General features: G+C 64.5%; 49 protein-coding genes, 1 tRNA gene and 3 pseudogenes (2 of these 53 running past the window's edge). 28 read left to right on the top strand and 25 right to left on the bottom strand.

The genetic code is table 11. The features are described from left to right. From ACVJ19_RS12175 to ACVJ19_RS12165, 3 genes are all read right to left on the bottom strand, one after another. On the bottom strand, positions 1-690 hold the 5' portion of the coding sequence (locus ACVJ19_RS12175; RefSeq protein ID WP_453948928.1) for a Bax inhibitor-1/YccA family protein. Its footprint begins 102 nt before the window's first position; 690 of the gene's 792 nt are visible here — the first part of the coding sequence; it begins with the start codon at positions 688-690; the stop codon falls past the left edge of the window. Positions 691-960: 270 nt separating this feature from the next. Continuing rightward, positions 961-3531, bottom strand: coding sequence for an ABC transporter permease (locus tag ACVJ19_RS12170; RefSeq protein ID WP_453948929.1), 2571 nt, complete (start codon positions 3529-3531; stop codon positions 961-963). After that, positions 3528-4244, bottom strand: coding sequence for an ABC transporter ATP-binding protein (locus ACVJ19_RS12165; RefSeq protein ID WP_453948930.1), 717 nt, complete (start codon positions 4242-4244; stop codon positions 3528-3530). The genes ACVJ19_RS12170 and ACVJ19_RS12165 overlap by 4 nt, the downstream gene beginning before the upstream one ends. Positions 4245-4299: 55 nt before the next feature. On the opposite strand from ACVJ19_RS12165, the gene ACVJ19_RS12160 reads away from it, so the two are divergent. Together ACVJ19_RS12160 and thpR are read left to right on the top strand one after the other, a co-directional pair. Beyond that, positions 4300-4935, top strand: coding sequence for an arylesterase (locus ACVJ19_RS12160; RefSeq protein WP_453955104.1), 636 nt, complete (start codon positions 4300-4302; stop codon positions 4933-4935). Positions 4936-5108: 173 nt separating this feature from the next. Continuing rightward, a complete protein-coding gene (gene thpR, locus ACVJ19_RS12155; protein WP_453948931.1) occupies positions 5109-5645 on the top strand; it encodes an RNA 2',3'-cyclic phosphodiesterase in 537 nt (178 codons plus the stop codon). 57 nt (positions 5646-5702) lie between these two features. Here thpR and ACVJ19_RS12150 read toward each other — a convergent pair whose 3' ends face one another. Beyond that, positions 5703-5957 carry a type II toxin-antitoxin system VapB family antitoxin gene (locus ACVJ19_RS12150; protein ID WP_453955105.1) on the bottom strand — a complete coding sequence of 85 codons (255 nt, stop codon included), beginning with the start codon at positions 5955-5957 and terminating at the stop codon, positions 5703-5705. A 139-nt stretch (positions 5958-6096) separates the two neighbouring features. Here ACVJ19_RS12150 and zapE point away from each other — a divergent pair, with 139 nt between their 5' ends. The 10 genes from zapE to ACVJ19_RS12100 all read left to right on the top strand — a co-directional run bounded on the left by zapE (position 6097) and on the right by ACVJ19_RS12100 (position 18638). Continuing rightward, positions 6097-7284: a cell division protein ZapE gene (gene zapE, locus ACVJ19_RS12145; RefSeq protein WP_453948932.1), complete on the top strand. Its 1188-nt coding sequence runs from the start codon at positions 6097-6099 to the stop codon at positions 7282-7284. 239 nt (positions 7285-7523) lie between these two features. Further along, positions 7524-8492: a malate dehydrogenase gene (gene mdh / locus ACVJ19_RS12140; RefSeq protein WP_008145224.1), complete on the top strand. Its 969-nt coding sequence runs from the start codon at positions 7524-7526 to the stop codon at positions 8490-8492. Between the two features lie 211 nt (positions 8493-8703). Further along, positions 8704-9900: an ADP-forming succinate--CoA ligase subunit beta gene (gene sucC, locus ACVJ19_RS12135; protein WP_453948933.1), complete on the top strand. Its 1197-nt coding sequence runs from the start codon at positions 8704-8706 to the stop codon at positions 9898-9900. 4 nt (positions 9901-9904) lie between these two features. Next, positions 9905-10384, top strand: a complete 480-nt coding sequence (locus tag ACVJ19_RS12130) for a DUF1579 family protein (RefSeq protein ID WP_453948934.1) — start codon at positions 9905-9907, stop codon at positions 10382-10384. Positions 10385-10420: 36 nt separating this feature from the next. Then, positions 10421-11305 carry a succinate--CoA ligase subunit alpha gene (sucD, locus tag ACVJ19_RS12125; protein ID WP_453948935.1) on the top strand — a complete coding sequence of 295 codons (885 nt, stop codon included), beginning with the start codon at positions 10421-10423 and terminating at the stop codon, positions 11303-11305. A 137-nt stretch (positions 11306-11442) separates the two neighbouring features. Then, a complete protein-coding gene (locus ACVJ19_RS12120; RefSeq protein WP_453948936.1) occupies positions 11443-14400 on the top strand; it encodes a 2-oxoglutarate dehydrogenase E1 component in 2958 nt (985 codons plus the stop codon). A gap of 163 nt (positions 14401-14563) precedes the next feature. Further along, entirely contained in the window at positions 14564-15802 is a 1239-nt protein-coding gene (gene odhB, locus ACVJ19_RS12115) for a 2-oxoglutarate dehydrogenase complex dihydrolipoyllysine-residue succinyltransferase (RefSeq protein ID WP_453948937.1), read from the top strand. Positions 15803-15866: 64 nt separating this feature from the next. Then, positions 15867-16616 carry an SDR family oxidoreductase gene (locus ACVJ19_RS12110; protein ID WP_453948938.1) on the top strand — a complete coding sequence of 250 codons (750 nt, stop codon included), beginning with the start codon at positions 15867-15869 and terminating at the stop codon, positions 16614-16616. Positions 16617-16672: 56 nt separating this feature from the next. Then, a complete protein-coding gene (gene lpdA / locus ACVJ19_RS12105) occupies positions 16673-18073 on the top strand; it encodes a dihydrolipoyl dehydrogenase (protein WP_453948939.1) in 1401 nt (466 codons plus the stop codon). A 34-nt stretch (positions 18074-18107) separates the two neighbouring features. Beyond that, a complete protein-coding gene (locus tag ACVJ19_RS12100; protein WP_453948940.1) occupies positions 18108-18638 on the top strand; it encodes a hypothetical protein in 531 nt (176 codons plus the stop codon). Between the two features lie 186 nt (positions 18639-18824). Here ACVJ19_RS12100 and ACVJ19_RS12095 read toward each other — a convergent pair whose 3' ends face one another. After that, the gene (locus ACVJ19_RS12095) at positions 18825-19415 is read right to left on the bottom strand and encodes a DUF4337 domain-containing protein (protein WP_453948941.1); all 591 of its coding nucleotides are present in this window, start codon (positions 19413-19415) and stop codon (positions 18825-18827) included. Positions 19416-19532: 117 nt separating this feature from the next. Between ACVJ19_RS12095 and ACVJ19_RS12090 the strand changes: the two genes are divergently transcribed. Next, entirely contained in the window at positions 19533-20105 is a 573-nt protein-coding gene (locus tag ACVJ19_RS12090) for a hypothetical protein (RefSeq protein WP_453948942.1), read from the top strand. Positions 20106-20267: 162 nt separating this feature from the next. After that, the gene (locus ACVJ19_RS12085) at positions 20268-21311 is read left to right on the top strand and encodes an SEFIR domain-containing protein (RefSeq protein ID WP_453948943.1); all 1044 of its coding nucleotides are present in this window, start codon (positions 20268-20270) and stop codon (positions 21309-21311) included. 3 nt (positions 21312-21314) lie between these two features. Here ACVJ19_RS12085 and ACVJ19_RS12080 read toward each other — a convergent pair whose 3' ends face one another. Then, positions 21315-22280, bottom strand: coding sequence for a tyrosine recombinase XerC (locus tag ACVJ19_RS12080; protein ID WP_453948944.1), 966 nt, complete (start codon positions 22278-22280; stop codon positions 21315-21317). Between the two features lie 123 nt (positions 22281-22403). Between ACVJ19_RS12080 and ACVJ19_RS12075 the strand changes: the two genes are divergently transcribed. Next, the gene (locus ACVJ19_RS12075; RefSeq protein ID WP_453948945.1) at positions 22404-24614 is read left to right on the top strand and encodes a primosomal protein N'; all 2211 of its coding nucleotides are present in this window, start codon (positions 22404-22406) and stop codon (positions 24612-24614) included. A gap of 281 nt (positions 24615-24895) precedes the next feature. On the opposite strand, the gene ACVJ19_RS12070 is transcribed toward ACVJ19_RS12075, so the two are convergent. After that, positions 24896-25396, bottom strand: coding sequence for a septal ring lytic transglycosylase RlpA family protein (locus ACVJ19_RS12070; RefSeq protein WP_453948946.1), 501 nt, complete (start codon positions 25394-25396; stop codon positions 24896-24898). A 648-nt stretch (positions 25397-26044) separates the two neighbouring features. On the opposite strand from ACVJ19_RS12070, the gene ACVJ19_RS12065 reads away from it, so the two are divergent. The 6 genes and pseudogenes from ACVJ19_RS12065 to ACVJ19_RS12040 form a co-directional block, all read left to right on the top strand. Then, positions 26045-26605, top strand: a complete 561-nt coding sequence (locus ACVJ19_RS12065; RefSeq protein ID WP_453948947.1) for a F0F1 ATP synthase subunit delta — start codon at positions 26045-26047, stop codon at positions 26603-26605. Continuing rightward, a complete protein-coding gene (gene atpA, locus ACVJ19_RS12060) occupies positions 26605-28134 on the top strand; it encodes a F0F1 ATP synthase subunit alpha (protein ID WP_453948948.1) in 1530 nt (509 codons plus the stop codon). Before ACVJ19_RS12065 ends, atpA begins: the two co-directional genes overlap by 1 nt. Positions 28135-28278: 144 nt before the next feature. Next, positions 28279-29154, top strand: a complete 876-nt coding sequence (locus ACVJ19_RS12055) for a F0F1 ATP synthase subunit gamma (RefSeq protein WP_453948949.1) — start codon at positions 28279-28281, stop codon at positions 29152-29154. 34 nt (positions 29155-29188) lie between these two features. Next, positions 29189-30631: a F0F1 ATP synthase subunit beta gene (gene atpD / locus ACVJ19_RS12050; protein ID WP_453948950.1), complete on the top strand. Its 1443-nt coding sequence runs from the start codon at positions 29189-29191 to the stop codon at positions 30629-30631. Positions 30632-30718: 87 nt separating this feature from the next. Beyond that, positions 30719-31126, top strand: coding sequence for a F0F1 ATP synthase subunit epsilon (locus ACVJ19_RS12045; protein ID WP_453948951.1), 408 nt, complete (start codon positions 30719-30721; stop codon positions 31124-31126). A gap of 132 nt (positions 31127-31258) precedes the next feature. Then, positions 31259-31879, top strand: a pseudogene (locus ACVJ19_RS12040) (adenylate/guanylate cyclase domain-containing protein); the annotation flags it as partial. Positions 31880-32045: 166 nt separating this feature from the next. Here ACVJ19_RS12040 and ACVJ19_RS12035 read toward each other — a convergent pair. The 10 genes and pseudogenes from ACVJ19_RS12035 to proB form a co-directional block, all read right to left on the bottom strand. Then, positions 32046-32546, bottom strand: coding sequence for an RNA pyrophosphohydrolase (locus tag ACVJ19_RS12035; RefSeq protein WP_453948952.1), 501 nt, complete (start codon positions 32544-32546; stop codon positions 32046-32048). Between the two features lie 107 nt (positions 32547-32653). Next, entirely contained in the window at positions 32654-33160 is a 507-nt protein-coding gene (locus tag ACVJ19_RS12030) for an RNA pyrophosphohydrolase (protein WP_211407189.1), read from the bottom strand. 73 nt (positions 33161-33233) lie between these two features. Next, on the bottom strand, positions 33234-34469 hold the full coding sequence (locus ACVJ19_RS12025) for a divergent polysaccharide deacetylase family protein (RefSeq protein WP_453948953.1): 1236 nt from the start codon (positions 34467-34469) through the stop codon (positions 33234-33236). Positions 34470-34632: 163 nt separating this feature from the next. After that, complete coding sequence (locus tag ACVJ19_RS12020) at positions 34633-35988, bottom strand: S41 family peptidase (protein WP_027547555.1); 1356 nt, start codon at positions 35986-35988, stop codon at positions 34633-34635. After that, on the bottom strand, positions 35985-37334 hold the full coding sequence (locus tag ACVJ19_RS12015) for a murein hydrolase activator EnvC family protein (protein ID WP_453948954.1): 1350 nt from the start codon (positions 37332-37334) through the stop codon (positions 35985-35987). The genes ACVJ19_RS12020 and ACVJ19_RS12015 overlap by 4 nt, the downstream gene beginning before the upstream one ends. A gap of 33 nt (positions 37335-37367) precedes the next feature. Further along, the gene (gene rlmH / locus ACVJ19_RS12010; RefSeq protein ID WP_080137443.1) at positions 37368-37850 is read right to left on the bottom strand and encodes a 23S rRNA (pseudouridine(1915)-N(3))-methyltransferase RlmH; all 483 of its coding nucleotides are present in this window, start codon (positions 37848-37850) and stop codon (positions 37368-37370) included. A gap of 97 nt (positions 37851-37947) precedes the next feature. Beyond that, positions 37948-38305 (bottom strand): annotated as a pseudogene (gene rsfS, locus ACVJ19_RS12005) (ribosome silencing factor). Between the two features lie 208 nt (positions 38306-38513). Continuing rightward, positions 38514-39158, bottom strand: coding sequence for a nicotinate-nucleotide adenylyltransferase (locus tag ACVJ19_RS12000; protein ID WP_453948955.1), 645 nt, complete (start codon positions 39156-39158; stop codon positions 38514-38516). A gap of 20 nt (positions 39159-39178) precedes the next feature. Beyond that, a complete protein-coding gene (locus ACVJ19_RS11995; protein ID WP_453948956.1) occupies positions 39179-40486 on the bottom strand; it encodes a glutamate-5-semialdehyde dehydrogenase in 1308 nt (435 codons plus the stop codon). Positions 40487-40764: 278 nt separating this feature from the next. Then, on the bottom strand, positions 40765-41886 hold the full coding sequence (proB, locus tag ACVJ19_RS11990) for a glutamate 5-kinase (protein ID WP_453955106.1): 1122 nt from the start codon (positions 41884-41886) through the stop codon (positions 40765-40767). Positions 41887-42070: 184 nt separating this feature from the next. Between proB and ACVJ19_RS11985 the strand changes: the two genes are divergently transcribed. Beyond that, positions 42071-43036: a Bug family tripartite tricarboxylate transporter substrate binding protein gene (locus ACVJ19_RS11985; protein WP_453948957.1), complete on the top strand. Its 966-nt coding sequence runs from the start codon at positions 42071-42073 to the stop codon at positions 43034-43036. 166 nt (positions 43037-43202) lie between these two features. Here the strand turns inward: ACVJ19_RS11985 and ACVJ19_RS11980 are convergent, their stop codons facing one another. After that, complete coding sequence (locus ACVJ19_RS11980) at positions 43203-44837, bottom strand: alkaline phosphatase family protein (RefSeq protein ID WP_453948958.1); 1635 nt, start codon at positions 44835-44837, stop codon at positions 43203-43205. 274 nt (positions 44838-45111) lie between these two features. Between ACVJ19_RS11980 and ACVJ19_RS11975 the strand changes: the two genes are divergently transcribed. Next, positions 45112-46152 carry an IS110 family RNA-guided transposase gene (locus tag ACVJ19_RS11975; protein ID WP_453948475.1) on the top strand — a complete coding sequence of 347 codons (1041 nt, stop codon included), beginning with the start codon at positions 45112-45114 and terminating at the stop codon, positions 46150-46152. 301 nt (positions 46153-46453) lie between these two features. Here the strand turns inward: ACVJ19_RS11975 and obgE are convergent, their stop codons facing one another. The 3 genes from obgE to ACVJ19_RS11960 all read right to left on the bottom strand — a co-directional run bounded on the left by obgE (position 46454) and on the right by ACVJ19_RS11960 (position 48897). Continuing rightward, positions 46454-47494 carry a GTPase ObgE gene (obgE, locus tag ACVJ19_RS11970; protein WP_453948959.1) on the bottom strand — a complete coding sequence of 347 codons (1041 nt, stop codon included), beginning with the start codon at positions 47492-47494 and terminating at the stop codon, positions 46454-46456. A gap of 109 nt (positions 47495-47603) precedes the next feature. After that, positions 47604-48320 (bottom strand): ATP-dependent Clp protease adaptor ClpS, encoded by a 717-nt coding sequence (locus ACVJ19_RS11965; RefSeq protein ID WP_453948960.1) that lies wholly within the window; start codon positions 48318-48320, stop codon positions 47604-47606. A 97-nt stretch (positions 48321-48417) separates the two neighbouring features. Then, entirely contained in the window at positions 48418-48897 is a 480-nt protein-coding gene (locus ACVJ19_RS11960) for a MaoC family dehydratase (protein WP_453948961.1), read from the bottom strand. A gap of 259 nt (positions 48898-49156) precedes the next feature. On the opposite strand from ACVJ19_RS11960, the gene ACVJ19_RS11955 reads away from it, so the two are divergent. Next, on the top strand, positions 49157-50071 hold the full coding sequence (locus tag ACVJ19_RS11955) for a DMT family transporter (RefSeq protein ID WP_453948962.1): 915 nt from the start codon (positions 49157-49159) through the stop codon (positions 50069-50071). Positions 50072-50273: 202 nt separating this feature from the next. On the opposite strand, the gene ACVJ19_RS11950 is transcribed toward ACVJ19_RS11955, so the two are convergent. From ACVJ19_RS11950 to rplU, 3 genes are all read right to left on the bottom strand, one after another. Then, positions 50274-50867 carry a GNAT family N-acetyltransferase gene (locus ACVJ19_RS11950; RefSeq protein ID WP_453948963.1) on the bottom strand — a complete coding sequence of 198 codons (594 nt, stop codon included), beginning with the start codon at positions 50865-50867 and terminating at the stop codon, positions 50274-50276. 150 nt (positions 50868-51017) lie between these two features. After that, positions 51018-51287, bottom strand: coding sequence for a 50S ribosomal protein L27 (gene rpmA, locus ACVJ19_RS11945; protein WP_018643862.1), 270 nt, complete (start codon positions 51285-51287; stop codon positions 51018-51020). Between the two features lie 102 nt (positions 51288-51389). After that, complete coding sequence (rplU, locus tag ACVJ19_RS11940; RefSeq protein ID WP_453948964.1) at positions 51390-51776, bottom strand: 50S ribosomal protein L21; 387 nt, start codon at positions 51774-51776, stop codon at positions 51390-51392. Between rplU and ACVJ19_RS11935 the strand changes: the two genes are divergently transcribed. Together ACVJ19_RS11935 and ACVJ19_RS11930 are read left to right on the top strand one after the other, a co-directional pair. Further along, positions 51763-52074 carry a hypothetical protein gene (locus tag ACVJ19_RS11935; RefSeq protein ID WP_453948965.1) on the top strand — a complete coding sequence of 104 codons (312 nt, stop codon included), beginning with the start codon at positions 51763-51765 and terminating at the stop codon, positions 52072-52074. The genes rplU and ACVJ19_RS11935 overlap by 14 nt on opposite strands. 33 nt (positions 52075-52107) lie before the next feature. Then, entirely contained in the window at positions 52108-53268 is a 1161-nt protein-coding gene (locus ACVJ19_RS11930) for an ROK family protein (RefSeq protein ID WP_453948966.1), read from the top strand. Positions 53269-53445: 177 nt separating this feature from the next. Here the strand turns inward: ACVJ19_RS11930 and ACVJ19_RS11925 are convergent, their stop codons facing one another. Beyond that, positions 53446-54309, bottom strand: a complete 864-nt coding sequence (locus ACVJ19_RS11925) for an alpha/beta fold hydrolase (RefSeq protein ID WP_453948967.1) — start codon at positions 54307-54309, stop codon at positions 53446-53448. A gap of 232 nt (positions 54310-54541) precedes the next feature. On the opposite strand from ACVJ19_RS11925, the gene ACVJ19_RS11920 reads away from it, so the two are divergent. Together ACVJ19_RS11920 and hsdR are read left to right on the top strand one after the other, a co-directional pair. Next, positions 54542-54631 (top strand) — tRNA-Ser (locus ACVJ19_RS11920). 208 nt (positions 54632-54839) lie between these two features. Further along, positions 54840-56239 (top strand): annotated as a pseudogene (hsdR, locus tag ACVJ19_RS11915) (EcoAI/FtnUII family type I restriction enzme subunit R) (its annotated part continues 895 nt past the right edge of the window); the annotation flags it as partial.

Genomic DNA, 56239 nt, shown 5'->3' with positions numbered 1-56239 from the left:
ACCGCCGGCCGAAGCGTAGCCGTAGATGTAGTCGTTCTTCAGCCGCTGCGTATCCCAGGCGGTGAGGCCCGCGAACACCAGCACGCCGACCACCGACACGATGAACTGCAGCATCGAGCTCGCCAGGAACAGGTTCACCAGGCTTGCGATGATGATGCCGATCAGGCCCATGAACAGGAACGAGCCCATGCCGGTCAGATCACGCTTGGTGGTGTAGCCGTAGAGGCTGAGCGCACCGAAGGTCGCCGCGGTGATGAAGAACACCCGCACGATCGAGGTGTGCGTGAACACCAGGAAGATCGACGACAGCGAGATGCCCATCAGCGCCGAGAACACCCAGAACAGGATCTGGGCGGTCGAGGGGGCGAGGCGGTTGATGCCCGCCGAGATCACGAACACCATCGCGAGCGGCGCGAGCATGAACAGCCACTTCAGGGGGCTGACGAACATCGCGTAGCCGAACGGCGTCAGGAACAGCTTGCCGACGCGGACGGCGTCCGCCGTCGGAACGTCGGTCACGGCGGCCATGTAGACGCCGAGCGCGGCAAGGCCCGTGATGGCGAGGCCAATGCTCATGTAGTTGTAGATGCGCAGCATGTATGCGCGCAGGCCGGCATCGACCGTCGCGGCGTCTACACGCCCGGCGGCCCTGCCGAAAGGAGAAGCGTAGTTACGGTCTAGGTCCGACATGGTCGAATTCCCGTTGGTTGGCCGGTCCGGCATGAGGGTCGCCATGCCTCCGGTTCGTCAAACTCTATCTCGGATACCGCTGCCTGCCGACTAAATTTTGGCTAACAATCGGGGCTCCGAACCCATTCGATATGTGGGAAACTAACACATTCGCTGCAACCGTCCACGCGCGGCTGAATGTCGCCCTTGGCTACAATCCAGACGGGCGGACCGTGGTTAATCGCAGGAATCGTGCGATTTCGCTACCGCGCGGCTGCCCGCTACCATTTGTCACAAATTCCGCAACACCGTGGCGGGCTTTTTGTTCAACGCCAGCAGCGTGCCGGCGAGCCCGAGCCCGACCGTGACGATCAGCGCGGCCGCCACCACGCCGGCCGCGCTGCCGGCCTGCCAGACAAAGCTGAGCGTCATCAGCCGCGTCACGATCATCCAGGCCGCGATGCTGCCGGCGATCACGCCGAACACGGCAGTGGCAAGCCCGATCAGGAGGTATTCGAGCGCATAGGCGCCGAGCAGCCGCAGCCGCGTCGCGCCCAGGGTCTTCAGGATCACCGCATCGTAGACCCGGTGACGATGGCCGGCGGCGAGCGCCCCGCCCAGCACCAGGATTGCCGAGATCAGGGTCACGGCGCTGGCGCCGCGGATCGCCAGCGCCAGATTGGTCACGACCGAGCCGACCGTCTCCATCACCTCGCGCACGCGCACGCTCGTCACCATCGGGTAGGCGTCGGCCACCTGCTTGATGATCTTGCCGTCGCCTGCGGCATCGCCGCCCGTTTCCGTCAGCGTCGCGATGTGGGTGTGGGGCGCGCCCCTGAAGGCGTTGGGCGAGAACACCAGGACGAAATTGATGCCCATGCCCTGCCAGTCGATGTTGCGCAGATTGCTGATCTTCGCCGGGATGTCGCGGCCGAGCACGTTGACCACCACCTCGTCGCCGAGCTTGAGGCCGAGCCCGTCGGCGATCTTCTTCTCCATCGAGACCAGCGGCGGGCCCGAATAGTCCGCGCTCCACCACTCGCCCTCGACCACCTTGGACCCCTTCGGCAGCTCGGCGGTATAGGTCAGGCCGCGGTCGCTCTGCAGCACCCATTCGGAATCCGTGGTGGGCTTGAGCTCCTCGGCGCGCACCCCGCGCGCGGCGACGATGCGCCCGCGCAGCATCGGCACGTCCTCGACCTTCGCGCCCGGCGCGATCTGGCGCAGATAGAAGTCGAACTGCTCGGCCTGCGTGCTCGGGATGTCGATGAAGAAGAAGGACGGTGCGCGGTCGGGCAGCGCCGCGAGGAACTGCCGGCGCAGATTGCCGTCGATCTGGGTGATGGTGACGAGCACGGCGAGCCCGAGGCCCAGCGACAGCACGACGGACGGCGTCAGCGCGCCCGGCCGGTGGATGTTGGCGATCGCAAGCCGCAGCATCGGCTGCCGCGTCCGCGGCAGCCGCCGCGCGATTGTCATCAGCAGGGCGGCGATGCCGCGCAGCAGGGCGAACACGACGACGGAGGAGGCCACGAATACGGCGGCAATGCGCTTGTCGAACGACAGCCCGATCACAACCGCGACGAGCAGGGCGATCACGACGCCCATGAACACGAGATAGCCCAGGCGCGGCCGGTGCCATTCGGAGCTGATGGTGTCGCGGAACAGCGCCGCCACCGGCACGTCGTGCACACGCCCGAGCGGCCACAGGCCGAAGGCGAGCGCGGTCAGCAGGCCGTAGACGAAGGACAGCGCGAGCTCGTCGGCATGCACGGCCGGAACCACCGGCAGCGGCAGCAGCTTGCCGAACAGCCCGACGATGGCGAAGGGCATCGCGGCGCCGAGCGCAAGGCCGATCACCGACCCGATCGCGGCCAGCAGGATCACCTGCGCCAGATAGATGCCGAACACGTCCCGGCCGGTGGCGCCGACAGCCTTGAAGGCCGCGATCACCTCGAGCTTGCGGTCGATATGGCTCTTCACCGCGTTGGCGACGCCGACGCCGCCGACCAGCAGAGCGGCGAGGCCGACCAGTGTCAGGAATTGCGTGAAGCGGCTGATGTTGCGCTCCAGCTGCGGCGAGGCATTGGAGCGGCTGCGGATCTCCCAGCCGGCCTGCGGCGCGGCGCTCCGCGCATCCGCGATGAAGGCCTCGGTGGCGCGCTCGCTGTTGGCTGTGTCGGGCAGCTTCACCCGATAGACCCAGCGCACCAGACTGCCGGGCTGGATCAGCCCGGTGGCGCGCAGGCCGGCCTCGCTGATCAAAAAGCGCGGGCCGAAGCCGATGCCGCCGGCGAGCTTGTCGGGCTCGGCCTCGACGGTCGAGCGGATCTGGAAGGTCGCAGATCCAATGGTGACGCGGTCGCCGGCCTTCAGCGAAAGCCGCGCCAGCAGTGTCGGATCGGCGGCGGCGCCGAACGCGCCGTCGCGTTCTGCAAGGATGTCGGACATCGGCAGCGGCGGTGCCAGCGTCAATTGGCCGAGCATCGGATAGGTGCCATCGACCGCCTTCATCTCGACCAGCGCAAGCTTGCCGTCGGCCGAGCGCGCCATGCCGCGCAGGGTCGCGGCGGTCGAGACCGTGCCGCGCGAGCGCAGGAACGCGACCTCCTCGGGCTTGGCTTCGCGCTGGAACAGCACGAAGGAGACGTCGCCGCCGAGCAGCGTGCGGCCTTCGCGGGCGAGCCCGTCGGACAGGCTCGCCGAGACCGAGCCAACGCCGGCGATCGCCATCACGCCGAGCGCGATGCAGGCGATGAAGACGTAGAAGCCGCGCAGGCCGCCGCGCAATTCGCGCAGCGCATAGCGCAGCGACAGCGCGACGGCGTTCGGCTTCGCGAACGGTTCGGCAGCAGCGCTCATGCCGGCGCAGTCTGCGTGTCGATGCGCCCGGAGCGCAGGCGGATGACGCGATCGCAGCGATGCGCCAGCGAGGAATCGTGCGTCACCAGCACCAAGGTCATGCCGCGCTCGGCATGCTTGGTGAAGAGCAGGTCGACGATCTGCTTTCCGGTGGCTTCGTCGAGATTGCCGGTCGGCTCGTCGGCGACGAGGATGGCGGGATCGGGCGCCAGCGCACGGGCCAGCGCAACGCGCTGCTGCTCGCCGCCGGAGAGCTGCGTCGGATAATGATGCAGGCGATCGCCGAGGCCGACCGATTGCAGCTCCTCCGCCGCGCGCTTTGCGGCGTCGGGATTGCCCGCGAGCTCGAGCGGCACGGCGACGTTCTCCAGCGCCGTCATGGTCGGGATCAGATGGAAGGACTGGAAGACGATGCCGACCTGGCGGCCGCGGAAGCGGGCCAGCGCGTCCTCGTCGAGGGCATTGAAAGGCGTGCCATTGACCACCACCTCTCCGCTATCAGGACGCTCCAGCCCCGCCATCACCATCAGCAGCGTGGATTTGCCCGAACCTGACGGGCCGATCAGGCCGATCGTCTCGCCCGGGGCGACGCGCAGACTGATGTCCTTGAGGATGTGAACGCGTGCCGCGCCCGTGCCCAATGAGAGATTGACGTTGGAGATGGCGATGGTGTCCATCGCGGTCGTGGCAAGCGAAGAGGAATAGGTGTCCATGGTCCGGTCATATGGCAACTCCGATAGCGCGGTCGAGAGGCGTTACGGATTGTTCATGCACATAGCCGTGTTGATGTTCGCCTTGATGACGATTGCGAACCCGGCCTGGGCGGACGCGACAAAACCGGTCAAGCTTGTCGTTCTCGGCGATTCCTTGAGCGCCGGCCTCGGCCTCCCGGCCCAGGAGGCATTCCCCCAAAAGCTCCAAAAAGCCTTGCAAGCCAAAGGCATAGCGGTCGACATGACCAATGCCGGGGTGTCCGGCGACACCACCTCCGGCGGCCGCGACCGGCTCGACTGGTCCGTGCCGGACGGAACCGATGGCGTGATCGTCGAGCTCGGCGCCAACGACGCGCTGCGCGGCATCGACCCCGTCCTGACGCGCGCGGCGCTCACCGACATCGTTCAGCGCCTGAAGGCGCGCAAGATTCCAGTCATGCTGTGCGGCATGCTGGCACCGCCGAATTACGGCGCCGAATATGCGGCGCGCTTCAATTCGATTTATCCGGATCTGGCGAAACAATTCGGCCTGCCGCTCTATCCGTTCTTCCTCGAGGGCGTCGCGGCCGACGCCAAGCTCAACCAGGCCGACGGCATCCACCCGACCGCGGCGGGCGTCGACATCATCGTCGGCAACATCATGCCCACGGTGGAGGCATTCCTTGGCACGATAGCTGAGCAACGGCGTTGAAAAGCAGGCAACGCTAACCCTAATTCCCAGGGTTTTCCCGGGGTGGCCCGCGCGATGCTTCGCAGAGTCACACAACTGCGATAGGAATCAGGGTACCGGTGATTCGTCGCCGGCTCTAATTTGGATATGGTCCTCGTTCGAGGGCCGTACCCAAGCATCGGGAGTGCGAAACGATGCCGCGTTTGTTCACTGGTCTGGAAATTCCGGCCGAGATCGGCCAGTCGCTTTCCAACTTGCGGGGCGGCCTTCCCGGCGCCCGGTGGATCGATCCCGAAAATTATCACGTCACCCTGCGCTTCATCGGCGATATCGACGGCGTCTCCGCCAACGAGATCGCCTCGATGCTGTTTCGCGTCGACCGCAAGCCGTTCGAGGTGAAGGTGCAGGGCTTGCAAAGCTTCGGCGGCCGCAAGCCGCGCGCGGTGGTCGCAACGATCGCACCGAGCAGGCCGCTGATGGAATTGCAGGCCGAGCTCGAGCGCATGATGCAGCGGATCGGTCTCGATCCGGAGGGACGCAAATTCATCCCGCACGTCACGCTGGCCCGGCTGCACGACGCCTCCGACCGCGACGTCGCCGACTATCTCTCACTGCGCGGCTACTTCCCGAGCAAGGCCTTCATGGCCGAACGCTTCGTGCTGTTCTCCTCGCGTGCATCGACGGGTGGCGGGCCATACATCGTCGAGGATGCCTACGAGCTGTGTGAGTAGCAGAGCCCGCAAGACGATAGGTCCATTTGGCGCATAGACGCGCAGCGTCTATCGCGGTCAGAGTGGCAATCCGTGTTTGTCATAGACAACAATTTCGTCTGCTGTCTGGTCTGCGACCACAGGCAGTTCGCTCCAGCGCCGGCGGATAGCGGCCATATCGTCCAAGAGAGCAGCCTTGCGGTGCTGATTGTCGATCCGGCTAAGCCGCTCCTCGATGGCTCGCTTCGTTGCGACCACAACTGTCTCGCCGGTAAGTTGCGCCAGCGTCCACGCGAGATGCTCGGTCTCGGGATCCTCGATACTAAGAGCCATGTCAGGAACCTCAAAGTAGCCGCTTAACTCTCTGATATTTCGATCATCCGCCCGCATCCACATAGATGAGGGTAAGCGCATACGCCCCTTGCGCCAATACGGAGTTGCAATTTCCGCCCATCTCTGGCGGTAAGGGGCCATGCTCTCCACCCAAAATTCCTCATTCCGCGAAGCATACCAGGCCGAGATCGCGTCTGGCGCAATCGAGCCGGATGCAGCGCAGGCCGAGGTCGCCGAAGCCTATGCGGCGCTCGACCAGCGGCTCGCAAGCTACAAGCCCGCGCGCAAGCAGGGCCTGCTCAGCCGCCTGTTCAGCAGCAGCGACAAGGACGATGCGCCGCGCGGGCTCTACATTCACGGCGAGGTCGGCCGCGGCAAGACCATGCTGATGGATCTGTTCTTCCAGCACTCCTCGGTCGAGCACAAGCGCCGCGCGCATTTCCATGAATTCATGGCGGATGTGCATGAGCGCATCTACGACTATCGCCAGAGCATCGCGCGCGGCGAGATCGCCGACGCCGACGTCATCGCGCTGACCGCGACCGCGATCTTCGAGGAGAGCTGGCTGCTCTGCTTCGACGAATTCCACGTCACCGACATCGCCGACGCGATGATCCTCGGACGCCTGTTCGCGAAATTGTTCGAGTTCGGCACCGTCGTGGTCGCGACCTCCAACGTCGCGCCCGACGATCTCTACAAGGGCGGCCTCAACCGCTCGCTGTTCCTGCCCTTCATCAAGCAGATCACCGATCACATGGACGTCGCGCGGCTCGACGCGCGCACCGACTTCCGGCTGGAGAAGCTGCAGGGCGTGCCGATGTGGCTGACGCCGGCCGATGGCGATGCGGATGCCGCGCTCGACCGTGCCTGGTCGAAGATGTCGGGCGGGGCCAAATGCAGGTCGCGCGACATCTCGATCAAGGGCCGCATCCTGCACGTGCCGTGCTCGGCCCACGGCGTGGCGCGGTTCTCGTTTGCCGATCTCTGCGAGAAGCCGCTCGGTGCATCCGACTACCTCAGGCTGGCGCACGACTATCACACCATCCTGGTCGACCATATTCCAGTGATGGACTTCTCCCAGCGCAACGCCGCCAAGCGCTTCATCACGCTGATCGACACGCTCTATGACAATGCCGTGAAGCTGATGGCCTCGGCGGACGCCAACCCGATCTCGCTCTACCTCGCCACCGAGGGCAACGAGGCCATGGAGTTCAAGCGGACGGCGTCACGCCTGATCGAAATGAGCTCGGAATCCTATCTGGCGCTGCCTCACGGCCGCAAGGATTCCACCGCGAGCGGCTCCACCAAGGGCCTGGTGGAGACTTAAGTCCTACTCCGCCCGTCATTCCGGGGCGCGCGGAGCGCGAGCCCGGAATCCATACTCCCGATGGTGGTTATGGATTCCGGGCTCGCGACTTCGTCGCGCCCCGGAATGACGGCTTGGGTATGCTGGCCGGGTTCTCAGCAAGCCCGACAAATGGGCATCCGCCGACTTGAACGCGGGAAGCGAAAGGGATAACCACCCATCAGTTTTCCCTCCTTCGGATGTCTAAAGGACAGGTTCACATGGCGCGCGACAAGATTGCTTTGATTGGCTCCGGTCAGATCGGCGGAACGCTGGCTCACCTCATCGGCCTGAAAGAACTGGGCGACGTCGTGATGTTCGACATCGCCGAGGGCGTGCCGCAGGGCAAGGCGCTCGACATCGCGCAGTCCTCGCCGGTCGACGGCTTCGACGCCCACTACACCGGCGCGAACTCCTACGAGGCGCTCGACAACGCCAAGGTCTGCATCGTCACCGCCGGCGTGCCGCGCAAGCCCGGCATGAGCCGCGACGACCTCCTCTCCATCAACCTCAAGGTCATGGAGCAGGTCGGTGCCGGCATCAAGAAGTACGCCCCCGACGCCTTCGTCATCTGCATCACCAACCCGCTCGACGCGATGGTCTGGGCGCTGCAGAAGGCCTCGGGCCTGCCGCACAAGAAGGTCGTCGGCATGGCCGGCGTGCTGGATTCGGCGCGCTTCCGCTACTTCCTGGCCGATGAATTCAACGTCTCCGTTGAAGACGTCACCGCCTTCGTGCTCGGCGGCCACGGCGACACCATGGTGCCGCTGGTGAAGTACTCCACCGTCGCCGGCATCCCGCTGCCCGACCTCGTCAAGATGGGCTGGACCTCGCAGGCGCGCCTCGACGAGATCGTCGACCGCACCCGCAACGGCGGCGCCGAGATCGTCAATTTGCTCAAGACCGGCTCGGCCTTCTACGCCCCGGCCGCGTCCGCGATCGCGATGGCCGAGAGCTATCTGCGTGACAAGAAGCGCGTGCTGCCCTCGGCCGCCTACCTGAACGGCGAGTATGGCGTGAAGGACATGTATGTCGGCGTTCCCGTCGTGATCGGCTCCAAGGGCGTCGAGCGCGTCGTCGAGATCGAGCTCGCCGGCAAGGACCGCGAAGCCTTCGACAAGTCGGTCGGCGCCGTACAGGGCCTGGTCGACGCCTGCAAGAAGATCGCACCCGATCTTCTCGGCCGCTAAGGCGCCAACAATACCCCGCCGAAGATCGAAAAACCGGTCTTCGGCGGTTTCACTTCCGGGGCCCCGCTGCCGGGGCGGGGTTCCGGTTCAGCAGTCCAGAGATCTCGAAGTCAAAGAATCCGGGTTGCAGTTCCTGTGGTATATGGTATGCCAGCCACAAGACTGAGGTGGGCCCAAGAGGTCACCGCCCGCGGGTTCAGGGAGCGACCATATGAATATCCATGAATATCAGGCCAAAGCGCTGCTGGGTGAGTTCGGCGTGCCGATCTCCAAGGGCGTCCCGGTCCTCAAGGCCACTGATGCGGAAGCCGCCGCCAAGGCGCTGCCGGGTCCGGTCTATGTGGTGAAGAGCCAGATCCACGCTGGCGGCCGCGGCAAGGGCAAGTTCAAGGAAGCCTCGGCCGGCGACAAGGGCGGTGTCCGCATCGCCAAGTCGGCCGCGGAAGTCTCCGAGTTCGCCAAGCAGATGCTGGGCGCGACGCTGGTGACCGTGCAGACCGGCCCGGCCGGCAAGCAGGTCAACCGCCTCTACATCGAGGACGGCTCGGACATCGACAAGGAGTTCTATCTCTCGATCCTGGTCGATCGCGAGACCTCGCGCGTCTCCTTCGTCGTCTCGACCGAGGGCGGCGTCAACATCGAGGACGTCGCGCACAACACGCCTGAGAAGATCGTGACCTTCTCGGTCGATCCCGCCACCGGCGTCATGGGCCATCACGGCCGCACGGTTGCGAACGCGCTGAAGCTCTCCGGTGATCTCGCCAAGCAGGCCGAGAAGCTCACCGCGCAGCTCTACGCCGCCTTCGTCGCCAAGGACATGTCGATGCTGGAGATCAACCCGCTGGTCGTGACCAAGCAGGGCCAGCTCCGCGTGCTCGACGCCAAGGTGTCGTTCGACGACAACGCGTTGTTCCGTCATCCCGAGGTGCTCGCGCTGCGCGACGAGACCGAGGAAGACGCCAAGGAGATCGAGGCGTCCAAGTACGACCTCAACTACGTCACGCTCGACGGCAACATCGGCTGCATGGTCAACGGCGCCGGTCTTGCCATGGCGACGATGGACATCATCAAGCTCTACGGCATGGCGCCGGCGAACTTCCTCGACGTCGGCGGCAGCGCCAGCAAGGAGAAGGTCGCGGCCGCGTTCAAGATCATCACTGCCGATCCCAACGTGAAGGGCATCCTGGTCAACATCTTCGGCGGCATCATGAAGTGCGACGTGATCGCCGAGGGCGTCACGGCTGCGGTCCGTGAAGTCGGCCTCAGCGTGCCGCTGGTGGTCCGCCTCGAAGGCACCAATGTCGAGCTCGGCAAGAAGATCATCCGTGAATCCGGACTGAACGTGGTGCCGGCCGACAATCTCGACGACGCCGCGCAGAAGATCGTGAAGGCCGTCAAGGGAGGCTAAGGCCATGACCCAGGACCATCTCGCCGCATCATCTCCGCTCCCCGAGCACACGCGCCTCGCCGTGTTCGCCGGCGAATGGGATGGTGAGGAGATGGTCTTCCCGTCGCGCTGGAACGCGGGCGGGCCGGCCACCTCTCACGTCGTCGCGCGCATGGACCTCAATGGATTCTATCTGATCCAGGATGCGGTCCAGATGCGCGACGGCAAGCAGAGCTTCGCCACCCACGGCCTCTTCACCTTCGACCGCGACGACCGGACCTACAAATTGTTCTGGTACGACTCGCTCGGTTACACGCCGCCCTCGCCCGCCTCCGGCGGGTGGGTCGGCAAGACTCTGACGCTGGTGCGCGGCTCGCTCCGCGGCAATGCGCGCCATGTCTACGAAATCATCAATGAGGATTCCTACTCGTTGAAGATCCAGTTCTCGCCGGACGCGGAAGGCTGGGCTGACGTCCTTACCGGCGTCTACCGCCGCATCCACTGACCCCTTCACTCTGTTAGTTTCGCGAAAGCAGACCTCATGTCCATCCTGATCGACAAGAACACCAAGGTCATCTGCCAGGGCTTCACCGGCAAGAACGGCACCTTCCATTCGGAGGCCGCGATGGCCTACGGCACCAAGATGGTCGGTGGCACCTCGCCGGGCAAAGGCGGCTCGACGCATCTGGGCCTGCCGGTGTTCGACACCGTGCGCGATGCGCGTGAGAGGACCGGCGCCGATGCGTCGGTGATCTACGTGCCGCCGCCGGGCGCGGCGGATGCGATCTGCGAAGCCATCGACGCCGAGATCCCGCTGATCGTCTGCATCACCGAAGGCATTCCGGTCGTGGACATGGTCCGCGTGAAGCGTTCGCTGGCCGGCTCCAAGTCGCGCCTGATCGGGCCGAACTGCCCGGGCGTCATGACTGCCGGCGAGTGCAAGATCGGCATCATGCCCGCCAACATCTTCAAGACCGGCTCGGTCGGCATCGTCTCCCGCTCCGGCACGCTGACCTATGAAGCCGTGTTCCAGACCTCCCAGGAAGGCCTCGGCCAGACCACCGCGGTCGGCATCGGCGGCGACCCGGTCAAGGGCACCGAGTTCATCGACGTGCTGGAGATGCTGCTCGCCGACCCCAAGACCGAATCGATCATCATGATCGGCGAGATCGGCGGTTCCGCCGAGGAGGACGCCGCCCAGTTCCTCAAGGACGAGGCCAAGCGCGGCCGCAAGAAGCCGATGGTCGGCTTCATCGCCGGCGTCACCGCCCCTCCCGGCCGCCGCATGGGTCATGCCGGCGCGATCATCTCCGGCGGCAAGGGCGACGCCGGTTCCAAGACCGAGGCGATGAAATCGGCAGGGATTACAGTGTCTCCGTCGCCCGCCCGCCTCGGGCACACGCTTGCCGAAAAGTTGAAGGGCTAATTCACTTCTTCGTGCTTTTCCGGGCGAAGTTTCGCAGCAAATAGGGTAAAGGGTGCCTGTCGCGCCGAGCCTCTGCCGGGGAGCTCGGCGCCAGCGCCGTTTGTTATGCGCGAACCGAAATCGCCAGGAACTCAAGTATGTCTCGCCAGGACGCGAACGCAGCCTTTGCCCTGTCATCCTTTTTGCAGGGCACCAACGCCACCTACATCGACGAAATCTACGCCCGCTACGAGAAGGACCCGTCCTCGGTCGACGCCGAGTGGCAGGAGTTCTTCAAGAGCCTCAACGACCAGCCCGCCGACGTCCGGAAGAACGCGGAAGGCCCGTCCTGGGAGCGGGACAACTGGCCGCTGACGCCCAAGGATGATCTGACCTCCGCCCTCGACGGCAACTGGGCCGAAGTCGAGAAGGCGGTCGGTGCCAAGATCGCCGCCAAGGCGCAGGCCAAGGGCGCCGAGATCTCCTCCGCCGACGTGCTTCAGGCGACGCGCGACTCGGTCCGCGCCCTGATGCTGATCCGCTCCTACCGCATGCGCGGCCACTTCCACGCCAAGCTCGATCCGCTCGGCATCGAAGCCCAGCGCAACCGCGAAGAGCTCGATCCGCGCACCTACGGCTTCAGCGAAGCGGATTTCGACCGCAAGATCTTCCTCGATCACGTCCTCGGCCTCGAATACGGCAGCTTGCGCGAGATCACCGCGATCTGCGAGCGCACCTACTGCCAGACGCTCGGCGTCGAGTTCATGCATATCAGCAATGCTGCGCAGAAGGCCTGGATCCAGGAGCGGATCGAGGGACCCGATAAGGAGATCTCGTTCACGCGCGAGGGACGTCGCGCCATCCTGACGAAGCTGGTTGAAGCCGAAGGCTTCGAAAAGTTCTGCGACACCAAGTTCACCGGCACCAAGCGCTTCGGCCTCGACGGCGGTGAAGCGCTGATCCCCGCGCTCGAGCAGATCATCAAGCGCGGCGGCAATCTCGGCGTGAAGGAAATCGTGCTCGGCATGCCGCATCGCGGCCGCCTCAACGTGCTGACCCAGGTGTTGGGCAAGGCCCATCGCGCACTGTTCCACGAGTTCAAGGGCGGCTCCGCCAACCCCGACGCGGTCGAAGGCTCCGGCGACGTCAAATACCACCTCGGCGCCTCCTCGGACCGCGAGTTCGACGGCAACCGCATCCATCTGTCGCTCACCGCCAACCCCTCGCATCTCGAGATCGTCGATCCCGTGGTGCTCGGCAAGGTCCGCGCCAAGCAGGACCAGCACGGCGATCCCCCGGACATGCGCATTTCCGTCATGCCGCTCCTGATGCACGGCGACGCCGCGTTCGCCGGACAGGGCGTGGTCGCGGAGTGCTTCGGCCTTTCGGACCTGAAGGGCTACCGCACCGGCGGCTCCGTGCACTTCATCGTCAACAACCAGATCGGCTTCACGACTTATCCGCGCTACTCGCGCTCCTCGCCCTATCCGTCGGATGTGGCGAAGATGATCGACGCGCCGATCTTCCACGTGAACGGCGACGATCCGGAAGCCGTGGTGTTCGCGGCCAAGGTCGCGATCGAGTTCCGGCAGAAGTTCCACAAGCCGGTCGTGATCGACATGTGGTGCTATCGCCGTTACGGCCACAACGAGGGCGATGAGCCCGCGTTCACCCAGCCCGTGATGTACAAGCGGATCGCGGCCCATCCCTCGACCCTCACTCTCTACTCCAAGCGCCTGATCGCCGAAGGCGTGGTCACCGAGGGTGAGGTCGACAAGCTGAAGGCCGACTGGCGCTCGCGGCTCGATGCCGAGTTCGAGGCCGGCACCTCCTACAAGCCGAACAAGGCCGACTGGCTCGACGGCAAGTGGTCCGGCTTCAAGATCGCCGACCAGGAAGAGGATGCGCGGCGCGGCGTCACCGGCGTCGACATCGCCACGCTGAAGGATATCGGCCGCAAGATCACCAAGGTGCCGGACGGCTTCCGCGTTCACCGCACCATCCAGCGTTTCCTCGATAACCGCTCCAAGGCGATCGACACCGGCGCCGGCATCGACTGGGCGACCGGCGAGGCGCTGGCGTTCTGCTCGCTGCTCAACGAAAACCATCACGTCCGCCTGTCCGGACAGGATTCGGAGCGCGGCACCTTCTCGCAGCGCCACTCGGTCCTGATCGACCAGGAAGACGAGAGCCGCTACACGCCGTTCAACCATCTCGGTCACGAGCAGGGCCACTACGAGGTCATCAACTCGCTGCTGTCGGAAGAAGCCGTGCTCGGCTTCGAATACGGCTATTCGCTCGCCGAGCCGAACACGCTGACCCTTTGGGAAGCCCAGTTCGGCGACTTCGCCAACGGCGCGCAGGTCGTGTTCGACCAGTTCATCTCCTCGGGCGAGCGCAAGTGGCTGCGCATGTCCGGCCTCGTCTGCCTGCTGCCGCATGGCTATGAGGGCCAGGGACCGGAGCACTCCTCGGCGCGCCTCGAGCGTTACCTGCAGATGTGCGCGGAAGACAACATGCAGGTGGTCTACCCGACCACGCCGGCGAACTACTTCCACGCGCTGCGCCGGCAGCTGCATCGCGAGATCCGCAAGCCGCTGATCATGATGACGCCGAAGTCGCTGCTGCGCCACAAGCGGGCGGTGTCGCGTCTCGAAGAGCTCGCGAAGGGAACGACCTTCCACCGCATCCTCTATGATGACGCCCAGATGCTGCCGAACGAAGCCGTCAAGCTCGTTCCGGACGAGAAGATCCGCCGCATCGTGCTGTGCTCCGGCAAGGTCTATTACGACCTCTACGAGGAGCGCGAGAAGCGCGGCATCGACGACATCTATCTGATGCGCGTCGAGCAGCTCTATCCGGTGCCGCTCAAGGCGCTGGTGGCCGAGCTGTCGCGCTTCAAGAAGGCCGAGATGGTGTGGTGCCAGGAAGAGCCCCGCAACATGGGTGCCTGGCATTTCATCGAGCCCTATCTGGAATGGGTGCTGAACCAGGTGAACGGCGTGAGCCGGCGTCCGCGTTATGTCGGCCGCGCCGCTTCCGCCGCGACCGCCACGGGCCTGATGTCCAAGCATCAGGCTCAGCTGAAAGCGTTCCTGGACGAAGCACTGAGCTGAGAAGTTTTTTTAGGACTCTGTCATGCCCCGCGAAGGCGGGGCATCCAGTATTCCGCGGCGTTCGTTCTGATCACGAAGGTCACGGCGTACTGGATTGCCCGCCTTCGCGGGCAATGACGTATGAAATTCATGACCGCACTGGCGATCCCTTAAGGAAGAGACCATGACTGAAATTCGTGTGCCGACGCTCGGCGAATCCGTCACCGAGGCCACCATCGGCCGCTGGTTCAAGAAGGCCGGCGATCCCGTCGCCGTCGACGAGCCCTTGGTGGAGCTCGAGACCGACAAGGTCACCATCGAGGTCCCCGCGCCCTCCGCGGGGACGCTGAGCGAGATCATCGCCGCCGATGGCGCGACCGTTGCGGTCGGCGCGCTGCTCGGCCAGATCACCGACGGCGCCGGCGCTGCCAAGCCCGCCGCTGCGCCCGCCAAGGCTGCTGCTCCTGCTGCCGCCGCTGCTCCCGCGCCGGCTCCGGCTGCGCCGAAGGCGCCGCCGGCCGATGCGCCGCTCGCCCCGTCCGTGCGCAAGCTGTCGGCCGAGACCGGCATCGACGCCTCGACCGTTCCGGGCTCCGGCAAGGACGGCCGCGTCACCAAGGGCGACATGTTAGCTGCGATCGAGCGCGCCGCGTCCGCGCCGACCCCCGTCAACCAGCCCGCCGCCGCCGTCCAGGTTCGTGCGCCGTCGCCGGCCGATGACGCCGCCCGCGAAGAGCGCGTCAAGATGACCCGCCTGCGCCAGACCATCGCGCGCCGCCTCAAGGACGTGCAGAACACCGCGGCCATGCTCACGACCTTCAACGAGGTCGACATGACCAACGTCATGGCGCTGCGTGCGCACTACAAGGACGCGTTCGAGAAGAAGCACGGCGCCAAGCTCGGCTTCATGGGCTTCTTCACCAAGGCCGTCGTGCAGGCGCTGAAGGACATCCCGGCCGTCAACGCCGAGATCGACGGCAGCGACCTGATCTACAAGAACTACTATCACATCGGCGTCGCCGTCGGCACCGACAAGGGCCTCGTCGTGCCCGTGGTGCGCGACTGCGACCACAAGTCGATCTCCGACATCGAGAAGGGCATCGCCGATTTCGGCCGCCGCGCCCGTGACGGCCAGCTCAAGATCGACGAAATGCAGGGCGGCACCTTCACCATCACCAATGGCGGCATCTACGGCTCGCTGATGTCGACCCCGATCCTGAACGCGCCGCAGTCCGGCATCCTCGGCATGCACAAGATCCAGGAGCGGCCGATGGTCGTCGGCGGCAAGATCGAGGTCCGCCCGATGATGTATCTGGCGCTGTCCTACGATCACCGCGTGATCGACGGCAAGGAAGCCGTCACCTTCCTGGTCCGCGTCAAGGAGAGCCTGGAAGATCCGGCGCGTCTGGTGCTCGATCTCTGATCCCCGATGCTCTGCGAGCGCCGTCGCCATTCGCGACGGCGCATGTCGAACCATGGAGGCGCGCATGACGGATAAGGTCGTTGTCATCACCGGCGGCAGCCGCGGCATCGGGCGGGCGACCGCGATCGCGGCGGCCGCGCGCGGCTTCCGCGTCGTCGTCGGCTATGCCAGCAACAAGACCGCCGCCGACGAAGTCGTCGCGCAGATCGAGGCCAGCAACGGCAAGGCCATCGCGGTGAAATGCGACGTCGCCGAGGAAAGCGACATCCTCGCGCTATTCAGGGAAGCCGACAAGTTCGGCACCCTCGGCGCGCTCGTCAACAATGGCGGCATCGTCGGCAAGAGCGGCGTGCGCGTCGACGAGATGTCGGCCGAGCGCATCCAGCGCGTGATGGCGGTCAACGTCACCGGCTCGATCCTCTGCGCGCGAGAAGCCGTGAAGCGGATGTCGACCAAGCATGGCGGCAAGGGCGGCGTCATCGTCAATTTGTCCTCGGTCGCAGCCCGTCTCGGCGCACCCAACACCTATGTCGACTATGCCGCGTCCAAGGGCGCGGTCGATTCCTTCACCGTCGGCCTCGGCTATGAGGTTGCGAACGAAGGCATCCGCGTCGCCGCGATCCGTCCCGGCCTGATCGACACCGAAATCCACGCCGCCGGCGGCGAGCCCGACCGCGCCCATCGTCTGGCCCATATGGTGCCGATGAAGCGCGTCGGCACCGCCGACGAAATCGCCAATGCCATCGTCTGGCTGCTGTCGGACGAGGCTTCCTACGTCACCTCAGCCATTCTCGATGTGTCCGGCGGACGCTGACGCGCCGCGCGGACGCTGACACATCTCCTCACGCTAAACCTACGGGACTTTCTCTCATGGCTACCTACGATCTCGTCGTCATCGGCACCGGACCGGGCGGTTATGTCTGCGCAGTGCGCGCTAGCCAGCTTGGCATGAAAGTCGCCGTGGTCGAAAAGAATCCCACGCTGGGCGGCACCTGCCTCAATGTCGGCTGCATGCCGTCCAAGGCGCTGCTGCATGCGTCCGAGATGTTCGAGGAAGCCGGGCACTCCTTCGCCAAGATGGGCGTGTCGGTCTCCTCGCCGAAGCTCGATCTTCCCGCGATGATGAACTTCAAGCAGCAGGGCATCGACGGCAACGTCAAGGGCGTCGAGTTCCTGATGAAGAAGAACAAGATCGACGTGCTCAAGGGCACCGGCAAGATCCTCGGGACCGGCAAGGTCGAAGTCTCCGCCGACGGCAAGTCGCAGGTCGTCGAGACCAGGAACATCGTGATCGCCACCGGCTCCGACATCGCGCGCCTGAAGGGCATCGAGATCGACGAGAAGCGCATCGTGTCCTCGACCGGCGCGCTGTCGCTGGAGAAGGTGCCCGGCAGATTGCTGGTCATTGGTGCCGGCGTGATCGGGCTCGAACTTGGCTCGGTGTGGCGCCGGCTTGGATCCGAAGTCATGGTGGTCGAATTCCTCGATCGCATTCTGCCCGGCATGGACGGCGAGGTCGCGCGGCAATTCCAGCGGATGCTTGAAAAGCAGGGATTTGCATTCAAGCTGGGTTCGAAGGTCACCGGCGTCGAAGCGAACAGCAAGACATTGCTCGCGAAAATCGAACCGGCTGCCGGCGGAGCCGCCGAGACCATCGAGGCCGATGTCGTTCTGGTCTGCATCGGCCGCACGCCCTACACGGACGGGCTGGGCTTGAAGGAAGCCGGCGTTGCACTCGACCCGCGCGGCCGCGTCCAGATCGACCCACATTTCGCCACCAGCCTGAAGGGCGTCTATGCCATCGGCGACGTCGTCGCCGGCCCGATGCTCGCGCACAAGGCCGAGGATGAGGGTGTTGCGGTCGCGGAGATCATCGCCGGCCAGGCCGGCCACGTGAATTACGATGTGATCCCGGGCGTCGTGTATACCACGCCGGAAGTGTCCTCCGTCGGCAAGACCGAGGAGGAGCTGAAGCAGGCGGGCACAGCTTATACCGTCGGGAAGTTTCCCTTTACCGCCAACGGCCGCTCCAAGGTCAACCAGACCACCGACGGCTTTGTGAAGATTCTCGCAGATGCGAAGACCGATCGCGTGCTCGGCGTGCACATTATCGGCATTGAGGCCGGCGAAATGATCCATGAAGCCTGCGTTCTCATGGAGTTTGGTGGCAGTGCGGAAGATCTCGCGCGCACCTGCCACGCCCATCCGACCCGCTCGGAGGCCGTCAAGGAAGCCGCGCTTGCAGTCGGCAAGCGGGCCATCCATATGTAGGCTCGCGCCCAGCGACGAATCGGGCGGGAAACACATGCTGCGCCGCCTTTTGCAACCGGTCTGGGTCCTGCTTGCGATCGTCTTCCTGATCGAAGCGTGGCTGTGGGACCACCTCGAACCGATCGTCGCGCGGGTTGTCGCAGCCATCCCGCTCGCACGTTTCAAGCAATGGCTGACGGAGCGCGTCGACGCGCTGTCGCCGGCCATGACGCTGATCGTGTTCGCGGTCCCCATCATTCCGCTGTTTCCGCTCAAGCTGGTCGGCCTGTGGCTGCTGACGCATGAGTACTGGACCAGCGCGGTCTTCACGATCGTTTTCGCAAAGCTCGCCGGCGTCGGCGTCACCGCCTTCGTCTTCGACGTCACGCGCGACAAGCTTTTGGAGATGCCCTGGTTCGAGCGGATCTACGATCTCGTGATGAAGGTGCGCGCCAAGGCGCACCTGTTGGTCGACCCGATCAAGCGGCGCATCCGCGAGCTGATCGCCGGCAACGGCGAAGGCTGGTCCGCCCGCACGCTGCGTCTGATCCAGCGCTTCCGCAAGAGCGTGCACCAGGCGCGGTAGCTGCCCGCGCAATCAGTCTTTCACCGTCACCCTGAGGTGGCCGCGTCTTCAGCGGCCCTCGAAGGGCGACGGCCCGGCTGCATCTCGGCCGTTCATCCTTCGAGGCTTCAAGCGCAGTGCTGATGCACTGCGCTTTTCGCACCTCAGGATGACGGAATTAGCAGCGTCGCGAAGCGTCTCGACGCCCTAATGCAAATGCACCAGATGCGGCCACCACAGGCCGAGCGCCGTCATGATGAGGCCGGCGAGCGTCAAGATGCCGCCGACATAGGCGAGCGCGATCATGCCGGTGATGATGGTGGCGGACGCCAGCACGATGCCGATCTGGAAGGCAGCGGACGCCAGCTCGAAGTGATGGTACTTCGCGGTCGCCTCGTCGCGCTCGTGCTCGGCATGCTTGGCCTTCTCGGCGAGCTGCTCGGTGCCTTCGCCGGTCTCGGGCTCGGAGCGGTAGCGCGCCGCGGTCTTGGTCCAGTCGTCGACCTGCTTCTGCACCACCGGCTTCAGGGCGTCGTCGGTGGTGCCGGCAAGCGTGAGCTTGCCCTGCTCGGATGCGGTCAGCACCACGGTGCGACGGATACTCTTGGCCTGGAAGAACGCCCAGAGATTGGCGGCCTCGACGTTCTTGCTGATCGATTCGGTCTGGGCACCCTTGCCGAGCGTCTCCGAGATCGCCAGGAACAGCGCCAGCACGGCGATCAGGAGCGCGATCTTCTTGCTCGAGCCGGACGCGTGTTCGGCGTGCTCGGCATGCTCCATGCTTTCGTGTGCGCTCATAAATCCCTCCTGCTCATTTACCAACGATTGACCGAACCGCGCGGCGGGCGCAAGTGGCAAGCGCCATGACGGCCGCAATTAATGGTTTCGCGTCCAGGACTGCTCTAGTCCTGTGCCATGAGCACAGCGGAATTCATCGCAGCCTGCTTCTGGCCCTTCGTCGTCATCGCGGCATTTGCGCTGTGGAAGACCCGCAACACCGCGGCCTTTCCGTTCATCGGCAAGATCGTCTTCGCGATCAGCGTGGCCTACATCGGCCTGTTGCTGTTTTATGACAAGAGCTCGATCTTCGCGGTGAACGACGTCCATATCGGCCTCGTCGTTCTGGGTCTCGCCATAGCCGGCTTGCAGCTGCGACAGCCTCCGCTTTACGGCTCATGGCGCGACAAGGCGAAGACGCTCGGCTCGATGATCGCGATCGTGCTCTTCGGCAGCGGTCTTGCATGGTATGCCGGACGAATGCTGGTTCTCGATCACCTGACGTCTCGGCTTGTGATCGAAGGCCGTGTCGATCGTGCGTGGAGGTCGAGTGGCAGCCGCAGGGCGGACTATCTCGTCCGCATCGCAAACCAAACGGTGAAGGTCACGGAGCCACTCTATGAGCGGCTCGAGAAGTTCAGGCCAATGGTCCGCGTCGAGGTCGGGCGCGGGTCGAACTATGTCTACGAGATCGAATATCTCTCGAACTGACCCACAGCGTCACCGCCGCGGATGCGCGCTGGCATAGACTTCGAGCCGGTGGGTAGAAGATGGCGGCACTAATCTGTCCGTCCATGGGCGCTGTCGCACTTGATGTGTTGACTCGCCTTCGTCAGTAAGATTGTCTATGCATTTTCAATCAGGGATTGCATCATGCAGTCGACCATTCAACTCCGCCAGGGCGATATGTTTGCCCAGCCCACGGATTTAATAATTATCCCATGCTCCACTGGGGGTACCATCACCCGAAGTATCGCCGATCAGCTTCAAGAGTTTGATATCGAATGGCCTAGTGGTTATTCGAATCTTGGTGACGTCAAATTCGAGTTGTTCAAGGGTGCGTCCAACATCGCTACTTATGTTGGTTATGCCACGTCCGTCCAAGCGATGGAGACTAACACTAGGACAATAACGAAAATTGCGGCGACGGTGGCGGAGTTTGTTAGCGACAGGGTAGAGATACGCGATATAGCTATTCCACTGCTAGGTGCCGGAGCCGGTTGTCTACAGCCGGCAGAGTCTCTGTCAGCTTTGATGGCTGGGTTCGAAAAGCATCCGATCGAAGGCAAGGTCGTCAATATATTTGTGTACGGTAAGAAAGATTTCGAGGAGCTTTCGCGGCATCAAGAACCGTCTCGGAGGCATCAAGAACATTCCCGGAGGAAGCCCCTAAGGGAGGACAAAAGATCGGAGGAAGCAGCGCGCGAACCGTTGCGTGTCTTCATAAGCTATACGAAGACTTCGATCGAACACCAAGCTTGGGTAAAAGAGCTCGCAATCTTTCTGCGGCAGAACGGGGTTGATGCGAGACTTGATATCTGGCACCTCCGACCGGGAATGGACCTGCCCCAGTGGATGTGCAACGAGCTCGATCTCGCCGACCGCGTGCTCATTGTCTGCAATGAGGAATACGCGGCTAGAGCCAATGGCCGTCTCGGTGGCGTCGGCTGGGAAATGCGAGTGATTCAAGGTGACTTGCTCCAGTCACAGTCTTCCAATCCGAAGAAATATCTCCCGATCCTCAGAGGAAAGTTTGATAAGAAGATCGTGCCGAGCTTCCTGCGGGGAGTCTACGCGCTAACATGGAGCGCGCGCGATGATCGAGAGATCAAAGAGCAACTGCTACGCGAGATCTACGAAGTCTTCGACGAAGCCCCAATTCTAGGGCAGCCTCCAAGATTTATTCTTACTCGCTAGCACTCACCGCCGCGGATGCGCGCTGGCATAGACTTCCAGCAGGCGCTCGGAATCGATGCCGGTGTAGACCTGCGTGGTCGAGAGCGAGGAATGGCCGAGCAATTCCTGGATCGCGCGCAAGTCCCCGCCGCGCGACAGCAGGTGTGTGGCGAAGGAGTGGCGGAGCGCGTGCGGCGTGGCGCTGTCGGGCAGGCCAAGCGCGCCGCGCAGCCGCTCCATCGCGAGCTGGATGATGCGCGGACTGAGTGGGCCGCCGCGCGCGCCGACGAAGATCGGCCCTTCCGCCGGCAGCGGATAGGGGCACATCGAAACATATTCCTGCACCAGCGCGAGCACGTTCTGCAGCACCGGCACCATGCGCGTCTTGTTGCCCTTGCCTGTTACGACCAGCACGTCGCCTTCGCCGGGCTTCGGCACCTCGCGGCGCTTCAGGCCCAGCGCCTCGGAAATGCGCAGGCCCGAGCCATACAAGAGCGCCATCACCGCGGCATCGCGCACCAGGATCCAGGTCTCGCGTTCCTCGCCGGCGCGCTCATCGGCATCTGCAAGACGCTTTGCGGAGGCCATCGGCAACGGCTTCGGCAGGCTCTTTGCGACCTTCGGCGCGCGGATCGCGGAGAGCGCGCCGACCTTGCCCTTGCCTTCGCGTTCGAGGAAGCGGCCGAACGAGCGCAGGCCCGCCAGCGCGCGCATCAGGCTGCGGCCGGCAATGTCGTCGGCGCGGCGCATCGCCATGAAGGCGCGCACGTCGGTGGCCTCCAGCGACGCAAAACGCTTGAGCGTCACCCGCTCGCCCCAATGGGCACAGAGGAAATCCAGGCACTGCCGCAAGTCGCGGCCATAGGCCTCCAGCGTCTTCGGCGACAGCCGCCGCTCGGCGCCGAGATGCGCCAGCCAGCGCGCCATCTCCTGCGCGATCGAGGGATCGGCGCTGGCGAGCTCGATCAATGGGGCGGCCGCTTTGCTCATGCGCTCTGGACGTAATGATTCCGCACAGTATATCGCATCACACCCGTTTACTGTTCGCTAAGGCCGCCCCGGGGCGCTAGCCTGAAGGCCCCAAGGTTCCGATTCTCCTTCCAAAGACCGTTGATGGATCACACCTCGCGCAGCAACACCGCCCCCGCCAACGCGACCCGCATGGTCGACGTGCTGGTGCCGGTCGCGCTCGACCAGACCTATTCCTACAAGGTGCCGCGCGGCATGGAGCTGAAGGCGGGCGATCTCCTCAGTGTGCCGCTTGGGCCGCGCGAGGTGCTGGCCGTGGTCTGGGGCGAGAACGCCAATCCCGATCCGCGCCTGCACAACCGCCTCAAGGAGGTCAGCGAGAAGCTCGACATCCCGCCGCTGAAGCCCGAATTGCGTTCGGTCGTCGATTGGGTCGCCACTTACACGCTGAGCCCGCGCGGCATGGTGCTGCGCATGTGCCTGCGGATGGGCGAGAATCTCGGCCCCGAGCGGGTGCGTCCCGGCGTGCGCCTGACCGGCGATCCGCCGCGGCGGCTGACGCCGGCGCGACAGCGCGTGATCGAGGTGCTGTCGGACCGCCTGCTGCACGGCAAGTCGGAGGCAGCCAAGGAGGCCGGCGTCTCGGCCGGCGTGATCGACGGGCTCGTTGACGAAGGCACGCTCACGGTCGAGCCGATGCCGCCGCCTGCTCCGCCGCCGGCCCCCGATCCGGATTACGGCCGGCCGGATTTCTCGCCGCTGCAGCGCGCCGGTGTGGATGCGATGCGCGCGCTCGCAGCCAATGGCACCTTCCACGTCGCGCTGCTCGACGGCGTCACCGGCTCCGGCAAGACCGAGGTCTATTTCGAGGCCGTTGCGGAAACCATCCGCCGGGGCAAACAATCGCTGATCCTGATGCCGGAGATCGCGCTCACCGGCCAGTTCCTCGACCGCTTTGCGCAGCGGTTCGGCGTGCGGCCGATCGAATGGCATTCCGAGCTGACGCCGCGCACCCGCGCGCGCAATTGGGCGGCGATCTCCGAGGGAAGCGCGCCGGTCGTGGTCGGCGCGCGCTCGGCGCTGTTTTTGCCTTACGCCAATCTCGGCCTCATCGTCGTCGATGAAGAGCACGACCAGGCCTACAAGCAGGACGATGGCGTGCATTACCATGCCCGCGACATGGCGGTGGTGCGCGCGCATATCGCAAAAATCCCGGTCGTGCTGGCCTCCGCGACGCCGTCGGTCGAATCCGAGGTCAACGCACGCAAGAACCGCTATCAGCGCGTCGCGCTGCCCTCGCGCTTCGGCGGCCAGCACATGCCGCATATCGAAGCGATCGATCTGCGCCGCGAGCCGCCCGCGCGCGGCCGCTATATTTCGCCGCGGCTCGCCGGTGAGATCAAGCTTGCGATCGAACGGCGCGAGCAGGCGCTGTTGTTCCTCAATCGCCGCGGCTATGCGCCGCTGACGCTGTGCCGTGCTTGCGGCCATCGCTTCGCCTGCACCATCTGCGATGCCTGGCTGGTCGATCACCGCTTCCGCCAGCGCCTGGTCTGCCACCATTGCGGCTTCTCGATGCCGCGCCCGCATCTCTGCCCGCACTGTTCGGCCGAGGAATCGCTGGTCGCGGTCGGTCCCGGCGTGGAGCGCCTGCAGGAGGAGGCGGCCGCGCTGTTCCCGCAAGCGCGCACCATGGTGCTGTCGAGCGATCTCATCACCTCGATCGAGACGATGCGCAGCGAGCTTGCCGAGATCGCGGAGGGCCGCGTCGACATCATCATCGGCACCCAGCTCGTCGCCAAGGGCCACAATTTTCCGCGACTCAATCTCGTCGGCGTGGTCGATGCCGATCTCGGCCTCTCCAATGGCGATCCGCGCGCGGCGGAGCGCACCTGGCAATTGCTCAACCAGGTGATCGGCCGCGCCGGGCGCGAGCAGGGCCGCGGCGTCGGCTATCTGCAGACCCATCAGCCCGATCATCCCGTGATGAGGGCGTTGATCGCCTGCGACCGCGAGGCCTTCTACGACAGCGAGATCGATCTGCGCGAGAGGACGCTCTATCCGCCGTTCGGCCGGCTCGCGAGCCTGATCATTTCCGCCGGCGACCGCCCGAGCGCGGAAGGTCTCGGCCGCCGTCTCGTCGCGCTCGCCCCGCGCGACGAGCGCGTGGTGGTGCTGGGGCCGGCCGAGGCGCCGCTCGCCGTCATCAAGGGCCGCTACCGCTTCCGCATCCTGGTGAAATCGGCGCGCGGTTTCGATCTCTCGGATTACTTGCGCAACTGGCTCGCCGCCTGCCCGAAGCCGACAGGCAATCAAAAGCTCGAAGTGGACGTCGATCCGCAGAGCTTTTTGTAATCCTCGAGCTTTCGTAGGGTGGGCAAAGCGTGCGTCTTCGTTCGAAGAACGAAGGCGCAGGCGTGCCCACCATGTGTCCCTCGATTGCGGCAACGGAATTGGTGGGCACGCTCCCGCCGTCGCTCTGCGAGCGCCGGCGGATGCTTTGCCCACCCTACGGCTACGCGCCCGGAATGATAGGACGAAAAAAAGCCCGCGGTTCCCCCAAGACCACGGGCTTGTTTCATCCGCGCATCAAACTGATGGAAACTGCGCGGGCAATGTGAGGCGCCTCGAACGCCTTAGGAGACGACTTCCGCGGTGACGCGGCCGACGCCGGCGCCGGTGAGGCCGATGGCGCGGGCAGCACCGGTGGAGAGGTCGAGGACGCGGCCGCGGATGAACGGGCCACGGTCGTTGATGGTGACGATGACGCTCTGGCCGCCATGGGTGACGCGCAGCTTGGTGCCGAACGGCAGCGAACGGTGCGCCGCGGTCATGGCGTTCTGGTTGAAGCGCTGGCCCGACGCGGTCCGGCTGCCGGACTCGTTGCCGTAATAGGACGCCATGCCGGAGAAGCTGCGGCCGGTGCCCGAGGACGGCGTCATCGACGCATTGGCATTGCGCCAATCGGAGGTCGCGTTGCTATCGGCTTGGGCGTGGTGGCGGTGATGATGATGGCGGTGATGCCTGGATTTTGCGGAAGCCTCGGTGGCAGTTCCACCGACGATGAGAGTTGCGGCGACGAAAGCGAGCGCCGTGCGCGGCCGGGTCACAAAGCCCAGCGTCTTCAAAGACAGCATTTAGTGGTCCCTAAGCTAGTATTGCCACATATGTGGCTAGTGGAGCCCCCATCAGTTTGCGAGCGGGTTGGCGTTTCGATTCCCAATGAGGCGTGAATTGGGCAGTAAATCCGCTATGTGTCGTCATGAAATATCTTGTTACCGCCGCGCGATATTCAGGCGATGTTCCGCAATCTTCGGCTTTAACGATTCATTAAGCTCTTGAATACTTGCTAATACTGTAAAGCGAAGTCATCGCCTCCAGCATTTAGAATTGGGTAAGTATTCGGCGAGTGGAGCGGGCGAGGTGCGAATCACGCCTCAGCGATCCGTGTTCATGGCGGCTATGCGCTGGGGGCGGGAACCAAGTGCGGGATGCCGCCGTCAGGCTCACGGCAATTCCGTGACGTGGCAGATCGGTCGCCTCACGCGCGGGGAGTCCTCGCGGAGTGCGACGAACTGGCGACAGAAGCCCATGCCTTTAATTTGGCGTCATGTTGCACGTGCGCGCCTGCTATGTTAGCAAAGCCGCGATTTTAACGGATCCGGCACCTCCCGTGTCGGCCGAAAATCGAAGTCCCGCTTGAATTCCAAGGGCTTGGATCGCTTGGCGCCGCTTCGTGGCGACGGTTTTTCCCTTGCGAGTTTGACAGCAAAAAGAGCGCGTCTGTGGCTGCAGAAGATACGTCCGTTTCCGGTGTGTCCGGCCGTTATGCAACGGCCTTGTTTGAACTGGCCCGCGACCAGAACCTGGTCGACGAGGTCAAAGCCGATCTCGACAAATTCGATGCCTTGCTGAACGAGAGCGCCGATCTGAAGCGCCTCGTCCGCAGCCCGGTATTCGCGGCCGATGCCCAGTCCAGGGCCCTGTCGGCCGTGCTGGAGAAGGCCGGCTTTGCCGGGATCTCCGCCAATTTCCTCAAAGTGCTGACCGCCAACCGCCGCCTGTTCGCGGTGGCCGACGTCATCCGCGCCTACCGCGTCCTCGTCGCCAAGTTCAAGGGCGAGACGACGGCCGATGTGACCGTGGCGGAAGCGCTCTCTGACAAGAATCTCGACGCCCTCAAGGTTGCCCTGAAGTCGGTGACCGGCAAGGACGTCGCGCTGAACGTGAAAGTCGATCCCTCGATCATCGGTGGCCTCGTCGTCAAGCTGGGCAGCCGCATGGTCGATGGTTCGCTTCGCACCAAACTCAATTCGATCAAGCACGCGATGAAAGAGGCAGGCTGATGGACATCCGCGCCGCGGAAATTTCCGCGATCCTCAAGGACCAGATCAAGAATTTCGGCCAGGAAGCTGAAGTCTCCGAAGTCGGACAGGTGCTGTCCGTCGGCGACGGTATCGCCCGCGTCTATGGTCTGGACAACGTCCAGGCCGGTGAAATGGTCGAGTTCGAGAACGGCACCCGCGGCATGGCGCTGAACCTCGAAACCGACAACGTCGGCATCGTTATTTTCGGTGCCGACCGTGAGATCAAGGAAGGCCAGACCGTCAAGCGCACCCGCGCCATCGTGGACGCGCCGGTCGGCAAGGGTCTGCTCGGCCGCGTCGTCGACGCGCTCGGCAACCCGATCGACGGCAAGGGTCCGATCCAGGCCGACAAGCGCATGCGCGTCGACGTCAAGGCGCCCGGCATCATTCCGCGCAAGTCGGTGAACGAGCCGATGGCGACCGGCCTCAAGGCGATCGACGCCCTGATCCCGATCGGCCGCGGCCAGCGCGAGCTGATCATCGGCGACCGCCAGACCGGCAAGACCGCGATCGCGCTCGACACCATCCTGAACCAGAAGCCGCTGAACGCGCAGCCGGACGAGAACATCAAGCTGTACTGCGTCTACGTCGCGGTCGGCCAGAAGCGTTCGACCGTCGCCCAGTTCGTGAAGGTGCTGGAGGAGCAGGGCGCGCTCGAATATTCGATCGTCGTCGCCGCGACTGCGTCGGATCCGGCGCCGATGCAGTACATCGCGCCCTTCACCGGCTGCACCATGGGCGAGTACTTCCGCGACAACGGCATGCACGCGGTCATCATCTATGACGATCTGTCCAAGCAGGCCGTCGCCTACCGCCAGATGTCGCTGCTGCTGCGCCGCCCGCCGGGCCGCGAAGCCTATCCGGGCGACGTGTTCTATCTGCACTCCCGCCTGCTCGAGCGCGCGGCGAAGCTGAACAAGGACCAGGGCTCGGGCTCGCTGACGGCGCTGCCGGTCATCGAAACCCAGGCCAACGACGTGTCGGCCTACATCCCGACCAACGTCATCTCGATCACCGATGGTCAGATCTTCCTGGAAACCGACCTGTTCTTCCAGGGCATCCGTCCCGCGGTGAACGTCGGTCTGTCGGTGTCGCGCGTCGGCTCCTCGGCGCAGACCAAGGCCACTAAGAAGGTCGCCGGCAAGATCAAGGGCGAGCTCGCGCAGTACCGCGAAATGGCGGCGTTCGCGCAGTTCGGCTCCGACCTCGACGCCTCGACCCAGCGTCTGCTCAACCGCGGCTCGCGCCTGACCGAACTCCTGAAGCAGCCGCAGTTCTCGCCGCTGAAGATGGAAGAGCAGGTCTGCGTGATCTGGGCCGGCACCAACGGCTATCTCGATCCGCTGCCGCTCAACAAGGTGCGCGCGTTCGAGGACGGCCTGCTCTCGCTGCTGCGCGGCAAGCACGCCGACATCCTCAACGCGATCCGCGACAGCCGCGATCTCTCCGACGACAGCGCTGGCAAGCTGAAGTCGGTGGTCGAAGGCTTTGCGAAGAGCTTCGCGTAACAAGCAGGCATGGCCGATCGTCCGGCCATGACCGCTTCGCGAGAGGCAAACCAATGAGAAGCGTGCCCGGCGCCCGGCCGGGCATTGCGGTAGGGACAGGCTAGCGGTCCGACGCTTCAGTCGAACCGCCGGGGTGAACGAAGAATGGCGTCACTTAAAGACATGCGCGTCCGCATCGCCTCCACCAAGGCGACGCAAAAGATCACCAAGGCCATGCAGATGGTCGCGGCCTCGAAGCTGCGCCGCGCGCAGACCGCTGCGGAAGCAGCGCGTCCCTATGCCGACAAGATGAGCGCGGTGATCTCCAACATCGCCAGCGCCGCGGCGGGCTCGCCCGGCGCGCCGGCGCTGCTGGCCGGCACCGGTCGCGATCAGGTTCACCTGCTGCTGGTCTGCACCGGCGAGCGCGGCCTGTCCGGCGCCTTCAACTCCTCGATCGTGCGTCTTGCCCGCGAGCGCGCTCTGGCGCTGGCTGCGGAGGGCAAGGAAGTGAAATTCTTCTGCGTCGGCCGCAAGGGCTACGAGCAGCTCCGCCGTCAGTTCGACAAGCAGATCGTCGAGCATCTCGACCTGCGCAGCGTGCGTCAGCTCGGCTTCGTCAACGCCGAGGACATCGCCAAGAAAGTGCTGGCCCGTTTCGACGCCGGCGAATTCGACGTCTGCACGCTGTTCTACTCGCAATTCAAGTCGGTGATCGCACAGGTCCCGACCGCTCAGCAGATCATTCCGCTGGTTGTCGAGGAAGGCGCTGCGAACGGCAGCGCGACCTCTTACGAATATGAGCCGGAGGAAGACGAGATCCTCACCCGCCTGTTGCCGCGTAATCTCGCGGTGCAGATCTTCCGCGCCCTGCTCGAGAACAACGCTTCGTTCTACGGCGCGCAGATGTCGGCGATGGACAACGCCACCCGCAACGCCGGCGAAATGATCCGCAAGCAGACGCTGGTCTACAACCGCACGCGTCAGGCTCAGATCACCAAGGAACTCATCGAAATCATCTCCGGCGCAGAAGCAGTCTGACCGGACACGAAATTCGGATCGAAGGAGACAGTAAATGGCTACAGCAGCCACACAGATCGGTCGCGTTACCCAGGTCATGGGCGCCGTCGTCGACGTGCAGTTCGAAGGCCACCTGCCGGCCATTCTCAACTCGCTGGAGACCAAGAACGGCAACAACCGCCTGGTGCTGGAAGTCGCGCAGCATCTCGGCGAGTCGACCGTCCGCACGATCGCGATGGACGCCACCGAAGGTCTGGTGCGCGGCCAGGAGGTTACCGACACCGGCCAGCCGATCTCGGTTCCCGTGGGTGACGGTACGCTGGGCCGCATCATGAACGTCATCGGCGAGCCGATCGACGAGGCCGGTCCGATCAAGTCGGAAGGCATCCGCGCCATCCACCAGGAAGCGCCGAGCTATACCGACCAGTCGACCGAAGCCGAAATTCTCGTCACCGGCATCAAGGTCGTCGATCTGCTCGCTCCGTATGCGAAGGGCGGCAAGATCGGCCTGTTCGGCGGCGCCGGCGTCGGCAAGACCGTGCTGATTCAGGAGCTGATCAACAACGTCGCCAAGGCGCACGGCGGTTACTCCGTGTTCGCCGGCGTCGGCGAGCGTACCCGCGAGGGCAACGACCTCTATCACGAGTTCATCGAGTCCAAGGTCAACGCCGATCCGCACAATCCGGATCCGAGCGTGAAGTCGAAGTGCGCTCTCGTGTTTGGTCAGATGAACGAGCCGCCTGGCGCCCGCGCCCGCGTCGGCCTGACCGGTCTGACTGTCGCCGAGCACTTCCGCGACCAGGGCCAGGACGTGCTGTTCTTCGTCGACAACATCTTCCGCTTCACGCAAGCGGGTTCGGAAGTGTCGGCGCTGCTCGGCCGTATTCCTTCGGCGGTGGGTTATCAGCCGACGCTCGCGACCGACATGGGCGCGCTGCAGGAGCGCATCACCACCACGCAGAAGGGTTCGATCACCTCGGTGCAGGCCATCTACGTGCCGGCCGACGACTTGACCGACCCGGCGCCCGCGACCTCGTTCGCGCACTTGGACGCCACCACGGTGCTGTCGCGCGCGATCTCGGAAAAGGGCATCTACCCGGCGGTGGACCCGCTCGACTCGACCTCGCGCATGCTCTCCCCGCTGGTCGTCGGCGAGGAGCACTACGCCGTCGCCCGTCAGGTCCAGCAGGTGCTGCAGCGCTACAAGTCGCTCCAGGACATCATCGCCATTCTCGGCATGGACGAGCTTTCGGAAGAGGACAAGCTGACGGTGGCCCGCGCCCGCAAGATCGAGCGTTTCCTGTCGCAGCCGTTCCACGTCGCCGAAATCTTCACGGGCTCGCCCGGCAAGTTCGTCGACCTCGCCGACACCATCAAGGGCTTCAAGGGCCTGGTGGACGGCAAGTACGACCACCTGCCGGAAGCTGCCTTCTACATGGTCGGCACCATCGAAGAGGCGGTCGAGAAGGGCAAGAAGCTGGCCGCTGAGGCGGCCTAAGCTGGCGAATAGCCGAATAGGGAGTGGCGAGTAGCTGCTCCCTCTTTTGCTACTCGCCATTCGCTACCCACCATTCGCAGGTTCTCAATGGCCACGTTCCACTTCGATCTCGTCTCTCCGGAAAAGCTCGCCTTCACGGGCGAGGTCGATCAGGTCGACATCCCCGGCGTCGAGGGTGATTTCGGCGTGCTCGCCGGACATGCGCCGGTCGTGGCTGCAATCCGGCCCGGCATCCTCACCATCACCACCGCTGGCCGCCACGAGAAGGTCATCGTGCTCGGCGGCCTCGCCGAAGTCTCCGAGAGGGGCCTGACCGTTCTCGCCGACGTCGCGACGTCGCTGGACGAGCTCGATCGTGCGCAGTTCGCCGAGACGATCGCGGAGATGGAAGAGGGGCTGAAGGAGCACGAAGGCGGCGAGCTCGATCAGGCCATCGAGCGGCTCGACCACTTCAAGAGCATCCAGCAGCAGCTCAACTCCACGGCTATGCACTAAGCCCCGGCGCAATCGCTCCGGGGCCAGCTCAGAATTCCTGAATAAGTTCAGCGCTCGCCACGAACGTGGCGGGCGCTGAAACTTGTTGCACCGCATCGCCGATAGCGGCATTCTGCGCCCGCGAATTTGGGCGAGAAGCGCGCCGATGCCGCGCAATCGCCGCGGCGCTGCGAGCTCTATGCGGTCGGCAGCAATGTCGTCTACGCGCACGGCAAGCCGCCGATGCCGCCGGCGCCTTACTTCCGGCATGACGCCATGACCGAGCGGGTGTTCGCCTCCAAGGACTTTCCGATCGTGCGCGAGCCGCAAAAAGTCCGGCTCGAGAACATGTTCGTGCCGGCGGCGAAATCCCGCTCGGTCGCGCTCGGCGCGGGCGGACAATATTTCATGGTGCTGGGCGCATCATCCACTGAGGACGCGGCGCGGCGTTCGCTTGAATCGTGCGGCGCGATTGCGGGCGTCGCCTGCATGATCGTCGCGGTCGACGACAATTTCGTCGTGCCGATCCCGACCCTGCTCAGGATCACCGGCTTCTTCCACGCGGCGAGCAATCCCTCGATCGTGGCGGATGCCCGCGACGAGGCGATGGGCTGGAACGCCGTCGCCGTCGGCACCGCAGGCCGCCCCGGCCTCGGCCTCAAGGCCGCCGACGAGCAGACCGCCGTCAACACGGCGCTCGCCGATTGCGGCAAGCGCGACAGCGACTGCCACGTCATCGCCATCGGCCCGTTCACGGTGGGACCGATCAATTAGTCTGTCGGCTCGAAAAGTGCGCCCCCTCGCCCCGCAAGCGGGACGAGGTGAAGCGACCATTGCGCCCCGTTACCGATTCTGCACGACCCTTCAGTCACCTCGCCATGCCCACCACGCATCGCGCCGGCAGCGGCGTTCTACTGTGCATGGGGTTGTTTTCGCAGTTTTAGTTTGCGAAGGCCGCAAACTCTCGCGCCACCGCGCGGTAGACGTCACGCCGGAACGGCACCACGAGATCGGCGACGCGGTCGAGGCGCTCCCAGCGCCAGGCGTCGAACTCCGCGGGCTGGTCGTTGCGCGGCGTCAGCGGATCGATCTCGTCGTCCTTGCCGGTGAAGCGCAGTGCGAACCACTTCTGCCGCTGGCCGCGAAACTTCGCGAGCCGATGCGTCTGCGGTCCGTCGTAAGGCGGGAATTCATAGGTGAGCCAGTCGGTCTCGCCGAGATAGTCCGCGCTGACGACGCTGGTCTCTTCCCAGAGCTCGCGCATCGCCGCGTCGCGCAAATTCTCGCCCTCGTCGACGCCGCCCTGCGGCATCTGCCAGTCGAGGCCCGGCAAAATGATCTCGGGCCCGTCGCCCTTGAAGCGGTGGCCGATCAGGACATGGCCATTGGCATTGAACAGCGCGATCCCGACATTGGGACGGTAGGGCTTTTCGTTTGTCACTTGCAAATATCTCTCGTCGTCATTCCGGGGCGATGCGAAGCATCGAACCCGGAATCTCAAGGTCCCGGGTTCGATGCTGTCGCATCGCCCCGGGACGACAATAAGGATCATTCATCCGCCAGCGCGGAAAATTCCTTCACCACGCGTTCATAGACCGGGCGCTTGAAAGGAATGATCAGCCCGGGGAGGTTCTTCATCGGCTCCCAGCGCCAGCTGACGAATTCGGCCTTGTGGCCGCCGCCGCCGGGCTTCTCGACGTTGATCTCGCTGTCCTTGCCGGTGAAGCGGACCGCGAACCACTTTTGGCGCTGGCCGCGGTAGCGGCCCTTCCAGGCGCGGCCTGCGACCGTGCGCGGGATGTCGTAGATCAGCCAGTCCGGCACCTCGCCGAGCCGCTCGACCGAGCGCACGCTGGTTTCCTCATAGAGCTCGCGCTTGGCAGCTTCCCAGGTGTCCTCGCCGGGATCGACGCCGCCCTGCGGCATCTGCCAGACATGGGCGTCGTCGACATGCTCGATGCCGCCGGCGCGACGGCCGATGAACACCAGTCCCTTCGTATTGATCAGCATCACACCGACGCAGGTCCGGTAGGGCAGATCCTCGTAACGCGCCATTCCGCCAGACCTCTTGCCTGCACTTGGTGGGCATGCCGGTCCCGCGCGACCCGTGCCGTACCAATTCGTTGATTTAGCTGGATTTTGATTTCAGCATCGCGGTTGTCAATGGCACCAAAAGGATACCTCGGTCGCCCAATGTCTTGGTCCAGGCGCTGACGCGCTCGATCGAGACCGGCAGGGCCGAGGCGGTCCCGACGGCGACGCCGCGCTCGCGGGCGGTCGATTCGAGCTTGGTCAGGGCGCGGTCGATCTCGGTCGGGGTCGGCACCACGTCGATCGCGATGTCGCCCTTGCCGAACGGCATCGACGCGCTCGCCGCGGCCTGGGGCGCGATGCTGCGGGGCGAGGAGCCGTCGTCGAAGAAACCGAGGCCGCGCTTGGCCGCCTCGCGGATGATCGGCTGCATCGCCGGCTCGGTCGCGATGAAGCGGGCGCCCATGAAATTGGCGAGACCGGCATAGCCCTGCATCCGGCTCAAGTGCCAGTACAGGCGGTCCATGTTCTGGTCGGGGCTGAGCGAGGTCAGCAGCGTTTGCGGCCCCGGATCGTTGTCCGGGAAGTCGTAGGGCTCCATCGGGATCTGCAGGAAGATCTCGTGGCGCTGGGCGCGCGCCCGCTCGGCGAGCTTGCCGGGATCGGCGCCGTAGGGCGTGAAGGCCAGCGTCACCGCCGGCGGCAGCTTCATGATCGCGTCGGTGGTCTTGGCGGCGCCGACGCCGAGTCCGCCGATCACGATGGCGACCACCGGCATCTTGGCGGCCTTGGCGCGGTCGGCATCCGCCGCATAGACGTTGAACGGCTTCAGGTCGCCGGCGACGACGGGGATCATGCCGTAGCGCGACTTCTCCAGCAGCTTTGGATCGATCCCGGCCATGACCGGCGGCGGGGCGGACGCCGCCTCGCCCTTGTCGGCAGCATCGCCAGCGCCGATCACCACGTCGCGCCGCGCGCCGGTCGAGCCGTCGATCATGGTGACGGTCTTCTGCTCACCGGGGGCGGCCTGCTTCGGCGCTTCCCTGGTCTCGTGCTTGCCCTCCGGCTTGCTCTCCGAGCCATGGCCGGAAGCCGCCGGCTTCTCGTCCGCGGCCTTGTCAGTGGCCTTGGGCTCGCGGATCGCGATCCGCGTCATCGGCTCGCCGCCGAGCGGATCCTTGTTGAAGATGGCGAAGCCGGCAAAAGCAACCAGAAACAGGCCGAGCAGCACGGCCAGCAGCTGCATGGCGGTGAACGGCAGCCGCAGCCGGCGCTTGCGGCGCGGCTTGTCCTGTCCGAGCGGGGCGCTCAGATCATCGGCCGTTTCAGTCATGCGCGATCCCGAATCACTGATCCCGACGATACCACGCCGAGGTCAAGCGGCGGCAGGCCGGGATAGGCCGGGGATGGCAGTAGTTCCAAGCAAAAAAGGGCGGCTCTAGGAGCCGCCCTTTTTTCGTGAGATCGCGTGGTGCGCCGACTTAGTTCGCCGCCACTTAGTTCGCAGCCTTGGGCTTGTCGGTCGCAGCCTTGTCGGCGCCCGGCGTGGGCGCGGCAGAGGCGCTGTTCTTGATGCCGTGGAGCAGGTCGTCGGCGAGCTTGAGCGCCTTGTCGTCCTTGGCGTCCGGCGGGACGTAGGACTGCGAGCCGGTCTTCTCGTCGCCGTCGTTCTTGAGGTGGCCGCGCAGCGAAGCCTCGCCCTTGGTGTCGGTGCGCGACTTCAGCTCGTCCGGCACGTCCTGCAGCACTTCGATGTCGGGCACGATGCCCTTGGCCTGGATCGACTTGCCCGACGGCGTGTAGTAGCGCGCCGTGGTCAGACGCAGCGCGCCGTTGCCCGAGCCGAGCGGGATGATGGTCTGCACCGAGCCCTTGCCGAACGAGCGCGTGCCGACGATGGTCGCGCGCTTGTGGTCCTGCAGCGCGCCGGCGACGATTTCCGACGCCGAGGCCGAGCCGCCATTGACCAGCACGATGACCGGCTTGCCCTTGGTGAGGTCGCCGGCATGCGCGGTGCGGCGCTGGGTCTCCTCGGCATTGCGGCCGCGGGTCGAGACGATCTCGCCCTTCTCCAGGAACGAGTCGGACACGGTGACCGCTTCCTCGAGCAGGCCGCCCGGATTGTTGCGGAGGTCGATGATGTAGCCCTTCAGCTTGTCGCCGATCTGATTCGAGAGATTGGCGACCTCGCGCTTCAGGCCTTCGGTGGTCTGCTCGTTGAAGGTGGTGATGCGGATATAGCCGATGTCGTCGGCCTCGATGCGTGCGCGCACCGAGCGGACGCGGATGTTGTCGCGCACGAGCGTCACGTCGAGCGGATTGTCCTGGCCCTTGCGGATGATCTTGAGCTTGATCTTGGTGTTGACCGGACCGCGCATCTTCTCGACCGCCTGGTTCAGGGTCAGGCCTTGCACCGCTTCGTCGTCGAGATTGGTGATGATGTCGTTGGCCATGATGCCGGCGCGCGAAGCGGGCGTGTCGTCGATCGGCGAGACCACCTTGATCAGGCCGTCTTCCATGGTGACCTCGATGCCGAGGCCGCCGAACTCACCGCGGGTCTGCACCTGCATGTCGCGGAAGCTCTTGGCGTCCATGTAGCTCGAATGCGGATCGAGGCCGGTGAGCATGCCGCTGATGGCGGATTCGATCAGCTTGGTGTCGTCGGGCTTCTCGACATAGTCGGAGCGCACGCGCTCGAACACGTCGCCGAACAAATTGAGCTGACGATAGGTGTCCGCGGTCGCGGCTCGCGCGCTGGAGCCCATGAACACCGCGCGCGGCTGGGTCACGAACAGCGTCAGCGCCGCACCGGTGGCCGCGCTGAGGAGGATTACTGAAGTCTTGCGCATCATCCGCGAACCTTCTCGCCTTCATTTGCGGCCCACCATGGGCCTGGATCGATTGGAGTGCCGTCTTTACGGAACTCGACATACAGCACAGGTTGACTCGCGTTCGTGGCGAGAATGGAGGCGACTTGAGAGGTCGACCCCATGGTCGCGACTGGCTCCCCCGTGAGCACAAACTGGCCGATGTTGACCGAAATGCGCTCCATCCCGGCGATCAGGACATGATACCCGCCCCCGGCGTTAAGGATCAAGAGTTGTCCATAGCTGCGGAATGGGCCGGCATAGACCACCCAGCCATCGCACGGCGTCGTGACCTGGGAGCCGGGCTTTGTCGCCAGCGAGATGCCCTTCTGGACGCCGCCGACCCCGTCGGAACCGCCAAAGTCCCTGATCTTGTTACCGTTAACCGGAAGGGGCAGGAGGCCCTTGGCCGAGGCGAAGGCGATCGCGGGAGTGGTCCGGGAGCGGTCCTTGAAAGCGGCGGGGCCGGATTTGGCGCTGGCGGCCGCGTTTGCCGCTGCCTTGGCCTCGGCCTGCCTTGCGGCCTCGGCGGCTTTCTCGGCCGCCTTGGCGGCGCTTTGCAGGTCCTGCTCCATCTTGGTGATCAGTCCCTGGAGATCGCCGACCTGCCTTGAAAGCACGATCGCGCGCGAGCTTTCGGCGTCGAGGTCTTTTTCGCGCGCGGACTGCTGGCGCTGCCGCTCCTCGATCAGGGCGGTGAGGCGGGTCTGGTCGCTCCGGACCTTGTCGCGGTCGGCGGCGAGCTGGTCGCGCTCGCTCGCGATGTTCTTGCGCAAGGCGACGAGCTCGCCGAGCTCGCCCGCGATCTTCTCCGCGCGGCCGCGCAATTCCGGCACGACGGCACCGAGCAGCATCGCCGTGCGCAGCGATTGCAATGCATCCTCAGGGCGCACCAGCAGCGCCGGCGGCGTGCGCCTTCCGGCGCGCTGCAGCGCCGCCAGCACTTCGACGATGTCGGCGCGGCGCGAATCGAGCGAAGAGCGCATCTGCTGCTCGCGGCCGTTCAGCGTCTTCAGCCGCGTTTCGGCTTCGTCGATCTTGGTCTCGACGGCACGCACATTGGCGGCGGTGTCGATCAGCTGCTGATTGAGCTGGGTGCGATCCTGGCCGAGCGCGGTGATCTCGGCCTTCAGCTTGGCTTGCGCTTCCTCCGCGCTCTTCTGCCTCGCGCGCGCAGCTTCGAGCTCCTGCTCGCGCTGCTTGATGACGTCGGGCGAGACGGCCGCAGTCTGGGGCGCCGGCGCTGCCGTCTGAGCTTGCGCGAGGCCTGTGCCTGCGAGGTTTGCGCCTGCGAGGCTTGCAATCAGCAGGTTGAGGACGGGCGCTCGCATCGCTTTAGGCAAAGGTGCTCGTTGTGGCGCGGATCACGCGCGGTGATAGGGATGGCCGGCCAGGATGGTGGCGGCCCGATAAAGCTGTTCCAGAAGCATGACGCGGACCATTTGGTGCGGCCAGGTCGCAGAGCCGAACGCGATCGCGAGCTTGGCCTTACGGCGCAATTCGGGCGAAAGTCCGTCCGCCCCTCCGATCATGAAGATAGTATGTCCTGCTCCCTCGTCTCGCCAGCGCCCGAGATGCCGTGCGAATACGGTGGAGTCGAGATTCTGGCCGCGCTCGTCCAGCGCCACCAGGATGGATTTGTCCGGAATATGCGCCGAGATCGCCGCGGCCTCTTCAGTCATCCGCGTCGCGGCGTCGCGCGCGCGGCTCTCGGGAATCTCGTGGATGCTGAGCTCGCGGAATCCAAGCTTGCGGCCGGCCTCGTCGAACCGCTCGAAATAGCGGTCGGCAAGCTCCCGTTCGGGGCCCTGCTTCAGCCGGCCCACCGCAATGACAGCAACACGCATGATGGTTTCAGCGTCGTGTTTTCGAGGTCGCGCGCATCAGGCGCGCGCACGACGCTAACATGCGCGTCAGCCGATTCGAAATCGGCTTCGTCAGCCTCTAGATCGCCTTCGCCGCCCCTGGGCCCTGCGTGTACAACCGCTCAAGGTTGTAGAACTCGCGGACCTCGGGTCTGAACACGTGCACGATCACATCGCCGGAATCGATCAGCACCCAGTCGCAATTGGGCAAGCCCTCGACATGGATGTTCTTGATGCCGTTTTCCTTGAGGCCTTTCGTGACATTCTCCGCGATCGCACCGACGTGCCGGTTCACCCGGCCCGGTGGTGACGATCATGAAGTCGGAGTATGCCGATTTGCCGCGAAGGTCGATGGTGACCGTCTCTTCCGCCTTCATATCCTCGAGGCGGGAGAGGATCAGGCTCAGCGTCTTGTCGGCGTCGGGTTGCGCCTTCAAGGCCGCAGCTTTGGTCGATGTTTTACGCGTAGGCTTAGCAACCTTGGGTAAAACAGACTTGGACAATACAGATGTGGCCAGGGACCATTCCTTTCACTGTATCGCGAGAACCGAATCCGGCGCTCACGGGTGACACTACATCATGTGGGGTTAAGGGTTTCAATATGCCAGAGAGCCCGACGTCCCCACGAAGCCGGCACACTCCGTCTCACTTCGTACCTTTCCAGCTCCCGTCCGGGTTCCGTAAGCCCGTCGAGGACAGATTCAGCTTCAATCCGGTCAGGAACACCCAGGCCGGCGCCGAGTGGTTCGCAAGCAGCGCCGCCTTGTTCTCCGGCAGACGGTAACGAGATAGCGCTTGGGCGGCGGGCGAGGCGAGGGCGCGAAAGCTCTGCGGTGGGCGATCGATGATCGCCATCGGCACCTGGCCGGCGATGCGCCGCCAGTCCTGCCAACGGTGGAATTGAGCGAGGTTGTCGGCGCCCATAATCCAGACAAAGCGCAGGCCCGAGAAGCGGCGGCGCAAGGTGTTGATCGTGTCGATAGTATAGCGGGTGCGAATGACGGATTCGAGACAGCTCACCTCGATGCGCGGATCATCAGCGACGTCGCGCGCGGCCTGCATGCGCTCGCCGAGCTCATGCAGATTGCCGTTCTCCTTGAGCGGATTGCCCGGCGTGACCAGCCACCAAATGCGATCGAGTTGCAATCGCCTCAAGGCGAACTGGCTGATCGCGCGATGCGCCTGATGCGGCGGGTTGAACGAGCCGCCGAGCAGGCCGATGCGCATGCCCTCCGTATGGGGCGGGACCGCTTGCGCCACAAAACGCGGCACGACGAATTTGTTGCTCAATGCCCGCCCTGCAACGTTGCTTACGGCCGCGTCTGCCCGGTGCCGTGAACGCGATATTTGAAGCTCGTGAGTTGTTCGGCGCCGACCGGGCCGCGGGCGTGGAAGCGGCCGGTGGCGATGCCGATCTCGGCGCCGAAGCCGAACTCACCGCCATCGGCAAATTGCGTCGAGGCGTTGTGCAGCACGATCGCGGAATCGACCTCGCTCAGGAATTTCTTCGCCGTAGCTTCATCCGCGCTCACGATCGCATCGGTATGGTGCGAGCCGTGGTTCTGGATATGCGCGATTGCGCCATCGACGCCGTCGACCACCTTCGCCGCAATGATCGCGTCGAGATATTCGGTGTCCCAATCCTCGTTGTTCGCAGGCTTGACGCGCGCATCGGCCTTCTGCACGGCGTCGTCGCCGCGCACTTCGCAGCCGGCCTCAATCAGCATCTCGACCAGCGGCTTCAGGTTCTTCGCAACAGCGGCGCGATCGACCAGCAGCGTCTCGGCCGCGCCGCAGACGCCGGTGCGGCGCATCTTGGCGTTGAGCACGATCGACTTCGCCATGGCGAGGTCGGCGCTGGCATCGACATAGACGTGGTTGACACCTTCGAGATGCGCGAACACGGGCACGCGCGCTTCCTGCTCGACGCGCGCGACGAGGCTCTTGCCGCCGCGCGGCACGATCACGTCGACGGCGCCGTTCAACCCCGACAGCATCATGCCGACCGCCGCGCGGTCGCGTGTCGGCACCAGCGTGATCGCAGCTTCAGGCAGGCCGGCCTCGCGCAGGCCCTGCACCAGGCATTCATGGATCGCGCGGCACGAGCGGAAACTGTCCGAGCCGCCGCGCAGGATCACGGCATTGCCCGACTTCAGGCACAGCACGCCGGCATCGGCAGCGACATTGGGCCGGCTCTCAAAAATCACGCCGACGACGCCGAGCGGCACCCGCACGCGCTCGATGGTCATGCCGTTCGGCCGCTGCCAGCTCTCGGTGACGACGCCGATGGGATCGGCGATGCCGCGCACGATGCCGATACCTTCGGCCATCGATTCGACCCGCGCCGGCGTCAGCGTCAGGCGGTCGATGAAGGAGGAGGTCATGTTGCCGGAGGCGCGGGCCTCCGCGACGTCCTCGGCATTGGCGGCAAGGATCGCCGCCGCGTTGGCGCGGATTGCCCGCTCCATGGCCTCCAGCGCCCGGTTCTTCTGCTCCGGCGGCGCCAGCGCCAGCACACGCGCGGCAGCGCGGGCACGGGTGGCGAGATCGGACATCAGCGCCAAGAGATCGCCAGTCCGATCGGCATTGCCGTCAACGGCTTTGAGGGGGGCGGCCATGGGGGTTCAACCTTCTGCTAAGGCGGTGTCCTAGCACGGAAATCCAGCTTTTGCGAAGGGCGGGCAGGGTATGGCAGGTCTCCCCAGTGGCGGGCCGGCTAGGTCGCTGGCCTAGCCCGCCGTCATGGCCGCTTGACCCGGCCATCCACGCACCACCTGCGCCGTCATTCCGGGATGGTCCGAAGGACCAGACCTCAGGTGCGCAATTGCGCACCGGGGAATCTCGAGATTCCGGGTTCGGTGCTAGCGCACCGCCCCGAAATGACGGAGCAAAGGGGTTACCCGCCCACCACCAGATCGTCGCGGTGGATCATCTCGGCGCGGCCGCTGATGCCGAGGATGGCCATCACGTCCGGCGAGGAGCGGCCCTTGATGCGCTCGGCATCGTCGGCGTCGTAAGCGATCAGGCCGCGGCCGATCTCGCTGGTGTCGGGGCCGCGCACGATTACGGCATCGCCGCGGGCGAACTGGCCCTCGACCTTGATCACGCCGGCCGGCAGCAGGCTGGCGCCGGCGCGCAGCGCGGTCACCGCGCCGGCGTCGATCGTCAGCGTGCCTTTCGGCTCCAGCGTGCCCGCGATCCAGCGCTTGCGCGACGTGATGGGATTGGCGGGCGTCAGGAACCAGGTGCAGCGGCCGCCATCGGCGATCGCCTGCAGCGGATGCTCGATCTTGCCGGAGGCGATCAGCATGTGGGTGCCGCCGGTGGTGGCGATCTTGGCCGCCTCGACCTTGGTGCGCATGCCGCCGCGCGACAGCTCGGACTCGGCATCACCCGCCACCGCCTCGATCTCCGAGGAGATGCTGTCGACGACGGGAATGAGCTTTGCGTTCGGGTTGTTCTTCGGCGGGGCGTCGTAGAGCCCGTCGATGTCGGACAGCAGCACCAGCAAATCGGCGCTCGCCATGGTGGCGACGCGCGCGGCGAGGCGGTCATTGTCGCCATAGCGGATCTCGGTGGTGGCGACCGTGTCGTTCTCGTTGATCACGGGGATCGCGCGCCACTCCAGCAGCTTGCCGATGGTGGAGCGGGCATTGAGATAGCGGCGGCGCTCCTCGGTGTCCTGGAGCGTGACCAGGATCTGGCCGGCATCGATGCCGTGCGCCCCGAGCACCTCCGACCAGATCCGTGCCAGCGCGATCTGGCCGACGGCGGCGGCGGCCTGGCTCTCTTCCAGCTTCAACGGGCCGCGCGGCAATTTGAGCCGGCTGCGGCCGAGCGCGATCGAGCCCGAGGAGACGACGAGGACGTCGCGTCCTTCCTTGTGCAGCTTGGCCATGTCGTCGGCGAGCGCGGCGAGCCAGGACGCCCGCACCTCGCCCCTGTCGGAATCGACCAGCAGCGCGGAGCCGACCTTGACGACGATGCGGCGGAATTGACTGAGTTCGGGGCTGGCCATGACGCGTGTGAAGAATTGCTCGGGAAACGGCGGAGCGATGGGCGGCGCCGATGAGCCCTGCTTTTGGCGCAGGACGATGGCCGGCGCAAGGCGGCCGGCATGGTAAACGGCGAACATCGGCCTTGTCCGGGACGCCCGCCCGGCTCTAATTGCCGCCGGCAACAATGGGCTGGAGAAGAAACGAATGGATCGCCGCAAGTTCATGGCCGGATGTCTGGGCCTGCCGCTCCTCGCGCAAGCGGATGGCGTGCAAGCGCAGGCCGGGCTCTCAAAAATCATCTTCCCGTTTGCGGCGGGGGCGGGCGGCGACACACTGTGCCGGCTGATTGCGCAGGAGATGGCCCCGGTGCTGCAGCGGACCATCGTGGTCGAAAACCGCACCGGCGGCGACGGCCTGATCGGCATCAAGGCGGTGAAGGGCGCGAGTCCCGACGGCAGCATGGTGCTGGTGACGACGGGGCCCACCATGTATCTGCTGCCCATGGTGGAGGCGACGCCGAGCTTCGACACGGCCAAGGATTTCATGCCGGTGTCGCTGCTGGCGCGGTTCGAATTCGCCGTCGTCATTGGTCCGGGGATCGATGCTGCGGATTTCAAGGGATTTGTCGCCTGGCTCAAGGCGCATCCGGACAAGACCTCGTTTGGCGTGCCGAGCAACGGCACCATCCCGCATTTCATGGGCTCCAGGCTCGAGAAGGATTTTGGCATTCCCCTGACCCGCGTGCCCTATCGGGGTAGCGCGCCGATCCTCAACGATCTCGTCGGCGGCCATATCTCGTTCGGCATCACGACATTGGCGGATGCATTGCCGCAGCATCGTGCCAAGGGCGTGAAGATCATCGCGGTCTCGAGCGCGGAACGTTCGCCCTTCGCGCCTGATGTCCCGACGTTGAAGGAGAGCGGCATCGATCTCGTTGCGGACGCCTGGTACGGCATGTGGCTCCCCGCCGCCAGTCCGCCGGAATTCGCGGGCAAGCTCGGCGCAGCCGCGAGCGCGGCACTCGCCAAGCCGGAGGTGAAGGAGAAGCTCACCGCGATCGGGTTGATCCCGGTCGGCAGCAATGCGGAGGGATTGTCCAAGGAGCTGGCTGCCAATACGGCGTTCTGGCAGCCGATCGTGAAGGCGACGGGATACAAGATCGAGAATTAAACGGACACCGCGCCCCACTCTATCCCCTCATCCTGAGGAGCGCGCTCTTGCGCGCGTCTCGAAGGATGAAAGGCCCGGCTGTAGCAGCGCGGCCTGCATGGTTCTCGCGGCGATGCGAAGCATCGTCCGCTAGACGGCGCTTACGCGCCTCCTCACCATGAGGGTCTTAGAGCTTCGCGCGCTGGGCGATGCCGTCCTTGATCGCGGCGAGCTCTTTTTCATCCCAGATACCGATCAGCACGCCGCCCTTCACCTGAAGCTGGTTATCCGCATAGGCCGCGATCTTTTCGCGCGGCGTGGTGATGTGGTCGTTGGGATGCAGCGCCCAGTCGAACAACTCGGCCTGCAACCGCGCGATGACGCCGGCGCATTCGGGATCGTCGCCGCGATCCAGAAACTCTTCCGGGTCGGTTTCGAGGTCGTACAGCATGGGACGGAAGCTGGAAGCATGGATGTATTTCCAGCGGCCGTCGAACACCATGAACAGGCGGCAGCGTTCGATCGGCTGGTTCAGTTTCAGCCGCACGTCCTGCATGGCGTAGTCGTATTCGGAGAACGCCACCTTGCGCCAATCTGACGGCCTCTCGCCGCGTAGCAGCGGAAGCAGCGAGCGCCCTTCGAGGATGTGGCCCGGCACCTTGCCGCCGAAATAATCGACGAAGGTCGGGGCAAGATCGATTCCCTCCACCAGCGCGTCGCTGCGCGTGCCACGCGTGGCGTCAGCTTCCCTGGAGGGATCGATGATGATCAGCGGAATTTTCGCGGATTGTTCGTGGAACAGGTCCTTCTCGCCCATCCAGTGATCGCCGAGATAATCGCCGTGATCGGAGGTGAACACGATCATGGTGGTGTCGAGCAGGCCGCGCGCCTCCAGAAACTTCATCAGCACGCCCATCTGGTCGTCGATCTGCGTGATCAGGCCCATATAGGTCGGGATCACCTTCTCACGGGCATCGTCGCGCGCCATGTTGCGGGAGTAGCGCATGTCCATATAGGCACCGAACACCGGATGCGGATTCTGCCGCTCGCGCTCGGAGCGGATCACCGGAATCATGTCGTCCGTCGAGTACATGCTGGCGTAGGGCTCGGGCGCGATATAGGGCCAGTGCGGCTTGATGTAGGACAGATGCAGGCACCACGGCCGGCCGTCGGTCCCGGCCTCGCTGATGAAGTCCATCGCGCGCCGCGTCATGTAGGGCGTCTCGGAATGTTCTTCGGGCACGCGCGCGGCCTTGTCGGCGTGCACCAGCAGCCAGCCGTTCTGCAGCGAACCATCCTCCGCCGCGCCGGAGTTGGCCCAATGCTCCCAAGGATTGGTGGCTTCAAAGCCCTGCTGGCGCAGATACTCGTCGTATTTCGGGCGCGGCCGTCCGGTCGGATGCAGGCCGTCGTCGCGCTCATAGGGCTCGAAGCCGCATTCGGCGACATGCACGCCGATCATCGATTCCGGGGGAATGCCAAGCGCCTTCATGCCCTCGAGGTCGGGCGCCATGTGGGTCTTGCCGACCAGCACGTTGCGCACGCCGATCTTGTTGAGGTGATCGCCGAGCGTGGGCTCGCCGACGCGCAATGGCCAGCCGTTCCAGTGCGAGCCGTGCGAGCGCATGTAGCGGCCGGTGTAGAACGACATCCGCGACGGGCCGCAGATCGGTGATTGCACATAGGCCTTGGTGAAGAGCACGCCGCGCTTCGCCATGGCGTCGATGTTGGGCGTCTTCAGCGTGGGATGGCCGGTGCAGCCGAGATAATCATAGCGAAGCTGGTCGCACATGATCCAGAGAACGTTCTTCGCGCGCGCCATGCGTTATCCCTGCCGTTTCTTGATTGTTTGATGCTGCGACAATGCGGCAGCGATGGCAACCCGCCAGTGATGCGCGCAGCCGCCGCCGCACAATCAGTGTCGTCCCGGCGAAGGCCGGGACCCATACCGCGTGATCTATCGATTGCGTGCGGTCGTAGTTCCGAACCACGAGTCTTCGCCAAACCACTCCCTGTGGTTGATGGGGTGGACGGCCCCCTACGGCATCAGTGTGCCAGAATGAGGTTGTTGCAAATCTCAGACAAGGGAGCCGTCCGTGAGCGAGATTATCCGAATTGGGATCGATACGTCGAAGCATATTTTTCAACTGCATGGGGTGGACGCGGCGGAGCGGCCAGTGCTGCGCAAGCGGCTGACGCGCAAGCAGATGCTGGAGTTTTTTGCCAAGCTGCCGGCGACGCAGGTGGGGATGGAGGCCTGCGGGGCGGCGCATTACTGGGCGCGGGAGCTGGGCAAGCTGGGCCACGAAGTGAAGTTGATGGCGCCACAGCACGTGAAGCCCTATGTCAAGCGCAACAAGAACGACGGGCGCGACGCTGAGGCCCTGTGCGAGGCGATGAGCCGGCCGACGATGCGGTTCGTGCTGGTGAAGAGTGCCGAGCAGCAGGCCGCGTTGATGCTGACGGGCTTGCGCGAGCAGATGATCGCCCGGCGCACCCAGCTTAGCAACATGATCCGCGGCTATGCGGCTGAGTTCGGGATCACGGCGGCCAAGGGGCTCAGCCAGGTCGAGCCGCTGTTGGCGCAGATCGCGCAAGACGAAAGCGTGCCGGACCTGGCGCGCGATCTGTTGGCGCAGCAGGGCCGCCAGTACGCGCAGTTACAGGAGGAACTGAAGACAATCGAAGCCAGGCTGAAGGCCTGGCACCGTGCCAACCCGGACAGCCGGCGCCTTGCAGAGATTCAAGGGATCGGGCCGATCGGTGCGCCTGAGCTGATCATGAAGACGCCGGATCCGCACGCGTTCAGCTCCGCAAGGCATTATGCGGCCTGGATTGGGCTGTCTCCGAAAGACCATTCCACTGCCGGCAAAACCCGTCTCGGCAAGATCACCCGTGCTGGAGACGAGCGGCTGCGCAGCGTCCTGGTGGCGGGAGCGACCGCCGTGATCAAGCAGGCCATGTGCGGCCGCGGTCATCCGTCACCTTGGCTGTTGGCCCTGCTCAAGCGCAAGCCGCCCAAGCTCGCAGCCGTGGCGCTCGCCAACAAGAATGCCCGCATCGCCTGGAAGCTGATGGTGACGGGGGAGAGATACGACGGCGCTCGGATGCGGGCTGCATCCGCGGCTGCCGCCTAAGACAGATCAGCCGATCGGGTTCGCCCGACCGGCCGAGCCGGAGCTGCAAGAGGAGTAGATGGTAGGATCGATCGATCCGAGGTGCGAGACATCCCGTGGGACCCATCGGCCGAACCCAGGTCGCGTGGTTGATTGGAGCTCGCGTCGCGGAAACCATCTTGGCCAGCGGTTCAAATCAACCGCACCAACAGGCCGGACATATGGATGCAAGCGATCCGATCAGACCGCCAAGCCTCTTGTGCCACGGGGGCCGTCCACATATGGGTCCCGGCCTTCGCCGGGACGACCGTGGGGAGATAGCCTAAGCCGACCACGGCTCCGCTTCCGCCGCGCTCTTGGCCTTGGCGGAGACCGGGCTTTCGCCGATCACATCCGCCAGCGCGCGCAACGCTTCCTTCACGCCCTGGCCGGTCGCGCCGGAGATCAACAGCGGCGTTTTCTTGGCGGCGCGCTTCAGGCGGTCTTTCTGCTTCTTCAGCTCATCCGGCTCGACCGCGTCGATCTTGTTCAGTGCGACGATCTCGATCTTGTCGGTGAGCTGCCCGCCATAGGCATCGAGCTCCTTGCGCACCGTCTTGTAGGCCTTGCCGGCATGCTCGGTTGTTGCGTCGATCAGATGCAGCAGCACGCGGCAGCGCTCGACATGGCCGAGGAAGCGGTCGCCGAGGCCGGTGCCTTCATGCGCGCCTTCGATCAGGCCGGGAATGTCCGCCAGCACGAACTCGCGGCCGTCCGCGTTCACGACGCCAAGCTGCGGATGCAGCGTGGTGAAGGGATAGTCGGCGATCTTCGGCCGCGCCGCGCTGACCTTGGACAGGAACGTCGACTTGCCTGCATTGGGCATGCCGACGAGGCCGGCGTCGGCAATGAGTTTCAGCCGCAACCAGATCCAGCGCTCTTCGCCGGGCTGGCCGGGATTGGCGTTGCGCGGCGCGCGGTTGGTCGACGACTTGAAGTGCGCATTGCCGAAGCCGCCATTGCCGCCCTCGGCCAGCACGAATTTTTCACCGACCTTGGTGAAGTCGTGGATCAGCGTCTCGCGATCCTCGTCGAAGATCTGCGTGCCGACGGGGACCTTCAGCACGATGTTCTTGCCGTTGGCGCCGTGACGGTCCGAGCCCATGCCGTTCTCGCCCTTCTGGGCCTTGAAGTGCTGCTGGTAGCGGTAGTCGATCAGCGTGTTGAGCCCGTCGGCGACCTCGAGGATGACATTGCCGCCGCGACCGCCATTGCCGCCGGAGGGACCGCCGAATTCGATGAACTTCTCGCGGCGGAACGCCACGCAGCCGTTCCCGCCGTCACCGGAGCGGATATAGACCTTTGCTTCGTCGAGGAATTTCATGGGCCATAGGTAGGCCAGGGGCGGGGAAGCGGCAACCCGAACTTGTCCGTGAAAACCAGGAAATTCGGCAAATTTTGGTGCTTGCTTAACTCCTGATCGCGCTCTTGCCTCAATTTGGCGACGGCCGGTCCTGGGCCGGCGCATCGCCGGCCGGCAGCAGGACGCAGCGAAGTGGGTGCTGACGGGCCGCCGCAAGGTTTTGGATTTTGTCGCGAAAGGCCGCCGCCTCGGTGCGGGGAAAGATCCCGCAGGAGCCGCGCTTGCGCGCATGGGTGGAAAACACGATCGCGGTGGCGCGCTCGCGGCTCATTCCGAAGACGTTCTCGAGAACGAAGGTCACGAACTCCGCCGGCGTATAGGGGTCATTGAGCAGAACGACCTCGAGATAAGCCGCCTCGCTGCTGTTAGCTTCGTCATCCGCCGTAGCGCCCCTGGCGATGCCATGGCTCAGATAAACCAGGGCATCGTAGCGGGTTGCCCCCTGTGCCGAAAGGAAGCGACCGACCGGTTCGGCGAACAGTTCGACCAGCATGTCGGCGCCGGTCACGACCGTCCGTTCCGACAGCTGTGCCTCGTTGAAGGCCAGCTGAAGCACGTGACCCAGGCCCGTCGTCGGCTCCGTCGCGCCTGCGGCCTCGATATCCCGCCGCAAGCGCGTCGGGTCGATGCCGCAGGCCTGCATCACCGGCGATGCGTCGTCGTCCTCGATCAACGCAATCAGCAAATCCTGCGGGCCGGGATGCGTGCGGCCTCGGGCCCGAGCGGCCGACGTCGCGCGCTGGAGTGAATGCTTGAATGTCTCGGAGCAGGGCGGAAGCAATGCCATTGCGGGCCGTCATGTGGAGCGTGCACGGGGTTTGTCGGCACTTTCTTCGCCGTGGTTCACGCTGCCCGGCTTGCTCCGCTCGCGCGAGACGGCTCCGCTAGCCCGGCCGGCGCCGGATCAGGAATTTCTGCATGCCCTCCAGCACCAGCTCCTTGCGCTGGTTGAACACGGTGCTCCGCAGCGTCACCACGCCGGTGGTGCGTCCCGGCACCAGCTCGGTGACCTCCAGCGCGGGATAGATGGTGTCGTCGGCGTAGACGGGTTTGAGGAACCGGCTCGATTGCTCGAGGAAGCCGACCAGGGAGTCCTCGACCATGAACGGAAACAGGCCGGCGCCGGGCGCGGTGTGGATCAGGGTCTGGAAGCCGTGGGCGAGCAGATGCGGCATGCCGCGGCTGCGGCAATATTCCACATCGTAGTGCACGGGATGGGTGTCGCCGCTCGCGGTCTGGAATGCAGCGAACACCGCCGACGTCTGGGTGCGGCTCGGCAGCACGAAGCGCTCGCCGACCACGAAATCCTCAAACCAGCGTTGCGTGGGGATCATGCGATGCTGGGTCGGATCGAAATCGGTCATGTCCATGCTCTTTTCTCGGTGCGGCCTCTATCGCTACCGCGATGCGAAGAGTGCGACAATCCGTTCAATTCAGCGTGGCGGGCTTGTCCCTGCGGCTCACGTCATTAAAACGACCGTAAGCGACACTATTCGCCGATTCCTGATGCTCTCTCCCCGTCATTGCGAGCGCAGCGAAGCAATCCAGACTGTCGCCGCGGAAAGACTCTGGATTGCTTCGCTGCGCTCGCAATGACGAGCTCTCAGATCCAGACTCGTTTCAATGCCCTTCTTCAAGAATCTCTCCGCCTATGACGACCGCTCCGCGCGCCTGGCCGGCATCGGACTCATGGTGCTGTCGATCTTCATGTTCTCGTTCGGCGATGCCATGGGCAAGTTCCTGGTCGGGACTTATTCGGTGGGGCAGCTGCTATTCCTGCGCGCCTGCGCGGCGCTGCTCTTGCTGTCGCCGCTGATCTGGAAGCAGCGCCGCCAGTTCCTGCATCTGGAGCGGCCGGGCCTGCAGCTGTTTCGCGTCGTGCTCTCGACGCTCGAGGTTGCCGCCTTCTTCCTCGCCACGGTCTATCTGCCGCTCGCCGACGTCATCACCTATTATCTCGCCGGGCCCATCTTCGTCACCGCGATGTCGGCGATCTTTCTGGGCGAGAAGGTCGGCTGGCGGCGCTGGACCGCGATCCTGATCGGCTTCTGCGGCGTCCTGATCGCGCTGCGGCCGTCGGCGCAGACCGTCAGCCTGCCGGCGCTGATCGCGCTCGGCGGCAGTCTGTCCTTCGCAACCTTGATGCTGATCACGCGCAGCCTGCGCAAGACGCCGGACATCGTGATGGCGTCCTCGCAATTCATCGGCACGTTCTCGCTGGGCGCGGTGCTGTCGGCGTTCCACTGGGTGCCGCCGACCCCTGGCAGCCTCGTGATCTTCGCGATGGCCGGGCTCATCTCGGTGACCGCGCTGTTCTGCGTCAACCGCTCGCTCAAGCTGGCGCCGGCCAGCGTCGTGGTGCCGTATCAATATTCGATGATCGTCTGGGCCGTGATCTTCGGTTTCGTCGTGTTCGGCGATGTCCCCTCGATCGCGACGATCGTCGGCGCGGCGATCATCATCGGCGCGGGATTCTACATCTATCTGCGTGAGCGCGATCTGGGGCGAGAGAGCGCGGAAGTGAATCCGCCGGCGTGAACGCAGCCGACTAATTTCGCCGTCGTCCCGGACAAGCGTAGCCCAGACAACGCGTAGCGTTGTCTGGAGCGAAGCGCAGATCCGGGACCCATACCCACAGGGAGTAGTTTGGCGAAGACTCGGAGTGGGAGTCTTCGCATCGCCAGCAGTCGGGGTAATGGGTCCTGGCTTTCGCCAGGACGACACGCGGTAGGAGTTGGGCCTACCTCACTCGCCTCGCGCTGCTCCAGCTCTTCAGCGACGCCCACACGCCGCGCGACAAGCGGAAGCAGTCGACCGGCGTGGAGGAGCCCAGCGCCAGGAAGCGGTGCAGCTGGACGCCGCTCCACTGGAAGCCGCACTTCTCCAGCACCTTGCGCGAGGCCGGGTTGGTGACGCGGGCGCCGGCATGGAGATGGTCGTCCTCGTACTCCTCGAAGAAGAAGTCGATCGCGCCGCGCGCAGCTTCGGTGGCGAAGCCCTGGCCCCAATGCTCGACGCCGAGCCAGTAGCCGAGCTCGGCATTGCCTGATGTCGAGCAGTCGATCCCGACCATGCCGACCGGGCCGCTGTCGTGCTCGATCAGGAACACGGTCTCGCTACCGAGCTCGGAGGTGGCGCGGACGAACTCGACGGCGTCGTCCTGCGAATAGGGATGCGGCAGGCGGCGCGTGTTCTCGGCGACACGGCGGTCGTTGGCGAGCCGGGCGATGGTCCTGACGTCGGCGAGGGTCGGCCGCCGCAACGTCAGCCGCTCGGTGGCGACGACATCAGGTCTCGCCTCCCGCAAGGTCGCGCTCGAGAAATCCTGCAACATGTCCGGCTCCGTGAAAGTCACTAAGTCAAAGTGAGCAAGTCAAAGAAAAGGGGAGGCCGGTTTCCCGCCTCCCCTTGGAGCCTTCGATCTCTTGATCTCTGGACTCCGCCGGTTTGGTAGGACCCGGCGGATTCCAATTTGATCCACCGTCTATTCAGCCGCCTCTGCGATCGGGAGCACCGATACGAAGGTGCGGCCATTGGCTTTAGCCTGGAACGCAACACGACCTTCAACCTTGGCGAACAAAGTGTGGTCCGTGCCCATGCCGACATTAAGGCCGGGATGCCAGGTGGTGCCGCGCTGACGCGCAATGATGTTGCCGGGAGTGACGATCTCCCCGCCAAACGCCTTGATGCCGAGGCGCTTGCCCTTCGAATCGCGTCCGTTACGCGATGAACCGCCTGCTTTTTTGTGAGCCATGGCTCGTCTCCGAAATCCTGCGTATTTCTAGATCAATTCCTTGACGGAATCATTTCACGATTTCTCACGCATCAATTCGTGAATTGGCGTGATCACATCCCGTTATTCGGCGGCTTCCGTTGCCGGCTCCTTCGCCACCTTCTCCTTCTTCGGACGCGGGCCCTTGGTGGGCTTGGCGCCGTCCGCCAGGATCTCGGAGATGCGGAGGACCGTGATCTCGTCGCGATAGCCGCGCTTGCGGCGCGAGTTCTTGCGGCGGCGCTTCTTGAACGCGATGACCTTGGGGCCGCGCTTGTGGTCGAGCACCTCGACCGCAACGGAGGCGCCGGCCACCGTCGGAACGCCCAGCACCGGCGTGTCGCCGCCGAGCACCAGAACTTCATTCAACTGCACGATCGAGCCGACTTCGCCTTCGATCTTGCCAACTTCGAGAACATCATCCGGCACGACGCGGTATTGCTTGCCGCCGGTTTTGATGACTGCGAACATCGTTTTTTTCTCCGTGTTCAATCCCGGCCTCGGGACGAGCATCGTCCGGGTCGGCTTTTTGTCAGTCGCTATGGGTTTATCTGCGTTTTGTGCGGGTGGGAGTTATCCCATTGAAAACCCACGCAAAAACAAGTGGCGCGAGAAACGCCCCGCGCCAGCTGTGGGACTTATAGCGGCCAACCGCCGCAAGTCAAGGAAAACCACCGAAAACGGCCTGGATTTGAAGGATTTGGCCGCGCTGCCGGTCTTCCGTCGAATCTCGCCCGGCTTTGCAACAAACCGGTTCCCCCGCCGTTAGTCCGCCGGAACAGGTAGGCGGGCAAGGGCTCCCATGGCAACCGATGAACTGGTCAAGACGACGGGGATCGCCCATCACGGCGCCGAGCGACTGCCGTCGGTGGACATCGACAGCTTCAACATCGAGATCAAGGACGAGGACGGCTTCCTCGGCGACCGCGCCAGCAAGGGCGCCTTCCGCGACATCCTCGACCGCTGGCGCAAGCCGCTGCGCAAGACCGGCGAAGATCCGTTCGGCAAGGAGCCGTCGGAAAACATCAGCAAGAAGACGCTGGACGCGATCCTGATCGGCGACGACACCGAGGCCTCCGCGGTGGTGCACAGCGCGATCGAGGATTTTGCCCAGGAGCTCGCTTACGTCACCAGGCGCTTCCTCAAGACCAAGGCCTGGGCCAAGACCGAGCGCATCGTGGTCGGCGGCGGCTTTCGCGATTCCAGGCTCGGCGAGCTCGCGATCGCCCGCACCGAGATCATCCTGAAATCCGAGGACTTCAGGATCGACCTGCAGCCGATCCGCCATCACCCCGATGAAGCCGGCCTGCTCGGCGCGCTGCACCTGGCGCCATCCTGGATCTTCGAGGCCCATGACAGCATCCTCGCGGTCGACATCGGCGGCACCAACATCCGTTGCGGCCTGGTCGAGACCAACTGGAAGAAGGCCAACGACCTGTCGAAGGCCAAGGTCGTGAAGGCCGAGCTGTGGCGTCATGCCGACGACGAGCCGACGCGCGAGGGCGCGGTGAAGCGGCTCATCAAGATGCTGAAGGGGCTTATTGCGGAGGCCGAGACCGACGGTTTCAAGCTCGCGCCTTTCATCGGCATCGCCTGCCCCGGCGTGATCAACGCGGACGGCTCGATCGAGAAGGGCGCGCAGAATCTGCCGGGCAATTGGGAGAGCAGCAAGTTCAACCTGCCGGCAAGCCTGATCGAGGGCATCCCCGAGATCGGCGGGCACGACACCGCGATCCTGATGCACAATGACGGCGTGGTTCAGGGCCTCTCCGAGGTGCCGTTCATGCAGGATGTCGAGCGCTGGGGCGTGCTCACCATCGGCACCGGGCTCGGCAATGCCCGCTTCACCAACCGCCGCAAGGAGAATGGCAAGGACCGGGACTCTACGGAGAACGGCAAGAAAAAGGCCAAAGAAAACAATAAGGAAAACAATAAGGACAACAACAAGAACGGCAAGGAGTAACCTTGATCGGTTAGGTTAAGGACCGGATTGCGTTGCGGGGCGCGGGCTGCACGCTAGGGTCGAATCGTCGCCTCACCTGGCCGGCGAAGCCGCCCTTCACGGCCAGCATTGCAATGAGCGGCACGGGACCGCCAGTGTTTACCGCGTCTGGCGGTCCCACCCCGTTTTTCCGATGTCTCAGCTCCAGCCGATACGCTGAAAGAACGTCGCGATCTCCGCGGCCGCGCGATCGGGATATTCCCGATGCGGGAAGTGGCCGACGCCGGGAAACATCGCAAGATCGAGCGTGCTGAAGGTCTCGCCGAGGCGATCGGTCCAGGCAAAGGGAAACAGTGGATCGTGCTCGGCCCAGCGCACGCAGGTCGGCACAATGATCGGCGGGAGCTGTGGTGCTTCGCCCTTCATCATCGCGACCCGCCCGGCATGCGAGGCCCGATAATGCGCAAAGCCGCCGGCGAGATTGCCTTCCTTGAAGTAGTTGTCGGCGAAAGCGTCGAGGACGTCGTCGAACGCGTTCTTCCGGTGCGCCCAGCCCTTGAGGAAGTGGCCGATATAGAGCCGGCAGCTCTCGCGGCTCGCACCGACCAGCGCCGGCGCCATCTCCATCTGCTGGAAGGACTGGTACCAGATGTGATTGAGCCTATCCGGCGCCGCCATGCGCGGCCCGATGCCGGGATAGACGAAATCGAAGAAGAAGAGTCCGGCGAGCCGCTTCGCCGCCTGCCGCGCCAGCGGCTGCATCACGGCGCCGCCGACATCGTGCCCGACCAGGCCGAATCGGTCGATGCCGAGCCCGTCCATCAGCGCCAGCATGTCGGCGGCATGGCCGTCCGGACCGTAAGGCCCGTCAGGCTTGTCGCTGTCGCCGAAGCCGCGCAGATCGGGCGCGATCAGGGTGAAGCGGTCCGCCAGCCTGGATATCACCGGCTCCCAGGTCAGCCAGAATTCCGGCCATCCATGCAGCAAAAGCAGCGGTTTGCCCCGTCCGGCGCGAATCAGGTGGAAATTTGCACCATTGGCCCTGATCGTCAGATGCTCCATCGCGGTTCCTCCGACAGGCAGAGCGTTTTCGAGCGAAGTGGACACCGGTTCGCGTCAAGAAAACGCGTCAAAACAAGAATCTGGAGCCCCGTGCCGATCCTTCGGGGCGGGGCTGCGGCACGGGGGGTGAAAGAGGCAGCGGATTTTCCCCTTTCGCGCCTTGTCTGGCCCGCCATCCTCGCCTATTAACGCCCCCAACCACAGGGGCCGCAGCTCCTATATGGCGCCTTCAGGAGAGGTGGCAGAGTGGTTGAATGCACCGCACTCGAAATGCGGCATAGGTGCAAGCCTATCGGGGGTTCGAATCCCTCCCTCTCCGCCATGACCTCGATTCCCCCTACGAAGTGGCTTGAAGCGCCGCCATTCCACGCAGCATCGGGCTACTGCTAATCCTTTAGCAGCACCAAAGCTGTGACCAAGGCGCGCCGCTGGATGTCAGTCAGGTTCGCGGCTACAATCGCTGATATATAGGGCATCTCCTCGCACGCAGCGCTTGGAATGCCGTACGCGATGGGGGATCCGCCACGGGAATGGACAAGCGGGGGCTAAGCGAACGCGATATTTGCACCAAGTTCATCACGCCCGCCCTCCGTGAGGCCGGCTGGGATGAGATGCTGCAAATCCGTGAGGAGGTCAGCTTCACCAAAGGCCGGATTATCGTGCGTGGCAAGCTGGTCACGCGCGGACGGGCCAAGCGTGCGGACTATATTCTCTATTTCAAGCCGAACATCCCGATCGCGCTCATCGAGGCCAAGGACAACAATCATAGTATCGGCCACGGTATCCAGCAGGGCCTCGACTACGCGGCGACCCTGGATATTCCCTTCGTGTTTTCCTCGAACGGCGATGGCTTTGTCTTCCACGACCGGACTGGCCTGAGCACCCCGGTCGAGGCGAATATCGCCCTTGAGGCTTTCCCGTCGCCCGCCGATTTGTGGGCGCGCTATCGCGCCTGGAAGGGCCTCGACGCGGAAGCCGAACAGATCGTGCTTCAGGACTACTTCGACGACGGCAGCGGCAAGACGCCACGCTATTACCAGGTCAACGCCGTCAACGCCGCGATCGAAGCGATCGCCAAGGGCCGCGACCGCGTGCTGCTGGTCATGGCGACCGGCACCGGCAAGACCTACACGGCGTTTCAGATCATCTGGCGTCTTTGGAAGGCTGGCCGCAAGAAGCGCATCCTCTTCCTTGCCGATCGCAATGTGCTGATCGACCAGACGATGGTGAATGATTTCCGGCCCTTTGGCCCGGCGATGGCGAAACTTTCGACCAACGCCAAGACCATCGAGAAGCAGGACGGCACGAAGGAAGATCTGACGCTTGCGCTCGACAAGAAGCGGCGAATCGACACCGCATTCGAGATCTATCTCGGGCTCTATCAGGCGATCACCGGACCGGAGGAGCGCCAGAAGATCTACCGCGAGTTTTCGCCCGGGTTCTTCGATCTGATCGTGATCGACGAATGCCATCGCGGCAGCGCGGCCGAAGACTCAGCCTGGCGCGAAATCCTCGACCATTTCTCAGGCGCCACGCAGATCGGGCTTACCGCAACGCCGAAAGAAACGGCGTACATCTCCAACACGGACTATTTCGGCGCTCCGGTGTTCACCTATTCGCTGAAGCAGGGCATCAGCGACGGTTTTCTTGCGCCCTACAAGGTCATCAAGGTTCACATCGATCGCGACGTGGAAGGTTACCGGCCCGAGCTTGGACAGCTCGACCGTGACGGCAACGAGGTCGAGGACCGCATCTACAATGCCAGGGATTTCGACCGGAAGATCGTGCTCGACGACCGCACCCTGCTGACAGCAAAAAAGGTAACGGAGTTTCTGAAGGAAAGCGGTGACCGCTTCCAGAAGACCATCGTATTCTGCGTAGATGAGGAACACGCAGCGCGGATGCGGCAGGCGCTCGTCAACGAGAATGC

This window comes from Bradyrhizobium sp. USDA 376 (genome assembly GCF_054063675.1).
Note: the sequence above shows the minus strand (reverse complement) of the source record. Positions and strands in the feature narration are given on the sequence as shown.

Excerpts from the sequence above, each read along its gene's own strand:
- ACVJ19_RS12030 (WP_211407189.1), bottom strand. The coding sequence starts at position 33,160 with ATGGCGCGTTACGAGGATCTGCCCTACCGGACCTGCGTCGGTGTGATG.
- rpmA (WP_018643862.1), bottom strand. The coding sequence starts at position 51,287 with ATGGCTCACAAAAAAGCAGGCGGTTCATCGCGTAACGGACGCGATTCG.
- ACVJ19_RS12090 (WP_453948942.1), top strand. The coding sequence starts at position 19,533 with ATGAGCACAGCGGAATTCATCGCAGCCTGCTTCTGGCCCTTCGTCGTC.
- ACVJ19_RS11995 (WP_453948956.1), bottom strand. The coding sequence starts at position 40,486 with ATGGCCGCCCCCCTCAAAGCCGTTGACGGCAATGCCGATCGGACTGGC.
- zapE (WP_453948932.1), top strand. The coding sequence starts at position 6,097 with ATGCTCTCCACCCAAAATTCCTCATTCCGCGAAGCATACCAGGCCGAG.
- mdh (WP_008145224.1), top strand. The coding sequence starts at position 7,524 with ATGGCGCGCGACAAGATTGCTTTGATTGGCTCCGGTCAGATCGGCGGA.
- ACVJ19_RS11930 (WP_453948966.1), top strand. The coding sequence starts at position 52,108 with ATGGCAACCGATGAACTGGTCAAGACGACGGGGATCGCCCATCACGGC.
- ACVJ19_RS11950 (WP_453948963.1), bottom strand. The coding sequence starts at position 50,867 with ATGTTGCAGGATTTCTCGAGCGCGACCTTGCGGGAGGCGAGACCTGAT.
- ACVJ19_RS11965 (WP_453948960.1), bottom strand. The coding sequence starts at position 48,320 with ATGGCATTGCTTCCGCCCTGCTCCGAGACATTCAAGCATTCACTCCAG.
- ACVJ19_RS12130 (WP_453948934.1), top strand. The coding sequence starts at position 9,905 with ATGACCCAGGACCATCTCGCCGCATCATCTCCGCTCCCCGAGCACACG.
- ACVJ19_RS12055 (WP_453948949.1), top strand. The coding sequence starts at position 28,279 with ATGGCGTCACTTAAAGACATGCGCGTCCGCATCGCCTCCACCAAGGCG.
- ACVJ19_RS12070 (WP_453948946.1), bottom strand. The coding sequence starts at position 25,396 with ATGCTGTCTTTGAAGACGCTGGGCTTTGTGACCCGGCCGCGCACGGCG.
- ACVJ19_RS12100 (WP_453948940.1), top strand. The coding sequence starts at position 18,108 with ATGCTGCGCCGCCTTTTGCAACCGGTCTGGGTCCTGCTTGCGATCGTC.
- ACVJ19_RS12085 (WP_453948943.1), top strand. The coding sequence starts at position 20,268 with ATGCAGTCGACCATTCAACTCCGCCAGGGCGATATGTTTGCCCAGCCC.
- ACVJ19_RS11935 (WP_453948965.1), top strand. The coding sequence starts at position 51,763 with ATGACTGCGAACATCGTTTTTTTCTCCGTGTTCAATCCCGGCCTCGGG.
- ACVJ19_RS11925 (WP_453948967.1), bottom strand. The coding sequence starts at position 54,309 with ATGGAGCATCTGACGATCAGGGCCAATGGTGCAAATTTCCACCTGATT.
- ACVJ19_RS11980 (WP_453948958.1), bottom strand. The coding sequence starts at position 44,837 with ATGGCGCGCGCGAAGAACGTTCTCTGGATCATGTGCGACCAGCTTCGC.
- rplU (WP_453948964.1), bottom strand. The coding sequence starts at position 51,776 with ATGTTCGCAGTCATCAAAACCGGCGGCAAGCAATACCGCGTCGTGCCG.
- ACVJ19_RS12110 (WP_453948938.1), top strand. The coding sequence starts at position 15,867 with ATGACGGATAAGGTCGTTGTCATCACCGGCGGCAGCCGCGGCATCGGG.
- ACVJ19_RS12160 (WP_453955104.1), top strand. The coding sequence starts at position 4,300 with ATGCACATAGCCGTGTTGATGTTCGCCTTGATGACGATTGCGAACCCG.
- rlmH (WP_080137443.1), bottom strand. The coding sequence starts at position 37,850 with ATGCGTGTTGCTGTCATTGCGGTGGGCCGGCTGAAGCAGGGCCCCGAA.
- thpR (WP_453948931.1), top strand. The coding sequence starts at position 5,109 with ATGCCGCGTTTGTTCACTGGTCTGGAAATTCCGGCCGAGATCGGCCAG.
- sucD (WP_453948935.1), top strand. The coding sequence starts at position 10,421 with ATGTCCATCCTGATCGACAAGAACACCAAGGTCATCTGCCAGGGCTTC.
- atpA (WP_453948948.1), top strand. The coding sequence starts at position 26,605 with ATGGACATCCGCGCCGCGGAAATTTCCGCGATCCTCAAGGACCAGATC.
- proB (WP_453955106.1), bottom strand. The coding sequence starts at position 41,886 with ATGGCCAGCCCCGAACTCAGTCAATTCCGCCGCATCGTCGTCAAGGTC.
- odhB (WP_453948937.1), top strand. The coding sequence starts at position 14,564 with ATGACTGAAATTCGTGTGCCGACGCTCGGCGAATCCGTCACCGAGGCC.
- ACVJ19_RS12080 (WP_453948944.1), bottom strand. The coding sequence starts at position 22,280 with ATGAGCAAAGCGGCCGCCCCATTGATCGAGCTCGCCAGCGCCGATCCC.
- obgE (WP_453948959.1), bottom strand. The coding sequence starts at position 47,494 with ATGAAATTCCTCGACGAAGCAAAGGTCTATATCCGCTCCGGTGACGGC.
- ACVJ19_RS12095 (WP_453948941.1), bottom strand. The coding sequence starts at position 19,415 with ATGAGCGCACACGAAAGCATGGAGCATGCCGAGCACGCCGAACACGCG.
- atpD (WP_453948950.1), top strand. The coding sequence starts at position 29,189 with ATGGCTACAGCAGCCACACAGATCGGTCGCGTTACCCAGGTCATGGGC.
- ACVJ19_RS11985 (WP_453948957.1), top strand. The coding sequence starts at position 42,071 with ATGGATCGCCGCAAGTTCATGGCCGGATGTCTGGGCCTGCCGCTCCTC.
- ACVJ19_RS11955 (WP_453948962.1), top strand. The coding sequence starts at position 49,157 with ATGCCCTTCTTCAAGAATCTCTCCGCCTATGACGACCGCTCCGCGCGC.
- ACVJ19_RS12120 (WP_453948936.1), top strand. The coding sequence starts at position 11,443 with ATGTCTCGCCAGGACGCGAACGCAGCCTTTGCCCTGTCATCCTTTTTG.
- ACVJ19_RS12025 (WP_453948953.1), bottom strand. The coding sequence starts at position 34,469 with ATGACTGAAACGGCCGATGATCTGAGCGCCCCGCTCGGACAGGACAAG.
- ACVJ19_RS12165 (WP_453948930.1), bottom strand. The coding sequence starts at position 4,244 with ATGGACACCTATTCCTCTTCGCTTGCCACGACCGCGATGGACACCATC.
- ACVJ19_RS12045 (WP_453948951.1), top strand. The coding sequence starts at position 30,719 with ATGGCCACGTTCCACTTCGATCTCGTCTCTCCGGAAAAGCTCGCCTTC.
- ACVJ19_RS11960 (WP_453948961.1), bottom strand. The coding sequence starts at position 48,897 with ATGACCGATTTCGATCCGACCCAGCATCGCATGATCCCCACGCAACGC.
- lpdA (WP_453948939.1), top strand. The coding sequence starts at position 16,673 with ATGGCTACCTACGATCTCGTCGTCATCGGCACCGGACCGGGCGGTTAT.
- ACVJ19_RS12075 (WP_453948945.1), top strand. The coding sequence starts at position 22,404 with ATGGATCACACCTCGCGCAGCAACACCGCCCCCGCCAACGCGACCCGC.
- ACVJ19_RS12150 (WP_453955105.1), bottom strand. The coding sequence starts at position 5,957 with ATGGCTCTTAGTATCGAGGATCCCGAGACCGAGCATCTCGCGTGGACG.
- ACVJ19_RS12170 (WP_453948929.1), bottom strand. The coding sequence starts at position 3,531 with ATGAGCGCTGCTGCCGAACCGTTCGCGAAGCCGAACGCCGTCGCGCTG.
- ACVJ19_RS12015 (WP_453948954.1), bottom strand. The coding sequence starts at position 37,334 with ATGCGAGCGCCCGTCCTCAACCTGCTGATTGCAAGCCTCGCAGGCGCA.
- ACVJ19_RS12020 (WP_027547555.1), bottom strand. The coding sequence starts at position 35,988 with ATGATGCGCAAGACTTCAGTAATCCTCCTCAGCGCGGCCACCGGTGCG.
- sucC (WP_453948933.1), top strand. The coding sequence starts at position 8,704 with ATGAATATCCATGAATATCAGGCCAAAGCGCTGCTGGGTGAGTTCGGC.